Below are 57,671 nucleotides of genomic sequence, written 5' to 3'. Positions count from 1 at the left end.
ATTAACTGCTCATAAAATTCAGCAAGTCCTTTTTTCGTTACCTTTTTCACCCAATCCGCAGCTTTTTGCAGTGCAACTGCTGGTGCTATTTTATCTGCCATCCAAAACCTGTAAAATTGCGTCGTAAGCAGCATCGTACTCTCCTCCTGTACAGGCCAAAGAGAGGAGCAGACCGCTGCAAATCCCGCCCGTTGCAATCCAGATGTCAGCCCAATGGTTTCTTCCGGCAAATCAAAACCTATCACGCCTGTTTCGCAAGCAGATAGAAAAGCCAGTGGAAAGCCGTTCGCACTAATGGTTAAAATGTCGCGTACTGTTAATTGCTCTTCATTGGCAAGAAAAAGACTACTATTTAGTGGATTTAATAAATTAGAGGAGCCGTGCCCCGAAAAGTGAAAAACATCACAAGTTGGAATAGCTTGAAGGAGATCTCCTCTTGTTGCCTTATCACGCTGGATAATGCTAGCCTCTGGAAAATATGGCGTGATTGCGTGGACCTCTAATTCTGCAAATGGAAGTGGGACTGCATTTGAAGATGTTGGTTCAACGATTCCAAGAAAACGTTTAGGTGTCCGGGTGGAAGCGATTTTTCTAGACATTTTTAGCGCCCTTGCACAGGACGAATAGGAAAGACAAATATCGTCCTGTACATATTTGCGTTTCGAATTGTTTTGCTCCTCTGTAGTCCAGGAAGTATGCAAAGGAAAGAAAGAAAGGATTCCCACTGGAATCAAGGTCGCCTTTGAGTAGTTTACTAATTCCTTGGTAATCGGCTCCATCACTGCATCCCATAACCATCGAGAAGCTTGATCAAGGTTAGCAAATATTTCTTCTCTACTTTTTTTCTTTTCCCGGTTGATCAAACCGTCATAAAAATGCCAATATTTAGAGCCCTTCTCTGCTATGTCCTCAAAAGCAGCTTTCGGTAATGTTAGCAACCGAATAGAAAGGTTACTTTCCGGAAGGATAATGAGGGCAAATGTTTCAAAGGAGGAAGGTACAATATACACAATTGGGCCTTCTACCGCTATTAAATGAATGTCCTTTGCCGTTACCTGTGCATCGAACTGCTCGAATTCAGGCAATTTGCGGATTTCAAGTATACAACGCTCCAGGTTTTTTCTAGCAGTCAGCAACCGTTGACTGATCTGCTCGTCACGCAACTCCGCATCACGCAATGATTGCACATTTTGCGATTGTTGTTTCCATTCTTCAATTGCTACGGCATACTGTGTATAAAGGTCGGTGTGACCTTTTTCCAGTAACGAATTGCCAATGTATTCTTCCAAAGAAAGAGTCTCCTGTAATTGCCGATTTATACCTTCTTCTATTCGCTCGACAGCCTTTTCCAGGTCGCCACAGCGTGCATGAGCCAAGGCAGCAAGTTTCCATAACTCATTTGTTTTTCTTAACCAAATCTGTTTGTCTTTGAGTAACAGTTGAGAAGAGAGCAATTGTTTTGCCGCATCAATACCAATCTCAAAAGCTTTCATTGCCTCAGGAAACCGCTGCTTTTGTAACATCTCTTTTCCAAAACTATAAGCCCCGGAAAACCGTTCACTTAAAGAATGACTTTGCAGTGAAGCCTGGCTGAGTTCAAAAGCTCTGCTTTCATCAACTTTCGAAGCCGTAAGTCTAGAACGTTGTTTTAGCGCTTCGGCAAGTGCAGTTGCATTTTTTCCCTTTCCCAAGGGGTACTCATCTGCAACTTGATGGGCTCTTTCCAAATAAGCGATCGCTTCGTCTAAATAAGCTGGCTGTGCTTCACTTTCTGCCAGTTCCGCTAAACAAGCACCCGCATTATTCAACGCAACGAATTCGCCATAAGTGCCATGGAACGCAACGGAAACAGCTTCGCGACTATATTTTAAAACATTTGATAAATCGTCTTCTTTTCCAACTTGTTTTAGAAATAGAGATGAATTACCATCTTTTTTATCTTGTGGGTCATAAACTGCCTGCGAATACTTTTTCAAAGTTTTAGACAGAGCAACGCGTTTAGATAATAATGCGGATAGTGTAGAAAGAAAGATCGTTGACGATTCACTCTTACTCATCGATGAAACTGCTAATTCCGCCGCACCAATGGCCCTGTTGAGGTCATCAATTCTTTGCTTTCTAAATTCCCGTCCGACTCCGAGTGATCTGTTGAATCGGCTATTTAGTACATTGGCCAAGCTATTTAATCGTGTCGAAAAATGGATTGACTGAGGTAGGGTATGGTCTGCTGCCTCTTGAAGCAATTCGACGGCTCTGTCGAGGTCAGCTTGGTCTCCGTAAAAATTATAAAGTTCATGAAATATTTTACCCAAATCACCCAGCAAGCTAACACGTCCGGGAGAATATTCGCGTAAGCCTTTTAGAACATTTTCGCCTATTTTTTTGGCCTCGAATAAATTCTCAATCTGTAAAGTGCTCTCATACTTAATATATAATAACTCACATAGACCAGCAATATATTCAACGTCCTGCACCTGTTGCTGTTGGAGCAACCTAATTATTTCCCTTGCTAATTCTATTGCTTCATCAAGTAAATTTTGCTTATTTGTTGCTCTAAAACGGTCTCGTAATATCATAACAAGTTCATAACGGAACAACACGGCATTGGATAATGATGTTCTGGAGTTTGCAACTAGGTTACGTGAAATGTTTTCTGCTTTTTCTAAATCTGAAACATCTTGTGACGATGAGTATTTTCGTCCAAATGCAGCTGCAAGGTTGTGTTGATAGCCCCAATACCCGTCAGAGTCAAGCGGTGTATAATTCAATGCGTCTTGCCAAATTTCAATTGCCTTTTCAAAATCACCTTGCTTGCTTCTTATATATAGGATTGATGCATAAGAATTCATCATCTCTGGATAATTTTCATCTGACTTATTACAATTCTCAACTATGTCTTTTGAAATCGCAGCAGCTTCATCTAATATTTTAATATCTCCATTATATTCATAGAGATTCATAAGCGCATTGGCTAAATATCTTCGGCGCTCAAACCATTCTGATGAACTTCTATCGGCCATTTGTATGGCTTGCTTAATAAGTTTGATACCTTTTTCCAAATCGTCAATTTGACCGGATAAATTGTAACGGGTCGCATAGCTGGAACCCAAATTTGAAATAATGTTAGACCGATCTTTTGAGGCTTGCGGCAAAGATTGCAATATCAAATGACAGATCTCAATTGCTCCATCCAATAAAGGCGGCTTGCCTGTTTGCTCAAACTCTTTGTACATCCAAGCAGCCAACGAAGTTGACGAGGCGACAAAGCCGTTTGGATCCGCCTTCACCCATTGCTCTTGCAGCTTCACCAATTCCTGCAACAGTGCCGGGTCATTCTTCTGTTCATAGAGGCTTTTCAAAGCATATTCAAGTTGCCCTAATACACTTAGCTTCCTTGCCCCGTTCGGAGGTGCCAATGACAATGCTTTGCGATGATGCACAACGGCTTGTTCTAGTTTTTTGGGAATATGCGTCAATGCTGTACCCAGGTTTGTATGATAGGCAAAGGCTTCCCCTTCATCACCTGCTACTTCAATAGCCCTTTCCCATAACTCAATGGCTAGAAGAAGGCTTTTCGTGTCACGGCGACGCAAATAGGCTGCCGCTGTTCGATTGAACATTTCCGCTTGGAACTCTATAGGAAGAATTTGCAAATCCGGATGTTTTAAAATTGTCTCCCATTGCTTAGGATCATTACGGCTTTGTGAGTTATCAAGCACTTCCCATTCCTGAATCAAAGAACTCCGATTCGTACGCAATTCGATAGCTTCTTCGATTCCCAACTTTTGAACATCTTGGAAAAGAGACTTGGCTGCACTTATGATTCTTGTAGAGATACTATCTAATTGATTGTCGTCTAATTTATCAAGGATCTTTTCAGTCTTAGGATCTTCCAAAATATTTTTGTGATTGAGAACGTCTTTTTTACATTCAACCCAAGATCGAGTTGTACTTAGAACATTTAGAAGACTTAAAATGGTTTGCTCACTTGCCATCGCTGAATCATAGTTTTAAGATTACTTATACTCCAAATGGAACTTTGCGACTTATAAAAATGTAACGCTATAACGGAAAAGTAGATAACCGAAAGTAGAACGACAGAAAGTTCATAAAAGCTAGCTTAAAAGCTTACTTTAAAGTGCACGAAACTGTTTCCAAACGATGAGAGCATAGCGTGTCATTGTCTCATGATTGCAGACCTATTTTCTTAGCGTGTAAGCAATCTCAGAATTGATCTATTAGAGAACATGTCCTTTTACATATCCGCCTTTTTGGCCCAATATCATAGTTGAGATGTGTTGAAAGAGTCGGATGTTAAAAATGCTTAAATTAGCAACTCTAATTAAGAGCAAATTTATCTTGTGCCAAGCGAAGCAAATACAACGTTTTATTTAAAGACGAAGTGTTGAAAATGGTTTTGAATGTTTCTCTAAGCTGAATTTTAGCAAAGAGAAGAGAACCTTCTGAGGAGAATGGCGCATATGACTTAAGGTGACTAAACGCTAAACAACATGCACGCCAATACATCGGAAAGTTCGAATATAATATTACAATTTAGTTCTTAATTTTCCAAAAGAAATTACCCACAGGTAGTGTCCGTCAAACTCAACCTGTTAGAGAAAAATGATTCCCCAATCTCCTTTGCCAACTGTTTTGAAACAGCGATACGAGGGCTGACGATCAAGATAATTCCTTCCATAAGTCCATAACACCTAATCGAATCGCAAGCAATCTGAGGGGCTAATTTCGACTTAGAGATCACAATATTGTTAAAATGCGGAACTTTGATTGGCTACAATTATTATAATCCTAAGTTATCGAGTAAACAACGACGACAGGCTTTTGAACAGTCGGTTAGGAACCATATTAAGTCTGGTTTGTTCGCAAGTGCTTGTTTTTTACTCGTAACTGAGATCGATAGATTCTCAATTACTGAAGACCACTGATCTTAGAGGGATTGGGCCGCAAAGCTGTCAAAATAGCCCGCATCCTGGATGTGATCCATTTCATTTGGAATGTTATCTCCAAGTTCTGTGGGGTTTGGAGAAAGGGTAACATTCCATTGAGACCGATTTAATTTGTACAGATTCAGTAGCTCTTTCAAGTTTGGGATTCCTTCAAAGTAATTGTAAAACTTTCGCGCGTGCCAGCACTGTCGATGGTCTCAACAACATGTGAAGAAATATCTGAACTTAACAACGTCTCCAATTGAATCTTACGAGTGACTATAGACGCCCAAGGAGCAGGGTCAACGATGTAGATGTTGATCGACGGGATATGTTTCCTCTTTTTTTCAGATACCCATTTTTTTATTAACACTAAAGTCTGTGCAAAGGGGTGAATTGGATCCCGGTATCAACCTTTTCCAGACGCGATCGCTCCGATATTAACCGTATCAAACTCCTGGTCAGATTTGTAAACTTTTCTTAACGCGCTGCATACAGCTTCTGCGACAATACCCAGATCGCGTATGTCATGCTGATTGACTGTCGCCTCCTTGCTTCTGGCTGCTCCGTTTGCGTCAAAGGTAAAGCCAGCACGAAAGATGTAGCCGCCTTTGCTCTCTACCTCATAAACCTTCACGGATCCAAAAGATTTGTAAAGTTTTTACCCGACTGACCGGTTGCGAGAAGTGGTAGCAAAGCAAATAGCAAAAGCGGTTTGGTTTTCATAGTGAACCGAGTTTAATGTGAACAGATTTCATTTTTATCCGAATACTTAAATGATACCGAATCCTTTTAGCAGACACACTATCCATTTTTCGGATAGCGTGTCTTAACTTCACGGACGACTGCAATAATGCCTTTGGAGGTTGTATCAGTAAGTTTTTCATTGATGTCTCTGTTGATATTTTCAATGCTTTGGCTGGAAAGCACCCAATTCATGGGAACGCTTTTCGATCGTAATGGTTGGTCTACGTTAAGTCCCCTGTTGTGATCGGCAACAGCATTTTTTAGCAATTGCTCGCTCGTTGAAGTTCGACCTGATCTTGTGTTGTAAATCCCATATATGATTTCAGTTAGCTCGTTTGCGAAATTGATATCGTTCACCGGGGCTGATGCCTCGTCGCTGAATTGCAAATAAATCATTACCGGAACGACATTTTTGAAGTTACTCGACTTCGCCTTCAGGATTTGGAATACTTCCAGCATTGAGGCCGTTCCCTTGTTTTCGACGTAGCCACCATCGACATAATGCAGTTTTGCTTTGCCAGAATCAGCCCGAATTGCTGCACCGGGAGAGAAGAGTGGGAAACGTGAGCTAAAGTTGATCGCTGTACTATATCTGACTTGACGAATTTTTCGAAGAAACAAGTCCCGTTTGTCCTTGAACAGCATGATATCTGGTTCAAGGTTGCTTACCCAGCATTGAAATCCGCTCTCGACCTCCGAGGTGTTAAATATCAAAAGTGGTGATAACGAGTCGGGGTTATTCTCGATAAAGTTGGATGAGAAAACATTATGACTTGGACCGGAGAATTCTCCATAGGCTTGTTCCCAAGATTTTTCCAGAGCAGTTGCTCTGGAAAAACGGTCGATGTTACGGGGCCAGAATAAATTGAGAAATTCTCCGAAGAACATTTTGCCAATCAATGGAGACAGGGCGTCATGAGAAAAGAAAGAAGTTGCCAGCCGTGTTGCATTGTCTTGTTGTATATCTTTCTGGCGGTACGCTATGGCGTTATACACGCCAAGGCCTACTGCGCCACCAGAAACGCCGGACATCGCAAAAATCGAACCTCGAAGATCGATTCCTAAGCTATCAGACATTATTTCTTCTAGTTTCGTAAGATACAGTCCGGTATAAGCGCCCGTACGCAAGGCGCCTCCTTCGGCGCAGATAAAAAAGACAGGATACTTTTTGTTTGGATCCGTCCTCGGGGCGTTCGTCGAATCAATACGGTTCACATAAGACTTAAACCAGCGGTCAAACTGGCGGGCAACGGTCGGCCTTTTCGGCAGCTGTTCTTGCGTTATGCGAACGGGATGGTCGTGATTGAATACGGAGAAAACGATAACGACGATGGCAATCAATAGACGAACAGAGATTGGCGAGGAGCGCAACAAAGCCTTGTCCAGAAACAGTAGTCCGGCATACAAGCCGCAGTAGCAACCGAAAGCAAGGCAGACAAGGGCAGGTGCCCCGATTTTTTGATAGATACCTGATCCGGCCTCAGGTAGAGCAATGGCAACTAAAATAATAGATGAGCAGGACGCCATCCCAATTATCTGAAAATGCAAAGTCTTGTAAAATGATGTTGGGATGCGATAAACCCATTTGAATAGTTCTTTCTTTCCAGATGAAACGTTATTTCCAACCAACTGAAATTCATCCGGAATCTTTCGATCTTTCTTTATGATCAGCGGGTCCTGAAGAAATGTCTCGTTAACCGTTGGGGTACTTTTGAAAAGATCGGTAAAACTAATGATCGGGGTTTTAAATGGCGTAGATATGAAGGTCGACGGCTTCGGCAATGTATAGATGTAGTCATCATAAATCCCGTAAAGTTTGCCGAGCCAAAAACGCTCTTTCTTACTGAGCGACCGTTCTCCCAACCGGGTATCCTGAGCGTTGCCTGGTGCTGATTTCCCGAATTTGTCAAAGTAAAGAGAAGTCATCGCTGCCATTAACCAGTAGATGAGCGCAAAACAAATTCCAAAAGAGACATTGCGTTGAAGATCTGATAAATAGGTTGCCCTAAAGTAACAGATGACCAATCCAACCATTGTGATTAAAAATGGCCATAATAAAAACAATGCAGCCAGCAATTTTTGAGATGTCTTTCGGAAGAAAACACGCTCGTCAGTCAGGTTTCTACCCGAGTTGTCAGATATATAGATGGCATATCTTACGCCAAGCTCTGCAAATCCGCTGTAGATGACTAGGCTTACCAGCAAACAAATCAAAGGCCACAAGTCGAGGACAATCATTTTTTCAACCACCAGTAATAAGGTGTCGCGACCTTGCTCGAGCAATATGAAGATCAATCCAGCCAAAAAAGCTGGGATAGCAACAAATCCTATACTGGAAGCAACTGAAAAAAAATCACCGATGACAGTTCGGAGCGGCAATTGTTTGAAGCTTACCTCGAGCAGCTTGGAAGCCGTTTTGATTGGCAAAATGAATGTGCCAAGAAAGTCTTTGAACGTGATCTTCATCTTTGATGTAGGAGGTTAGGAAAGGCTAGCTGATTCTGCCAATGATGATGTCTATATGTCCTTTGTTGTTACTGTAGTATCGTAAATAGTCATTGACAAAGAAATAAAGGGTCCCACCGATAGGCACGATGTAGTTTTCGAGGTGTTCACCGATAGCGAAGTGGTTATTTTCGTCCTGGTCAATCGTTCCACAAAGTTGAAAATATCTCACATCAGACCTTGGCCTGTGCCAGCTAAAGCTGGGGGGGTAATATACGCCCCAGGACGAGTCTTAATCCACGAATCACACCAAGTGGCATTCTTGGCCGCGATAATTGTGTAGCATTCTCCACTCTGGACCGAAATTGGGGGATCCGCAGAGAAGGTTTCCTGCGCCTGAACGCAGAATATTTTGAATTGCTCAGGTAAGAGTTTAGCTGCTTTTTGCATTTTTTTGATTTGGTCGTTTCAACTTCTTCGCGGATGCTTTTCGGGCCCGTAGAATTTGCTTGAGAATTTAGCTTAAATTTTCTAAAAAATACTAATAGACAGTTGTTTAGTTATTTTTCGGTTGCTATCGTCGGCAGAAAGTTCTTTTGTTGAAGCTATTGCTTGTAGAAACGACGGGAAAATCCGCAACCCAAATCTGACCAGTACCTGCGCATGCTTACCACTGGCACCGCAACAGATTAGTTCTATGGACTCTTGATTTGTTATGGGTTAATCATAATTACTTGTTTCGGTTGATTATTAAGCCGCGCTCAGGCTATGCTGCCTGAGCCGACTGTAACAACTATAAGAGGTAATGATCAAGGGGGAGCATGACCAGCCGCCCTTACGCTAAATGGAGGGTCGCCCATCATATAGCGCGCAATGGAGGCCGGAAAGAAATGTTGATCTATACCGCTCAGAAACAGTATCTGGTTACCTTTGCGAAACGGTAACCAAACTAGTTCACGCGAGGCTGGGTACCGAGAAGTTAGCCAGATGCTTTGACTTGAATTGAATGGAAATTACGCGTAAATCTTTTTAAGAAATCACAATAGCGATTATTATGGATGAAAAAAGTGCCCTATGAAGCGCTTTCAGTTGTCCCGCTGGAATCCTGTACATGGTGCTTACATGCCTTAAACGGCTGTTTTTCGTCGCTCTTTAAACCAGGTTAACGAATCAGTTAACAGATAGAATGATCTACTTTGATTCACTTAGATCAAATGTCTCTCATTTGTTAGCCAAAGGTACAAAATATTAGAACATTTTGAGTGAAAAGTTCCGTAATGTAAAGTCTGGGAGAGTTTCAAGTCGTCAACTCGCCGTGCTAATAGGTATTCCATTCTGCTATTAACAGACCGACGATATACTCATCAATAATTTCACAGAGTTGAAAGCTGCGTAAATGTTCAATAATAGCCATTTAATCCGCATTCTTAATAGTATTTGGTGCTCTCTCGGGCGTCAAGTTATGTAGTTTTTAATTTTTACGTAGTGTTCGATTAGGAATTCGTCAATTTGAGTAGCAAATTTTCTCAAAAACTTGTTAGCTTCCTTGACTTTACGCATCGTTACAGTCGGGTTATCTCCATGTGCAATGTCATTTCTTAATTGTCGATAGGTTCCAAATGACTTTTTGTCAGAATCGGAAATGTCCATCTTAATTGTGTTAATCAAAAAGTCAGGTATTTGATTTGCTTTTAGATCCACTATCGTTTTTATGAGGCTTTCAACTGCGATAATTGAAACTAAATCGTTAGGATGAATGTAATTTTCGGCATCGAGTTCTCTCGAATATTTTTCGTATCGCTGCATGTGTCTCGCGTCATAAGTGCTGCGCAAGATTTTCTTAGGCTTTGTATTGGTATTATTTGTTAAGCTACTCTTTAAGGTCTCTTTTTCCGGAATGCTTACGCTTAATGCCAGAACTTCCTTTAAAGCGCTTCCTAAATAGTTTTCAAAAAATGCAAACGAACTAAGGAAAAGATAAGTAGCAAGTTTGTCCTTGTAGCCGTCTGCTTGTTCTCTCAACTTTGTCGTTGGGTTATTAGCTTCAAAGTAGTCTGGATCAGGAAGTTTGGTGATTTTTCCTTCGTCCAAGAGTTTCATTTGAAGTTTTAATGCAGGGATGGAATGACACACAACAACAGCGAAGTCAAATATCGATTGGACTTGCGTTTGTAGTGTCATGTATGAAGTCGTTCTTTTTACCATTCCTCTTTTTGTGAAGGATGTAGGTCTCGAACCTACCTGCCAGGCATTAACTTGGGTTCGTTGTTTGAACGCACGTTGATACCTGTGCATCACCAGCAATGCTTATCCTTCCGGTTACATGTTCCGCCGCATTTGCGGCAATACTAATGTTTGCTGCGGCACTTTTCCGCGCTGTGGGTGTCTGCAAATTTGTAAAGATAGACCTGTCATTAATCAGCTAAGTACCGAAGCAAATAAGTACATCGAATTACTTTGTCGATTCCATCGCAAGGACATTTGTCACGAAACGTCTACCATGGTTACGGGCCAGATTGCTCGTGGCCAAATAAATCACGAGAAGAACTCCAAAATAGATTGTATTCCAAGACCAGACGCTAATAAACAACGCCGGAACCCCAGCAAGCATCATGAATAGAAAAGCCATCGAGGTCATATCCCTGCCAAGTAGGAATTCCTTATGGCTTTTCAACACCGATGGTTCTGCCTTATGTTCTTTGTAAATCTTATACCAGTGCTGATTTTGCTCCCGAGCCAAAGTTGGTAGTACTCCATGGAGGTTTACTAACGCGCTCATGTCAATTCTCGGGTCATTTTTCCCATGATAACTGAACGCTCGACACCCAGGAAGAGCATCTTTCCAGCGCATGAATACTAATTTCGCCTTTAAATCGGGTGATAGCTGCCCATTTAGCACAAAAACAATGATATAGGCTATAACAATCCCTGCACTTCTAACTGAGATAAAGATTTCGGTGCTAAGTTTAGCACCGATGAATGAATTGGCAACGACTAGCAAAACTAACAAGAAAACATTGAAAAGGAAAATGGCCCAAAGTGAGGCACCGTTCCATGGCTTCGGGCTCTTTTTGTAAGCTTTCTCGATTTTGTAGGCTTACCTAGAATTAGGATGGTGGACGACTAGACTCGAAAAGGATTTATTACAGTGAAGCTAGTTAGAGATATGAAAAGTAACTCACAGTTATTAAATTGCTACCTCATGTTATTTGTCACTAAACCATGAATCTTCACTCCCGTATTCGGTACCCCTTTTTCAAGTATTTGATCGAAGAATTTTCTGGCACTTTTTACGAGGACGATCTGACCAGCTTGAATAGACTTCTGATTCTTTATCATAACAGGTATTCGTTTACGATTAGAAGGAACAACGTCAGTGAATTCATTACTTCGCACGAGCAAGGTATTTCACAGCCTGACTGGATGCACTGGTGGTTCGGGCGTGCTAAGCGCGATAGGATTCGCCAGGTCAAGTGCCGCACCGTATTTACGCTTCGACATAATCGGGAGGTATTTGAAAGCCTGTTATCGAGAGAGGATTATGGGGCTGAAAAATCCGTTTTTGAAGCTCTTACATCAATCTCAAATTGGGTTCACACCTTATCCTCAGAAGCCGTTGCAGACAAATTACTTGATCTGGAAGGGTGGAAAAGAGAGTTGGAAATTTTAGTTCGACAAATTCCGAAGACAGAGGCCGCTACAAAAAGGGTGGCACGTACGCGGGCGGCAGAAGCTTTCAGGAACAATTTACCGACGGAGATGATACAGAAAGGCTGCTCAAATTTAACCGCTTGAAGCGCGTCTTATTGGCAGAGCGATGGATTGTACCGATTGGCGACACGGATACTTACCGGTATTGCAAACAATCCAAAGGTGGAAGGCTTTACATAGCAGCGCTGTATTACGTTCTAATAGAAAAAGGCCATATCAAGATGGCGATCGACGCACCGCAGATAGCCGCATCCTTCAACTCTTGGTTGGTGCATGATTTTGAGCAAAGCTCATTTGTAAAGGTCTTTCAGGCGGAAGAGCTGAGTCAGTTTGACGGCAGAGAAAGAAATCCTCGCACGAAATATTTAACAGAGGCGAGATTGCTCCTTCGCGACTTATAAATAAAAGCTTCTTTTCGTTCTCGGTCGAATCACAGGAAGAATTCCTGGCACATGACAGTGAATTTTGCCAGCATGTTTTATCAAACAGAAAGGCAAAATGAAAATGAAAACTCCGGATTTCTGCAGCCACATTCCAAACACAACTTCTACTATACAGGTCGTTGCTCCTCTTACCATCCGCTCTGATCATCTCGTCGATGTGTGCGAAGCAAGGCGGATGTTGAAAACAGTCTCTGCACAAAAGCTTTACTACCATTGCGCCAAGGGGCATCTGCCATTTATTCGCCAGGCAGGAAAGCTATATTTTTCCGAGGCAGTCCTCCGGCACTGGCACCACAGGATTGAGTCTCGGAAACATCCCAAGCTTTACCATTGATGCTATGGAGATAACTAAGGAGTTGGTCTTAAAACTCTATGAGCGGAATGACCCAAAACGCAAGCAGATGCTTTTTGAGCTCTATCGCGATCTGTTTACTTCTACGATGTCGGCCAGGTTTCTGGTAGATGTGATCAACGAGAAACTCTCAACCGAGGCAGTATCGCTGTATGACATCAAATACATCCGCGCTAAAATGAAAAAATGGAGCGTGCAGCAGATGCCAGTTCAACAAAGTGAAAAGCCCGAAGCTGAAGCTCAACCCAAAGCGGCAATGAAATTTCCCCGCTCTGAGCCTGAGCCATATGTTAAACCATCTAAAAAATATTAACCAATGAAAAACTTACATTTTATAGTGCAAGCCAAAGGAGGCGTGGGTAAGTCCATTCTGATGTATCTTTTTGCACTCAAGCACTACCAAGCCCCCAAATGCCTTTTTATTGACGTGGATGCTTCCACGCAGACCAGTACATGCCTGCTCAAATTTGTTCATCATGACCAAGCCGATGTTGCCAACTTATTAGATGAGAAAGGCCTTTTAATCCGTGATAATTTGCTGGCCTATTTGCAGAGTATCGCAAAGGAAGATTTCGAAGGAGCCTATTTTGATTTCGGCGCTCCTGAAAGCGAACAGCTTCCAGCCCTTATCGAATACGACATTCCGCTGAAAGCTTTTGCCGAAGGACTGGGTTTTGAAATCACGTTTCATATCGTCATTGGTGGTGGAGGTGCTTACAATCCATCCATCGATTATTTGCTGAGGATGTTTGACCTTGTCAAAACAGACTTTGAAATCGTCGTCTGGCAGAGCGTGGCCACCTTTCGTAAGTTCCCGCATCTGACCCAGGAGCTAAGGGAAAACTGCAAGGACTCAGGGCTCGTGTTTCGCAGGTTTGGAGATTTTGAGCCGGAATCATTTCTCGGGGCAGAAATCCTGACAGGAATCCGCAAGGGACTTGCACTGGATACCTACACCATCGGGCCAAGATTAAGACTTCAAAGAGAACTTCAAATTAACTTTGCCGATGTCTAGCGCACCGATCAGCAAACAAACCTTGGCCAGGATTAAAGCGGAGTACCTGGCCAGGTACGAAATCGAAATGGACGACTGGTCTGCTATCATTTTATTAGACAACCAGGCCCAGTTTCAAAACATGGATAATCAGCTTCGGGCAGTTCTGGATGAGAACAAAAGGCTTAGCAGCAACATCAAAGAATTCGTGAATACGGTCCAATTCAACTCGATTTGGGAGGCTTTCACCCATGGCCTAGGTAAGGGATTGCCGTATTCAATTACTGCACTTGTTCTGGGAATCTTGTATTACGTATATATGAGTACGTATGTGGATTACCGGCGCATTGAAGATTTTGTTTCGGCTTACAAAAAAGCGCCGGACTACCAGGCATTGATCCGCCAGGGTGAGACGGAAACGACAGGCGGCATCGAGTATCTCATTCTCTCACCATCGAAACGAGGCAAATATGTATTCGGCAAGAGCTACGAATTCGACTCGCGACGAAAATTGGTCAAAGTGCCTTTGCAGAGGAAAAATTGATCCAAAAGCGATGCAGAAAGGTCTAAATGCGCTCCAAAGTAGTCTTTAAGGGGTATTAAGAGTCAGAAAGTGCTCCAAAGAGTCAAAAAGTAATCCAGAAAAATCATTTAAAGGAAAAATTGAGCCAGAAGAGGTCAGGAAAGATCCTGCGCGGTGGTTTTCTCCACAGCCAGCTATCGCCGGTACGTCGCAAAAAGCGACTCCCCGGCGGGAGCTGGCCATGGGAAAAACCCCTGGACCCCTGCTATTCGCCTTCCGGCTCATAGCTAATCAAGAAAGACACATGAAAAATCAGAAACAAAAAGGAAGACCGCCCAAGGAAAAGGGTACTGCAAAACGGGATCACTTTTCAGTTTGGGTGAGCACTAATCAGAAAAACAAGATTAATGAGCTCATAGAAAAAAGTGGGCTTTCAGCCAGTCAGTTCTTTTTGACCTTGGCGCTGGACATACCGTTCAAACGGCCGGAGAAACGGACGCTCCCGAAGGCAACTGCGGACACGATCAGGGTTCTGGAACAACTTGCAGGTGTCTTGTCGCTCGCAGCCTTGAAGACCAAAGGTCACCAGATGCTTTCAGATCAGTGGGAACAGAGCAGCCAGCGCGTCAAACTGCTCGCTGATTTGATAACGCTTTGGATTTTCGAAAGCTTTGAGATCCGGAGTTTTCAGAAAAGCCTTTCCCAGATTTGCCAGTGGGCGGATGAGCTAGCAGTTTATTTAGACCATAGCATGGATGAACGCCAGAGCAAGCTGCTAATGCTGGAAAAAATTAAATCAATACACCGACTCGCAGCTGATTTACTTCGTAAGCATGAAGCGTATTACGCTTCGCCGTTAGAAGAGCTGGCGCCTATCTGGAAAGTTCAATATCCTGATACTGACTCGGTGCATCATCAAATCGAAAAGGCATTACGGATGTTACATAAACGGGTAGAGCAATGATAGGAAAAGCTGGCTTGGGCAGTTACGCCAAAGGGATATTGGACTACTGCTATTATGGAAAGGAGATATCCGCAAAGATGAAAACCGAGCTTCGTGCGGATATGGTCAGAGGCGAATTGGTTCACATTCAAAACCTTGCCATCAAAACACACAGCGACGGGAGACTGGATATGAACTATATGGCCAAACAGTTTATCGACAATCACATGAGAAATACCAAGCTCAGTAAGTTCGTCTGGCATCAGTCGTTTAGCTTCGCGCCAGGAGAAAAGCCAGGGAACGAAACAATAGCTCAAATCGCTACCGAGTTTGCCAGAGAGTTTGGATTTAGTGAAAACCAGATGCTTGTTTTCAGACATGAGGATAGTGAAAATTCACATTTCCATATTGTTGCAAACCGGATCAACCATAACGGAAAGAACACTGCGGATCATTTTAAGAATTACGCCCGAACAGGTCAGTTCTGCCGGAGAATGGAAAAGGAATTGGGATTAGCCGAAACGCCTGATATGCGGATCAACAAATCACGCGGCGTCGAAATTCCATTAGTTGACCAGTGTCATTTAAAGCTTAGAAGGGCAATTGATGAGTCCTTAAATAGCATAACCTCAATTGATGAATTAGAAAGGCATTTAGCAGCCAAGGGTTACAGAACTTACACCGGACGTGGTATCGCTTTTTTTGATATTCGAAAAAAAGTTAAGGTCAAAGGATCGGATCTTGGGCGTAACTATTCGCTTTCTTCGATCGAAAAGCGGCTCGCACAAAACTTAGAAATGGGTGTGGAAAAACAGGTGAAGCCCGAGCTCAAAAAGCAGAAAAAGCGAGGTATTGGCATGTAGATGCAGGTTTTTGCGAAGAATAGTCTATTTTAGCCAAAAATAACCAATTGCACCCATGAAGCTAAAAGCAATTAAATTCTTTTCCCCAGAGGAAAACGTATCAAAAACCAAGGAGGCCGCGAAAGAAGCACCGCTCCCAACCGGTTACATTTCTAATTCAGGCAAGCTTGTTTTTCCGGCTACTGCACTGCGTGATCTAGGAATTGATCCAGAGTCCACCAAATTCAAAATCGGTACCCAGGAAGGGAAGCGAAAAATCAAATCCGTATATCTGATCCCATCTACAAGTTCCGATCAAACTTTCTCATTCGAAAAAAGCGGCCGAGGTCATGTAATTCCATTGGCCATAATTTTGAAAAAAGGTAACGTCAACTTCGAAAGTGAAAAGCTGATTTTCAAAATCTCGACATTTGATTTTGATCAGACTACGAAGGGGTTTGAGCTGGCAATTGAAGCTGATGCTCCGAAACCTGAATACACAGGTAAGCCACGTGGCAGAAAGCCTCGTCAGCAGGCAGAATAGTTCGTTATCGCGGCGCGCTAGATTTTCATGATAAGCAAGAAAGCCGCTTCAACGCGGCTTTCTTTTTGTTACTTTTTGCTTAGAAGCTCAACCTTCTCTCGTTCACTTTGAAGCAAACGCTCATAGAGTTTCCTATTTTCTTCATAAGCTTCAATGAGTTTATCCAGTGGATTAAAAGTGCATTTGTAGTTTTCAACGTAGACCACCGACTCGTTGTGGAAGGTGTTGGCGATAATATTGAAAACAGCCTCTTCGCTAAAATTTTTGATGCCCTCAGCAGGAACGCCAAGGATCTTACTGATTTGTTCGAGCAACTCTTCATCAACCGTCTCGCTTTGTTCGATTTTCGACACGGTTTGCTGGCTAACCTTCAATTCGAGGGCAAGCGCTTCCTGCTTCAGTCCGCGTAGTTCGCGAATGCGGCCAATCTTATGACCAATATGATTTGGTTTTGTTGCTGTGCTCATGGTTACAAATAAAGGAAATATACTGGCGAAGGTCAACTGTTGACCGGGAAGTATTATACCAGCCATGATTGGTGGGATACAAGGGACCATGGTTCGCTACGTCTGAGCTGTTTGGCTCCTTGCCGTAAAAACTTGGACTATGGAGAATTTAGGGATCAATCCATCACAAAGCTATAACGCCGAAGTAGCACAAGCACTTCAGGAGATATTGGTATTCTTTCAGCCCGGAGATATGGAATATCTACGCGTAGATTTATGGCATTGGTTAAAAGCGGTGACAGGTGAAAAGCCATTCCTTTTTCGTGGAGAGCCATCAACGGTTATTTCCCTATGGAAGCAGCTGACTAAAATGATAGATACTGGAAGGCTGATCCTGGATACCACTGGCAGGCATGACGATAAGAAGCAGCGAAACAGCTGTCCTGCGTTTAGCGAAGAACAGATTGCTAGCGATTTCCAATACATGCGGGAGATCAAATTGCTAACTGCAAAGTACAATGGAACAATAAGGAGACTGACGCTCGCTGAGTCGGAAAGGCCTGTGTTTTTCATTAAAAGGTTCTTTGAGGCATACAGCCAGGATGATTGGAACCAAATTCTGGAAGATTGGGTCGAATATGGTTTAAGCAAGATGAGCATCTGCGAGGCGACGGGAGAATGTAATGAGGTATACCAATATGAGCTGTTAGAGGCACTCGCAGAAGCTTTTTCCCTAATTTTGAAAGCCGAGTACGAGGTAGGCGACAAGGGTGATAGCTAAGAAGCAGCATTCGATGTGAATCCCTAAATTGTATCACATAAATGGGATGTGCCCGTCAACATAAACCTAAGTCAGTAATGAAATTGATTTCTTGCCTATTTTGCTTGGGACAAATGTTTGTCGCTGTCGATGCTTTTGCTCAATCCGGCGCAGGTAGTAATGGCAAAAAAGATCTGGTCGGTTGGTTTGTCAGCCACGAAGGAACGAAGGCGGATATTGACACTTGTATAGAGGTAAGTGAGTATAGCGTTGCGCAAATCCGCCACTTACTTTCAAAAATGGAGATGGTTGACCAGCTCTACCGGGATAGCTTAATGAGTGTACCTGGCACAGATCAACGGTACTTGGGTTACGTTTCTAAGGTGATAGCAAATGACAAAGCCAACCAGGCGATTTTGACAAAGATTATAGCGAATATGGGATGGCCCAAATTAAGCGTGGTTGGAAGCCAGGGGGTGAATGCCGCATGGCTAGTCGTTTGGCATGCGAAGAGGTCGTATCAGGATCGATACTTCCCATTAATAAAAAAAGCACATGAAAACGATGAAATTCCTGATGCTCATTTCACAACACTGAGAAAGAAACTTGCACCAGCTCATTGAAATAAACGAAGCAGTGCGCTTGCCGTCGCATTTGCAAACAGGCACTTCCAACGTTACTACTTGCGATGGTGTCTTTTTCGAAAATAACGCGGGAGCATATGAAGAACCTTACCTTTAAAAAATTCCGTTATTTCGTTTTGGTTCTCGGTTTGTCTGGGTGTCATAACATTCAGCCGGAGGAGAAGGCCGCCTACATTGATAGGGCAGATCCCTTGTTTTGCGGTTGGTGCGGCGGATGGCTTGTGACCATCGATTCAATAATGTATCGGGCGAATGTTCCCGAGCCGTATAAGGGAGGGAATCAGGACGTGTGGATACGTTTTGAAAAAGATGAGAGCGACGGAGCGAAAAAACAAGGGAACTGGATCATTATATCCTCGATCCGTCCCAGATAAAATCACCAGACCATGACAGTTCGAAAATTTTTACGCGCGCCATTTCTACTGCCGGTACTCATGGTTGTGGTAGCTTCAAGTTGTCATCGGGACAAAGATCCTGATCCCAGCTGTCAAGAACAGCCGCGAAATGATTCTGGTTGTTATGCCGTATATGATCCTGTCTGTGGCTGCAATGGCAAAACATATGGCAACGAATGTGAAGCGGTCGCCCATGGCATTACTTCCTACCAAAGCGGTGAGTGTTCAAAATCGAAATGATCAAACATGCTAAAATGCGATCGCTCGCATTTTAGGTCTCAATTGACATCCCTATGACAAACTACCCGGTCATGAAGAGCGTTTTAAAGATTGCGTTGACAATGGCATGTCTAGCCTGTAAGGAAGATGCACCGGAGCCACTTAATTGCCCGGATATTTACAGGCCGGTTTGCGGGTCGGACGGAAAGACGTACGGGAATATTTGTGAAGCCCAGTATCATGGCATCATGTCCTATACCGACGGAGAATGCTTGTAGCCTGTATTCTCTGTAAAAGAATATTTCACTTACTTTGCTGCAAACCTACCCGCAAGTACCTGTGATTAACTATGACGACGTCCAACGCCAATTCGCCAGCGATGGCTTTTTTGTGATCAATGAGATTTTTACTGGTGACGAAGTCGAGATGTTGCTGCAAACCATTTCCAATGCGGATGCCAGCAATGATACATTTCGTCAGAATGGCGACCTGTTCGCAATCAGGCAATTTGTGAAGGAAATTCCGCAGATTCAACATCAGGTTGTGAATCAGCAGCTCAACCATTTGATTGACCGGCTTTTCGGAAACGATTACTTTATCATTAAATCTATCTATTTCGATAAACCAGAGAAGTCAAACTGGTTTGTCCCTTATCACCAGGACCTTACCATCTCGGTCGATAAAAAGGGAGACTATCCCGGCTTTGGGCCATGGACTGTAAAACAGGGACAATTTGCGGTTCAGCCGCCATTGGAAATCCTGGAAGATAATTTTACGATCCGGGTTCACCTGGATGACACCGATCAAACGAACGGGGCACTCCGGGTTGTGCCAGGGTCGCATGCCAAAGGGGTATACCGCGCCGAAGACATCGACTGGTCTACCGAGCGGGAGGTTAATTGCGATGTCAAGCGTGGCGGAATCATGATGATGAAGCCACTACTACTTCATGCTTCCAGCCGCACAACTTCTAACCATCGCCGCCGTGTGATACACATAGAATTTGGCAGAAAACCATTGCCCGAGGGGCTCTGCTGGTCTGAATTCGCCGGTATCCTTCCAAATGAAATTGATTTGGAAGGGAACGGAATCAGTCGTTGAGAATCATTTGAAGAAATAAATGATGGGGTAAAACTTCAATTTTTCCCTTTGTGGGGATCATGTTCTTCCATACCCAATTGTAGTGATCAATCACCTGATGGGCTTTCAGGTTCGGTCTGTTACCGGTAGTGTGACCGTCTTCGATGACGGTTACGTTGTAATCCCTTGAAACTGCCGACTGAATCGTGGATTCTACACAGGAATCTGTGGCGCAGCCTGTGATAACTAATTCGTTAACAGCTAGTAGGTCCAGTTTCTTTTGGAGTTCGGAGCGATAGAATACATCATTGGCATATTTGTCAATACGAACATCGTTAGGATCAATTTCCAGATCGTCCAGCAATTCCCACTCCGTAGTAAAGGGCATGAACTCATTCATTGCGCTACCATCGTGCTGAACAAATAACACGGGCCACGATTTCGCGCGAAAAGCCGATGCGAGCGAATTGATTATTTGTACAACCCCTTCCGTGTTGTGACGAGGCGTGGCTTCTGTAAAAGAGCCCTTTTGCATGTCAATTACCAGGAGCGCTCTTCTGCCGATCATAAATTTGGTTTTAAATAAAGTTATTGGGCTGGGCTGTTTACGACTTCCAGAGTAAATCAATCAATTTTCTCCATTCGAAGTAATCGGAAAGTTCTCCGTTCATCAAAATAATCAGCCCTCTTTTTGAAAATGGGTCGTAAAGCATGTAGGTGGAAACACCGGGACCATGCCCGCTATGGCTATATGTAGGTGTCTCCGTGTTGAGCAAATACATAAACCAGGTGTGGAAGCCCAAGCTCATGTCCTTTGGTGTCAGGTTTTGCACAGACCTCGCTTCCATTACACGCGTACCCGCATACGCTCCGTCGTTTGACCAGCAAGCAAGAAACTTCGCCAGATCATTTACCGTGCAGCGGAGCTGGCCTGCGGGATAGTCTGGAAATTTGCCTTGGGGCTCTTTTTGATACTGGCTGAGCGAGGCGGAATACTGATAAGGTACTGCCAGCCGGTCTGATCGAAACGGTTCTAAAAACCAACTGGTATGATGCATTTCGAGTGGTTTGAACAGCTGCGTTTTGCAATACTGCTCGAATGGCATCTTCGAAATCCGCTCGACGAGATAACCTAAAAGTGCAAAGCCAATATTTGAATATTCGAACCTGTTACCCGGTTCGGCGCCAACAAAATTCTTATTCGCTTGATAGTGCTTGCCGCTGGCAGATAGATAGTCTGCAAGAAACGTTCCCAATGGGATATCTGCTCCCTGATATTCGTTCTCCCAAAATGGAAGCAGATAGTCCATATTATCGGCTATTGACGAGCGGTGCCGTAGCAGTTGTCTGAAGGTGATCGGAGCAGCTGGAAACGATGGATTGACAACGCGAAATGGGAGGAACCCGTTTATGTCATCATCCAGCTTGAAGTATCCCTTTGCTTCGAGTTGCATAACCGCCGCAGCCGTTACCGTCTTGGAAATAGAGGCTATGTGAAAAACCGTTGAATCTGTCACCGGTATTTTCCGCTCAATGTCTTGGTAACCGTAATAGCGCGTCCAGGAAATCTGGCCATTTTCAACCTTTGCGGCGGCAAGGCCTGGGACATGCAGCTCTCTCAATTTCCCAATGACCAGCGAATCAACCTTTGATGTCTGGGCATGAGCTAATCCAGCCAATAGGGAAAATGCAACTAACAGTGAAGGACATTTCATAAACCGCGGAAAGAACGATACTTGAATGGGAGCCGAAGTTAACAATGCGATCAGTGCAAACGAAAGTTACAAAGTAAAAAATGACGGTTGCAAGCCTGCACTTCGTCATCGGGCTTTTTAGCTGGCCGCAAAACTGCCAGCCGCACCTTAAACCGCCGTATGGGCTTGCAACCAGGGGGACAAGCCCCGTCATTTTTTCTTTGAGTGGAAGGCAGCGATTGCCCTGAGCACAAAGCCGGGGCCTTAGCTACTTAAATGCCTTTCAATCATGAGAAATCTCGAAAAATCTATGTTGGAACTTATGGTCAGTATAACAGTGGTTCGCTGTTCGGTAAATGGTTTGACCTGACGGAATATTCTGATCTCAAAGAATTCCTTCAAGACTGTTTTGAGTTTCATCGGAATAAATTTGACAGCGACGGCTGCCGTCCAGAGCTCATGTTCCAGGACCGGGAGAACATCCCGGATTTTTTGATATCTGAATGCAGCCTTCATAAAGAGGTGTTCGCCTACTTTGAGGCGGCCGGTGAGATGGACGATGAGACTTCCGAAGCGTTCGAGATTTACTGTAAACAGATCAATTATTGGCCATCTAATGGCTACGAGCTGGAAGACCAAATCGAAAGTTTCCGGGAAAGCTACCAAGGATTTTTTGGAGGCCCTGGGAAAGACGCTACACTTGAATATGCCTATCAATATATCGAAGATACAGGTTTGTTGTCAGGTGTGCCACAGTCTCTTGAAAGGTACTTCGACTACGAAGCCTTCGCCAAAGACTTGTTTTTAGAAGGATACAGCGCATACGAAGGTCATATTTTTATAGACTACTGACGGCAAAGTGCAGTTCCATTCGCCCGCATCGAACTGCACTTTATTCTTTTTGTTCCAGAGGGAAAAAGAGGAAGCAAGTATCTAATGCTGACTAGTATTTTCCAATCAAAAACGTCGTTGCTACGCGCAGTCGATGTTTTTGATTGTTAACAAAAAACAAGCAGCAATGGAAAAGAAGGGCAGGCAATCAGAGGAGAGTTCGGCAATGTTCACGCATCAATTAGTCACTTTGGCGGATCTTGAAAAGTTTAAAGAGCAAATGCTCTCTGAAATGAGACGGCTGGCAGGTGGAGGCACTCAGCATTCCAAACAATGGCTCAAATCTAGGGAAGTAAGGAAGCTACTAGGCGTATCGCCGGGCAAGCTGCACGCCATGCGTGTAAGTCGCCAGCTCAGCTTTATGCGGATTGGCGGCGTGATCTACTACGATCGAGTAGATATTCATAAAATGTTCGAAAAGTTTAAAACTGCCGCGGTCAAATGAAGCAGAAACAATGCTCAGCTGGATTTGGAAGCCAGTGTCCCCCTGACGAAATTCACGTCGGGGTTTATTTTTTGCAGCAGGGATCTACGGTCGTAGAAGCTGTCAAATTTTTCAATCACTACACAGCAGAAGGATGGCCAAATGCAGAAGGTCGACGGCTCAAAAACTGGAAAAGGCTTGCCTGGACTTGGATCTGCTATCAGCAACCAGGGTAACTTCAGTGTATCTTTATCACCTGAGTATTGTTTCCTCGCCCCCTTACGGTTGCTACTCGGCTCATTTGTAACATTATGGTTCTCTTGGCTCAAAAACCGAGCCTGGCCGGTAGAATGAAATAATTCTCTGGATTAGCGGGGTTGTAGAAAAAGAGTATCTTCATCCATATCTCACAAGTTATGTACTGGGAAGAAAAAATAGATCTTTTAGCGAGACAGGTTGGGCCGGTAAGCTTAAATAGACACTTCGCGGACTGGGCCGAGATACTGAAACGGTTGGAAGATCGATTTATAAATATTGATAGCCCGAGCCGCCGATTCTCCAATTGGCCTGACGCATTGAAGTCTCCCATTTTTATCCGAACCACGAATAGGAAAGAGATTTGCAATGAAATTGGCAAGTTAGACCCAGACCGCAGCTATTGGGCAATTTTTGTCCGAGGGGATTACCCTACCGCAAAGCATATAGTCTTCGAGTGTAAGCCAAGTGTTATTGAGGCGCTCCTGGCAATCACGCGCGGTGATTTTTTTATTGGGGACAAAAAGTACAATTGGCTTGTCCATTTCAAGGATATGATGGGCGAAAGAGTTTCTTTGATAAAATCGGGCGGACCACCGACCCCATTTGGGTGAAAAAAACCGACACAGATTTGAGGATACTGTTTTTTGAGCAGAGGATTTGTCACTCTATATTAAACTGGCGAGACTACCCGTCAATTCAGGCTGCTACTACGTAAATAAGACCAGTTTAGTCTTCGCAACGAGCCAAGGAACAGGCTCACAGCCGTTACTATCATCGTTTAGGTAGACAAGGACTTGATCGGAGTTCTTGTCGCTATCAAATAATCCATATTCATTCAAGGTCACTTCGAATTTGCTAGAAAATTCTTCACCGAGATCATGACAATGGAACGTATGAAAGTCGCCGCCTAGTTCGATGCCTATATAATCAAAGCCTAAAAATTTCTCATTGTCAGTCTCCTCGATACCTTTCAAAAGAGTTAGCCGAAGTCCGATTTCGCCCATCCCTGGTCGAGGCTTGTAATCATCAAGGATGTATTCGCGCTCAGCCTCATTGAAGTAGAGGGCAAATACCTTAATGTCCTTCAAATGAGAAAAGAATCTTTGTTTGTACTCCATAGCCGTGTCAAGGTCGGTAAAGACATTGATCCAGCCCAATTTACTTTCATTGTGTTTTTCATCAACCCAATCTCTGATTAAGCCGATTTGTTTTTCCGAAAGCTGAAAGATTTCCTTTGCCTCAACGGCCCGCTCATCGTTTCCTGTGGCCCAAGTGTACGACCACACGTCGACCAAATGATCATTAATACAGTTACTGCAAGTATAAATCATAGCGTTGCTGTAACTACCAAAATTTACCGGGGCAAGCTTTGCCAGATAATACCCGCCTAAATAGTACTTCATTTGATGGTTTGTTATAGTTGCCCTGGACTTTACACTTGGCGCGTCCGCTCCTAATGAAGCAATTCCCAGCGTTCCTTACCTGATCGCGGATGTAGCAGGCGTAATATATCAATTTGGCTGTGTATCCGGTCAAAATTATAAATTAGGCTTCTGATAGTTAATCTAGTTTACAAATTTCTGACCGCCTTTTGGATTTGTTAAAGGTTGTCTCAGCAACGCGAGCTTTGCCGCGGCGCGTCTTCTGAGAAGGTATTCGTTCATAACAACGAATTTTGCATTTATTCCTGGGAGACAATGTGTAAGAATTATATATATTCGAACCATAAACTCTGGAAGTTATGAATCTATTCGCAACTGGTTTCCCACGTTTTAATAAGGTTAGCCCATGATATTAGTTGGTCGGATTAGCGTCTATCTTACATTTTCACTTAGTATACTGTCTGGATTTGCATCGTTATCTCAAAGCCCGGGAGGTAGTACTCCTCCCGCAGTTATTGGACTGTTTCCAATGCCAGGGTTTGAACCTCTTCCGCCACACAAGTCACGGGTCATCGACAAAACAAAGTTCGAACCAAAAAACTTTCGCTTTGTGAATAAAGCAGGCAAAAGCCTGGAAGATCGTTTATCAAGTAATGCCGCTGCTGAAACTGCCGATTGCAGACCGTCTTAGGGCCTTTTCGCGTTTCGTGTTAACGGTAAAGGAGCTATTGACAGCACATGGTTTGACGGTCACCTTCCAGCGGCGTCGTCAAACCGTATTTTAGAGAACATTTGTGCTACTGAGGGAAGTTGGTCTATCGCCCCGGGAACAAAACCTGACGATGTCGCCTGGTTCGTTTACTTCTACTCCGACGTGCGTGTATTGTGGGATAAAAATATTCAATGTTCCGAGGCAGATAAGGAGCTGCAAAATGAAATTAATTAGACCAAAAATTATCGGAACCCTCATAGTACGGGAAATGATGGCGGGTAATCTTGCCGTAGTTAATGATATTAAAAATGCACCTAACAAAATTATTATCCCTTGTCGCTCAGCAGCAGATGGATACGAGATTATTGAACAATTAAAATGTTCAAAGCCTGGTGAAATATTGCACCGCCAGAAGTTTAAAGCTGGCGGTCGGGTCAAATAGCTATATTGACACCTAGGATGCCTGTCGAAGTTTACCCGTTTTCGTAAATAGCTTATCTCGTACTATTCCCACATTCTCGCTGATGCGCGATTTTCTAACCCTGCAATAACGCATCGTCGTTCTAATGTTTCTATGACCGAGCATCTTGCTAACATCTTCCAAGGGAACGCCATTGTTCAGCATCATATCAGCGAAGAAATGTCTGGCATCGTGGGTGTCCAATCTCCGGATACTTCCTGTGATATCCCGAATATCACACAAATCGGCGAGCTCTTTCAGATAGGTATTGTACCGGAAATTACTGTTCACTGGAATCAGCTTATCGTGGGCTACGCAGTATGGATGGTTCTTGTACTTCTCTATCAATTCTTCTACAATCGGCAGTATGGGTACCATTTCACCGACCAGCGTTTTTCCTCGCTTCCTTACAAGCCACCTTTCCCTTTTCGGCCCGACAAGCATTATGCTATCCCGCGTGAGCCCATAGATGTCCTGGTAGGCAAAGCCGGTAAAGCATTGAAAGATGAAGGCATCGCGCACCTCAGCCAGCCTTTCCACGTGCAATTTCTTTCGGTGAATGCGTTCCACCTGTTCAAACTCCAATGGAATTAGTTCAACATCCCCGCCAGAGCATTTAAAACCTTCCATTGGGTTGCGTATTATGAAATCCTTCTTGACGCCTATTTTTACTATCTGCCTGGTCCATTTTACATCCTTCCGGGCAGATACCTCCGCGAGCGGCTTGGGCTTGTGGAGCGTCAGGTATTCGTAAAGTTCTTCAGCAAACAGGCCAGATAGCTCTGAAAAATTCAGGTCCGAGGTTTTGTACTGAAACTTGATAAATGCAGTAACATGCCTTTTAAGTTTTCGCCAATGCCGCAGTGTATTGTCTGAACGCATCCCGCGCTGGACCATTAATTCAAACTTTTCAATGTGCTCGTCGAATGCTTGAAGCAGGGTCTGCTCTTTCTTTAAACCTTGTTTTACCGCATCACCTTTGTCTTCCACCGGCCTGCCTTTAAAAACGTTTTTAAGCATCGTAGGTGTGATGTACTCAAACTGCGATTGCAGCACCATGAATTGGGAAGTGAGCGAAGTCCGCGCCTGATCGATGGCAATGTTGATCAGTTTGGCTTCCATACCAGACGCGGTTACCTTTTTCGTTTGATTGCACCAATCGTCGGGGTGCACTTTTTTACCGAGGGAGATTTCGTCATCGAGACCATCGATGGTAATCCGGACATAAATCGGCGCCTTGCCGTCTTTGGTTGCTTCGGCTTTGAATAGCCAGAAGAGGATCGAAAGTTTCTGATTGCTTTTCATCCTTCACATTTTTAAGTGATCTAATGTTCCCTGCAGGGACTTCCCACAGGCGACGCATCGATTTCCTCAAAACCACATCACACAAGCTATTTTCGGAAATTCGGTTACCTAATTTAGAAAATCGGATAGGTAACCGAAACGGTAACCGAATCGGATAGGTTACTTTGATCAGGAATGACTCACAAATTTTGAAACAAGCTGATTTTCAGAACAATTTAAAACATAAAAGCGCCCTTTGAGGCGCTTTCAGTGATCCCGCTGGGATCGCAAAATATCGACGAAAGTAATTGATTGTCAGGTATCTTATTCGAATGAACCGAATAGGTGACTGAATTGGGGATCGAATGAAATGACTCGATTTGGTTTCAATTCAAATATTCTCCATCTCAAATTTAGCCCTTTATAGTCGTCTATCCAAAGAGCGCCCGCGAGATTATTTAATGGTCTAGCCTATTCATTCTTCCTTTTCAATAAATAAGGTAACGGAGAATTATCCGTGCCCTTGCTGTGGCTGTAAAACATTTTAGGAGAATCCCAACGGTACGTACCTGATTTGCCCCGTCTGTTTTGGGGAGGATGATCCAGTTCAGCTGAACAATGTCGACTATGAAGGTGCGTCAAACCGGGTTTCATTGAGGCAAGGGCAGTGAATTATTGTGGAGTTTGGGGTTTGGAAAGAGAAATAGTGGCTCATGTTAGAAAACCAAAGATTGATAACTCGGTGATTAGGTCAAGCATAACAGCGAGGATGAGACCATACTCAAAAAATCGCTACTCCTTTGTTCTTCGTGACGTCGTTGGATTCTGGTTCGCAACGCGGAAAGTTTGGATGGCAATCAGGATCCCTGCCAACACAAAGGTAAAAGCAGACCAAAATTGAGAGAAACGGGCCCGTTATCGATTTTATAGACGAAGATATTTAGCCATTCGTCATTCGCAAACCATGCAGTGGGCACTGCTGCGAGTACGCTCACGCAGAATTGGGTTAAGCAGATGGGGCGCAGAAAGGATGGATTGCTGGGCGACTCCCAAAAGCTCATGGACGAGCTCAAATTGAAAGTCGCCTGTTAGCTTCTGGTGGAATGAAGTTCGGCAGCTGCGGAAGTATTTAACTTCGCGAGCCAGGCTGACAAGACATAACGCATTTGCCCCTCCTTCCAAATTGAATGCGACTTCCTGATACAGAGCCAAAGTCGACCAGAATACTCTCATTTTACCCTTGATCACTATATCTTTTAGGCTCTCCAATCTGCTCTTTGAAAAATCATTAATTTACGTCTCGCTATCAGCTCATCAGCTCCGCATTGCGGCTTGCAAAAAACACAGGACATGTCGGTACTAGTTTTTCTAATGCTATTCCGGCATCTATGGCCTGTTGCTTGAATTTGTTAAAAAAACGCTCTTCCTCGAAGGCTAAATCCCGTGGAATAACGTCTCCAACAAAAACAGGCAGACGATGTATCCATTTGTGATGAACTTTTAATATTTCCTCAAACCAAATAGGGCCAAACTTCCCCTCCGAGGAGTGCCGTAAAAGGATTTCAAAAGTGACCATGATCTGCCAACAAGCACCAACGGCCAGAGAGAAATCCAGGTCGTATCCATGAAAATGTTTCAATAACGTGCTATCAAAACCAATTTCCTGAGCAATCGTTTTTCTTGTGCACATCCAGCATCCGTCAATCGAGGCCACTTGCGAAAGTGTGGACTCGTCAGGATTGATCAAATAATAGACGTCCTGGGAAGCTTTATGAGAAAAGCCCTGTAAATAATGACAGCAAATGGATGAAATATCACAGTACCAAGAACTCGGGCAAACCGGCTTATACTTAGAACCAGCAATTCCCAGCAACCCAAGTTTAGGATTGTGCATAAACGTTCGTACCACGATCTCGCCCCAGTTTCCGCTCCGCATTTCCACATCGTCATGCATAAAGCATAGGATCTCATACTTGCTCAGTTCAATTCCTTGGTTGTAACATTCCGCTATCCCAAGCGCCCCATCAGAATTAACAAGAATGATACACTCATGCGCTTCGCCAATCGTCTCGGCAACGTTCAGTTTAACGATTTCCGCCTGAGCTACGGTTCTCGAACAAATAATTACTGAAATCATGGCTCTATTGGGGACAAAAGTTAATTATACCGACCTAGTAGGAGAACATTCTCGAGTAACCTTTCCCAAAGCCTTCTTCCATTTATTACAATTTCGGCTTTGCCATGTAATTCATGCCGAAAATTTAGTTTTGCCCCACTAGATGTTACAAGCCCCCGCGGAAACTCTATAGTTGCTAAATAGTTGTTCAGTTCCCCATTCGTTGTCTCGAACCGAGAGGTCGTCAATGATAACGACATTATCTTTCCATCCATATAGCCGTACTCCATGTAAGGATAGTCATCCAAACTGACCAGAACCCGCTGACCAGCTAAAATCTTTCCTGCCCCCAGCGTTGGTACAACTACCTGTCCATACACGCTTCGTTGACCGGGCAGGATTGTAAAAATAGACTCACCCGCCAACACAAACTGATCATCGATCCAAAATCGATTGAATTGCAAGTTGCCATTAGAGGGAGACACAAATAAATATTTCTCCTTCCAAATTTTTATATTATCCAACAACTCGTTTTGTGCTTTAGCGATGTCCAGCTTAATTTGGTCCCGTTTTTCAAGATTTCCGGTCAGGAGCTCATTCAATTTGGCATCCGCATTGCCAATCTGATCCTTGACATTGTAAAGGTTTCGCGTTGCACTCTCGACTGACTCTTTGGCACTTAAAACTTTCATTTTCGCCTGATCGAATTCGTGAGGGGACAGTGCTCGTTTTGTAAAGAGGATAGAGTCGCGTGCGAATATTTGCAACGCGAGTTCAAAGTTTGAATTGCTAAGTTTTAATTGATTCACCGCTGCATGATGACCTTCGCTGTAAAGTTTTAATTGATTTTGGCTCGAACTAATCAACTTCTCATATTGTCTGTTAGTCTTATAGTTTCTAAGTTGTGCTATTGCTTCAACGTATGCAAAATAAGCCGGAGTTAGTTCACCGAGAAGCAAATTGGTCGGAACACTTTTAGCCAGCGATACCACGTCGTTCCGAACACTTGTACCGTCATTAAGGAGTGAATCTAGAAGCAACACATCCGTAAAGTTTGCCGAATTCTGGATGTAGGCTACAATTGTACCTTCGCTTACAGGTTCGTTGCTATTTTCCCTGAGTAGTTTTAATTTACCAGCGGTTGCAGAAACGAGCTTGATCGGAGCGTCTGCGTTGCTTACAGTAACATCGCCGACGATTGTTTCGGGATACCGTATAAAATGTGCACTGGTAATTAAGACTACTATAACAAAGGAAACTATAATCGCACATATCAATCCGACAGACTTTGGCATCGTTCCGACGATGTCTTCTACTTCCTCGGTCGCTGTTTGCGGACTATGTCTGTTTTCATGCATTCGTTTAAAGCGTTTGGTGAGAAAATTGGGTACTCACAAGACGCCAATAAGCGCCTCCCTTTTCAAATAGCTCGGTGTGAGAGCCTTGTTCAACAACATATCCTTTGTCCAATACAACTATTTGATCGGCATTGATTATGGTACTGAGCCTGTGAGCAACAACGACAACAGTTTTACCTCTATAAGCGTTTTCTAATGCATCGATAACTTTTCGCTCGTTCACTGCATCGAGGGAATTCGTAGCTTCGTCCAGAAACAGATATTCTGGCTCCCTATACAAGGCTCTTGCAATAAGAATTCGCTGCCTCTGGCCTCCACTTATACCTTGCCCATCTTCGCCAAGTTTAGTGTGATATCCCTGTGGCATTTGCTCGATCTCAGTAGCGATGTTTGCCGCAAGTATAGCATTGTTATATCTTTCCATGTCGGGATTGGAATCTTCAAGTATTATATTGTTAAGAACTGTATCGTTAAAGATTCTCCCTTCTTGCATCACAGCGCCGCATCGGGAGCGCCAATCACGTAACGATATATTTCTTAGATTCATATCCCCGATGAAGATGTCTCCATAGGAGGGATTATATAGCCGCAACAACATTTTCAATAAGGTGCTCTTACCACTGCCGCTCGCGCCTACAATCGCCGTCACTTTACCCTGCGGTATGACAAAACCTACACCTCGAACCACAGGAGGCTGATTTGGTGAGTACAAATAAGTCACATTACTCAAAACAATATCCTTTTTGAATAATGTATCCACGGTGATCATCCCATCAGAGGCTGTTTCGTCATCGATCTCGTGAACCTCACTAAGACGCGAGTAACTAATCTTTGCGGCTTGAAGTGCGATAATGAACTGAATAAACTGACTGACCGGCCCGTTCAATGATCCGATAATAAATTGTGTCGACACCATCACCCCGAATGACATTGTTCCCTGAATTACCTGGGTTGCGCAGAAAAACGTTATCAGGATGTTTTTCAAACTGTCAATAAACCCCGCTCCCGAATTTTGTAGATTATTAATACCGAGCGCCCTAAGGTTTGTTCTATAGAGACTTGCTTGGATTCGTTCCCAAGCCCACCTCCGGCTTGTATCATAATTGAAGTTCTTAATGTCATAGATTGATTCAACGATTTCTACCCAATAACTCTGGTTTTTGGCGATGAGCTCAAAATAGTCCCAGTCCAACTTCTTGCGAATATTTAGAAAAGCCATTACCCATCCAATGTAGACGAGACTTCCCACAGCAAAAATTGCAAATACCTTTAAATTAAATATGAACAAAACAAAAGAAAATACCAGAAAGGAAACGGCTGAAAAGACGGTATTTAGCCAGTTATTCATAATAAATGATCTTATTCGTTCAAGATCCTGAGCCCTCTGCAGAATATCTCCAACAGACTTCGTTTCGAAAAAACTTACTGGCAGCTTTAACAACTTAATCAGGTATTCTGAGACCATAGCCAGATTGACGCGACTGGAGATATGCTGAAGGATCCAATCCCTGCCCACATTTCCAACCATCATACTAGTTGCGATGGCAATGTTTGCAACAAGCACCATTTGAATGAAGGTCAAATCACCCGATTTAATCCCCACATCAATGACTGCTTTCGACAAAAAGGGTAGGCACAACTGTAAAAGCGTGACGACGAGCATAATCACAATTAAATTCCTTATACTCGATGCGTAAGGGAAAAAATATCTTAGAATTGGCAAAAATCGTGTATTTGACTGCTTTCTTATTGGACCTTTAGAGGTAAACTCCACACTGGGCTCCATGAGTAAAATGTTACCGTATCCAGAATCCGGTGCATACCAGTTCTTTTGAAAAGTCGCCAAGTCATAAGAGACTCTCCCGGCAGCAGGGTCGGCAACGAATACCTTGGTCCTGCTAACACGATAAACGACTACAAAATGTGTTCCCTTCCAATGAGCGATACAGGGAAGCAAGACTTTTTTTTGAAGTTGATCCGTGGTAGCACGAATCGCAACTGACCTGAATCCAATTCGGTCGCATGCCGCTGATAAGTCAAAGAATGAAACTCCATGCTTCGATTTTCCGCAAATGTCACGAAGATATTGTAACGAATAGTATACCCCATAGCTTCTGGCAATTAGCCTTAAACACGTTGGGCCACAATCTGTCTTATCAAACTGTAATTCAAACGGAAACCTTTTAAACATAAAATTAAAATGATATGAAAAAGAGATTTTTTTGCATAATTTAGCAATGTTTCAATCGGTTACAAAACTTATCACTTAACTTTTAATAACAATGAAAAAAATCAGCTTTGACGACTTGATTGCCGATCTGTCCATAATTGAAAGTGAGCAAGACCTAAATTCAATTAGAGGAGGCGATACGATCTATATTAATGGCGGGTATATAGTGAATTCCGGTGGAAATGCCACCTTTTACTCAAATAATGGGACAAGTTTTACGTTACCAGGAGCGACAGTATATAGTTCGCAGAACTGGGGTGATAACCACTACCAATTGAGCGGAGGAATCTATCTGGATCCAAACGGAGGAGCGGATGTTAGCACGCTCATTCATGAATATGGACATTACTTGCAACAGCAACAAATGGGAACCGGTAGCTACATCGCAGCCGGTCTTGGCAGTGCATACAGCGTCTATACGAATCCTGGTGAGCACGCTTCGCAGCCGTTTGAAGTTCAAGCAACAAACTACGGTTATCAATATATAGCGCAGCATTACCCTGGCTTCGTATATTGAATTGTTAAACTAAGTAGCCGATTGAAACAATAATTTAGGTTTGATCATCCAACGCTAGAATTATGGAGAGAAAACAGCTGCAAAAAAAACTAATAAAATTGTGCATCAGCCACCGTGATAAGATGCGGCACAAATTTGTATTTATACGCAATAGTCTTATTATTCTCACAATCCTCCTTAGATTCTGTCCGAATGCGTTGAGTCAAACCACGGTAGTGGATTCGAATGTAATAATTAAGTTGAGAGACGGCGTTCAGATAAGCGGCTCATTGATTCCTCCGCGCTCAGGCTATCCGCTAGTAGTCCTTTCAAGCCCACCATTGACACCAAACAGAAACTTGCCTAGCAGAAGGACTCCGGCTGGGATTTTCAAAAGCTTAGCCTATGATCTTGCCGAGCGCGGATATGGGGTATTTTGGTTTGATAACCGCGGAATGGCTAAATCAACTGGAACAACAGATTCGGTCACACTCTATTCTCAGGCCCAAGATCTTTTAGACATTTTGAAGTTCCACAAAAGCAAACGCCCAACTGCAAAAATCGGCCTTCTTGGAATAAGTGAAGGAGGAGCATCGGCTGAGGTCGCAGCTGCTGGAAGTGAAGATGTCTCGTTCTTAGTGCTTTTGAGTGTGCAGGCAACCAGTGGATACGAGTTTTTTCAATACCAGACCAAAATGATGTTTTTAGAGCGCGGAAAAATGTTTGGAAACGCTAAACTAATCGATTCGCTTTATCAAAGATACGACCGGATTTCAAAGCCATTATATAAGGTGTTGGAACAAAGTGAGGATCTGGATTCTCTAAAGGTTCAGTTTGACCGCGAACTTGACGTACAAATTCAAAACATAGAACCAGCTATCTCTCAGGGCCACAAAGAAAATGAGAAAATGATGTTTAATGTGTGGCTGTCTCCGCAACAGTTAGCGCTTAGAAAATTCCAACCTCAGCGATATTTATCCAAAATACGCCAACCTATACTGGCTCTTTGTGGTGATCATGATGATCAGGTTCAATGCGATTCCAATTTAAACGCAATTAGAAATATTTTAGAAAATTCAGGGCATACCTCATTTTCAATAGAGAAATTACCGAACGTGGATCACAACTATCGAACTTTGACTGGGGCTTTGCAAGACCTAGCTTTTGACAACGAGAGATTTTCTGCCGTAGCACTTGATAAAATTGTCGCGTGGCTTGAACAAATAAAGTAATTGTTCATTCCGTATGGAAGATAGTTCGAATAAAGCTGATCGGAGAAATTGTATCGCTAAGGTGCGTGACGGCCAATTAACTACAATCCGATGCGAGCGTAAATATCTTCAACTTTTTCACAAACGCCATTGGTAAATAGCGAGCGTCGCTGTTCGAAAAGCTCTTTTCTTCTTTGAGCCGACGAAATTAGCACCTCACGCGGCATTATTCCCCTTCGATGCAAAAGATCCGCAAGCGTAAGCTCCTCGACAAAATTGTAGCCAGTATTATAGGCCACTGAGCTGACATCTGTTCCTTCTTTACGAAAATAGTTTAAGCACTTTCCCGAAATAAAGACATCCCCGACAGTACACAGCTCGATCCAAAACAACCAGTCTCCACAAAATCTGTAGTTTGCAAACTCACTTGATATTTTCATAAAGTGAGTCCTTCGCCAAACCACCATGCTAGCATTGAAGATGGAGTTATGCATTAGCATTCTTTCTCGAATGAAAGTTTTCCCATCGACGTATTCTTGGAGGAATTTCGAGCTGGATTGCCATCTAATTTCATTCCCATCTACGCAGTAAGACTGACAATAGCTCAAAGTGCAACTCGACATTTCAAAAGCTGGCACCAAGTTTTCGAGTAAAGTTGGCTCACACCAATCGTCACTTTCAGCTACCCATATAAGATCACCAGTAGCCTCAGATATGCCGCGCTGCCATTGAAGAAAAGTACTCCCACTATTGACATCGTTGATAATGACCTTTTTTATCCTGACATCTGTGCGGTAGCGATTAATCACCTCAGTACTATTGTCGGTCGACAGGTCATCCAAAATGATAACTTCCAAATTTGTGTAAGTCTGCAGTAGTACCGATTCTATTCGTTGCTCGAGATAGATCGCGTGATTGTAGTTTGGGATTATAACGCTTACTAGCATGAAAGGCTCTCAGATATATATGTATTTGTTGGTACTGGACACCGTCGCTTCGTTGAGCTCCATTGTTACGACAATAATATCATACTTCACTCTTACAAGAGTATTTGCAATGAAATCAGCAAATCTCTCATCGACTCGCGCAAATGCATTATCGTAAATCAGAATGTCCGGATAATGATAGATGGCTCGTGCCAGAAGAATAACGCTTTGATAACTATAGGGTATATTAGCTGCCCTTGCCTCCACCAGGGTTGCAAGTCCCGAAGGAAGCTCTTTAAAAAATTTATCAAAACCATAAGACGAACAGAATTTGGAAATTCTTTCAAAATCAAGGTTCTTGTCTGCTTGAACAATGTTTTCTAATACGGTGCCAGGAAAAAGAGAGTTGTTGGCATTCAGCACATACACGTCAAGCTTGCTGGCGACTTGATCGAACCTTTGCCCATCTACCTTGATTTCGCCTGTTGTTGCATGTAACATACCAGAGAGTACGGAAGCGAGCGCCGTTTTCCCATGCCCGCTACTCGCCAGGATCGAATGAATTGCACCTTTTTGAATCTTAATGCTAACTTTCTCCAGTATCTTTTGGCCTCGCAGCTCTACTGAAATATCCCGCAGCTCTACGTGTTTTACGCCCTTTACAAGTTTTTTAGGCCTTGGAAACTGAAAACCTGCGATAATCGACAGAAGCTCAACGACCACATTCTGACACCGTTTTATTTGTAGGGAAGTAATTAGCAGTGTAATAGATGAGAAATAGTACAAGATCATTCCGACTGAGGCGGTGGTGCCAAGTTTTTCAGCAATGAGTCCATATAGATAAATCGCTGAAAAACAGAATATTACAAGTGGAACAACTGCGGCACGCAGAAACAATACGATCGTTCGCAGATTTTCTACGGCCATATGATAGTATTTAACCGAGATACTTGAATACTCGTAATTGTGATTCTCCCTTTCGCGGGCTAAGCCGGTGATAACACTCTTTAAATAATTTACTTTCAAGTGCTTCAAAATTGCGCTTTGCATGTCGAAAACCGGCCTGATTCTGACAAAAGCACTCCAGCAGGCCAGCGTTACCACGCAAAGTAGTATCATCATCTGCGGTGTGAAATTTCGGAATAACTGTGAGTATCCCAGTGACAACATCAGGGTCCAAAGTCCGGTAGCCAATGAAATCAATGCAACATTGAGCTTATCTTCAAATTCGACAATCTCCTGAAAGTGGATAGATTTAGACATGGACGGCTCTATGTTGTTGACCGGCTCGCGAGAATTTTTACTATTTCGAGCCAAGACTACAGAAACGTTAGTAGCGACTGCGCTAGCAATCCATTTCACCAGAAACCATGAAGCAGCCGCCGCAAAAATAATCAATGGATAAATGTAGTAATTCGGCGTTAAGCCATATGCAAGTACGGCCGTAGACCCCAACAGTATCAATATGGCAATTATCAGCGAAGTTGCAATCGGGCGGACACCCGTAAAAAAATCACGGAGAAGCTCCTTTCTGTGTGAGATAACCTGTTCTTTGAAAGGGAAGGACTCTCCAGGATCAACCTTAAAGACGATGTTGCTGCTCCATCCCGCCAATAGTTGGCTATCGGAAAGGTTCATCAAACCCATTGGGGTCAGCACTTTGTGACCAGTAACGTCAAATCCTCGATATAAAGCGAAAGATGGACTAGCATGGTCGTCTAAATATGGAATTAGAAAAGGACCATGTTCGTCACGAATTTCATCCAAACTGGTCTTGTAGATCTGGCATTCCAACCCTGCTATCGCACAGCAGTCTCGCAGCACTGCGACGCTTGGTCCTGCCTGCTCTAATCGCTTCTGTATACTCCCTATTTGATTTGGAGAGAGAATTCCCCCGTGTGTATGAACCATCTGAGTTACACACGAGTATACGTTCCCCGTGAATATTTCGGACCGATTCGCAGGCAGGAGAAAACTACTAAATTTCTCAAAAAGATTCATCTGAGATTAGACGATTTAGAATTTCAGTGACATTGTTCTCGCTTCTTTCCTTTCCGATTTCTTTGTTCAACGATTCAAGATTTGACTTACATTGATCATGATGGGTAAAGATCCATTCAATCTTATTGTTTAACTCAGTTTCTGAAATCCAATTTAAGTCAGCGCCCAGGCCAATGCCAAAATGTGATACCTTCGCTGCATTTCCGTTCTGTTCCCATTGTTTCGACAACGGCAGGACAAGTTGAGGCACACGGAAACTAATACATTCCAAAACACTGTTCATACCACCATGATTAATCATCATATCTGCATGTTGTAATACATGAGTTTGAGGAAGGGTGTGAAACACATTTAAGTTTGTCGGGAGCGGATAAAGGAAATCGCAGCGGGTTCCTCCGCCCAACGATAAGATAAAAATAAGGTCAGAGCGCCTTTCAGCAAGTTTTCGAAGTTTTAGGAAAAAACTTTTTACACGAGGTTCAAAAAGAGAAGTCATTGTCCCAAGCGAGCAGAAAATCAATTTGGTAGCCGGATTGACACATCGTCTACTTTTGACCTCATCTAAAAGATCTCGATAACGCTGTGTCAGAGTCTGGCTCGAAGACCTTGATGACCCATGCAAAGCTAAGTGATACACATTTTTCGGATATGAACCTCGAAAGTCGAAACTGGAGGGTGCCAGAATCAGTTTCGGTCCACTTAGAAAGGACCACTTGAATGCGCTCCTGAAAGTTATCTGCGGCAAAAAATCTATGTTGTGTTCTCTTCCTAGACGATGGGAAAAAGTGAAGTAGCATTGTCCGAGTGAGTTTAAATTAAGAGCTAAAAAGCGATAAACATTTTTACTGAACTCGAAGGCCCAAAAAATACTATTTAAAAGTGTGGACGGAAGTGATTTTTTCGGCCCTTTGGCGATCGTATAAGGCGGAACCGATGCATCTGGACCGTTAAACGGCTTGGTGCTAAAAGTAATCGCACGTACACCGAAACAACGATACCAAATCAATCGATAATTGACGTCCTCATCTAACAGAACAATATCTGCATTGATCTCTTTGACGACTTTCATGTATCGCTCGACCATAAGCTTCCATTCATCGAATTTGTGGAGACCTAAAATACGAAACAACGAAAGGCCTTCCGATGTCAATTTTGGTACACCAAGTTGGTAAGAAATGAAAATAAATCCTTCATTTGTTACCTGCGTAGCGAACTTTTCTTCACCTATAAATACCACTTTTATATCTGAATCACTCAGCCTTTTCGCCATGCCAAAGGCAGCAGTATAGTGACTCGAATATTTTTGTACGTCAAAGAGAACTGTTTTCATATAAAAAAATGTAACCGCAAGTATAAGTAGCATATATACCTGATTTACTTTTCTTTAATCAATCTTTTTTACAGGGCGATGGAGGTCAATCGGTTAGGTTCACTTCTGAGGATGTGTTGAAAAAATATCCTATTTTACAGCGCTTTTTGATCAAGATGATCTACGACAATCTGCATATTTACACCTACCTTATTTGCTTTCTGTTATAAAAATGTTGGTTATGTCTGAACACATTGATATCATCATTTACGGTCAAAACCCAATTTTTAGGATATTAAGGGGCATCTTACTTGTAGTTGAAAGCTTACGACATTATCAATTTCGTATTTGGGTTGATACTCCAGCTGGTTTCGATGTGGGTGAGCAACTGATCACAGCATTACGTTTGAATGAAGCAGGAATCCAACATCGCTTGCCTGATTGCAGCATAGTTGTTTTGGGAGCCTATCATTTTGTTCAATTCGAGGGCACTAGAATTCGATCGGACCGGCTAAATCGTTTGGCTGATCTGGCATGCTCATTTGGGAGTTCGGGCCAAAAAGGATTTCTGGCCTTTATAAACAGTGGATTGGAGATTCCAAATGACTTGTTTTTAAAGTGTCTTCGAATAAGTGGATGGCAAGATAGCTCCATTGGCGTTTTGGGAATCAAATGTATATATCCGGATGGTGCGGTCTGCCATGTCGGTTCCACCCTTTTCGCCGACAGCGGAAGAATTACGCTTGCAAGAAGGCCTGCTTGGGATATAGCATCCCTGCCTGGTTATCCCATAGGGGCGAGCGTATCATGCCTCCATTTCCTATTAACTAAACATGAGGTGTTCGAACGAGTTGGTGGCTTTTCCAACAAATATCAACAGTACCTTTTTGATACCGAGTACTGCATAAAGTGCCTGTTGATTGATGTTCAGTCGATTATCCATGATGATGTAACAGCAATCTTTTATGGGAACTCTGGAAGAACCTATAATGGTCGGCGTATCGTAACCGAGCGCTCTGAGTGGCAGAAAGTATTTTTCCCCTTTCTTCTAAAACGACTTGCTAAGCTGTATGCCAAGAAAATAATTTAGCTATCAATGAAATATTACGCAACTATCTGCGCAATTGCCAAGGACGAGAACGATTATTTGGTTGAATGGGTCGATTATCATCTAAATCTTGGATTTGACCATATCTATCTGTATGAGAATAATTGTAGACATAGCGCCGTCCAAATGCTCGTACAGTTCATAGAGGGGAATAAACTAACGGTGCGCGAGTGCAGGATTGACCAAATTCCCCAACTGAAAGTTTACAACCACTGTTTGTATGAACATCATGACGATAGCAGGTGGATAGCCTTCATCGACATCGACGAGTTCATCTCTCTCTCCTCGTGTAAAAACATCGGAGATTTTCTTTCTGCTTATGAGAGCTTTCCAGGGGTGTGTTTAAATTGGATGGTGTATAATGCTAATGGGCATTTGTCGAAGCCGGAGGGTTATGTTAGAGAATGCTTCCGGAACCCAATTGTCCGGGAGGCGGACATCAATAGGCATGTTAAAACAATTCTCCAACCCAAGATGACGCGTACCATTTCTCATTCCCACTTTGGAACGTATCTCGACGGGCTTTTTGCAGTTAATGAAATGTTCGAGCCGGTGCTCAGCGCATTTTCGGACTTCAGTAATCAAAAAGCGCACATAGATCACTACTATACAAAAAGTTATCAGGAATGGGCGAATAAATTAGGCCGAGGACGCCCCGATCTGGTTGATCAAAGTACCATGGAAGAGTTATTCTGGCGATATAATCCGGACATGTTACATTTGGTTGACGAAGCAAGAACTCAATACCTTCCCTCCCCAATTCGCATAAGCCAGCAGCTTGTCCCCTCCTACATGCTCAAGCAATCATGGTCATCTTTTGCCTCGCCCGATATTTTAGATATTCTGAATCTCATTTGGGCTAGCGAATCAAAATATCTTCTGCCAAATAATGGAGTAGTATATGGGATGTTTGGCACAATCCTAGTGAAATTCGAGTATTCGAGGATTTCCGGTGATCTCAGCGTCTTTGATCAGGGTCAAAAGCAGTTATTGGAGCTCGTTAAGGCGTTACTTCTAGAAATTCGGAAGTCTGCCACGACGGATTTTTCTTACAAAAGTGGGCTGGCGGGTATACTGTCGGCGTTGTTATTTTTTGATCTTAGTGGGATGTTTGAAGGCAGCTTTGAAGCTGTCAATGCTAAATTAAGGGCGGAGTTCCGAAATTTAGAATTCGACACCATGATAGAATTCGGCTTTGACTACGGCCTCATTGGATACGCCAACTATTTTCTTAATCAGGTGGTAAGAACCATGCCTGGTGAGCAGGAAACTTGTTTTGAATATAAGGCACTAGACACAATTTGTGAATACATACATGCATATTTACTTGGTATAGGGATTGATGAAGAGGGCGAGGTTGGAACAAGGTTGGCGATGGAAGGGGTTGGCATACTGTGCTGTTTAAGAAAAATGTTGGTCTACAAACTGACGCTCATCAATAGGCAAGTCATGTATGATTGCATAGCTATAATTGTAGATAAAATGACGTGGTACATGGAGGATGTGAATTTCCACAAGACTTCCAAGATCCGTTTCGCGGTATCCCTTTTGCATATTAGCGACTATTTCGATAGTGTTAGTTGGAAACAGTTTGCACAAAAAATACTTGTAACTGAGATTACGACAGAGTGCCTTACCCAAATTTGCATTGAGGAAGTGCCAGTTGTTCTTCTATTGATAAGAAGAGTCTGTATCTCATTTCCAAACTTAAATCTAGGCAAGAGCAGTGATTTTGGCCATGAATTAATAGCCTTGGGGCTAAGACTACTTAAAGATCAGTTGACTGGTCAGAACTGTGTACCTCGATTCTCCTCGGAGGCTCAATTATCTCTTTTAGGCCTTATTGCTAAGGATGAACCACGTTGGGATACTTATATCACTTTAACCTATTGACAAGTAATTGAAATTTGGAAGACATAGAATTTGCCCCCCAATGCCAAAGCTGGTATCAGGATACACAAAAGTTGAGTTTTCGCCCCAATTCCGTCAGCCTCGCCGGCGGGATACTGATCTCATAACAACCGTAGCCTACACGCCACGAAGCCGGCCAGCGTCGTCGCGTGCGGCCTACGGAAAAAGCACATCGGCTAAGCGTCGCTTCGCGGAAAGGCTGGAGGATATTTTGGTGCCAAAAAACCGGGTTGAAAATCCGCGATGAAACTGTAAAGTCAAAAATTCAAGCCTATATAGTAAAATCGACCCTTAAAAAGTAAGGTGTATAGTTAATCTGCTGTTAGTCCCAAAAGTGTATAGCTATTCTGCTTAAAGTCATTCTGCTTAGAGACAGATTCGAACAAAAGCGAACAAGTTCAAACTCATTCGAACGATTTCAAACACTTTCAAACAAATCCGAATTTTTTAGAATCGAAGCGAACAGTTTCGAACGTGGGTATTGGTTTTCTCCCTAGCCAGCTATCGCCGGTACGTCGCAAAAAGCGACTCCCCGGCGGGCGCTGGCCATGGGCAACCCCCTGGACCCCTGCTATTCGCCTTCCGGCTCATAGCCAGACTTAAAACGAGATCTGTTTTATTGAGAATAAGGAAGATCCCGATTGAACATCACGTAGCTCTTTTGCTGAGGTAGTCATTGTGACTTGGCCATTTACAGCCATTATTCGTGTCGATATCGTCAGGTATTTCCTGGGTTAATAATCGAGAAACCGCGATTCAATAGCGTCGCACCATTAGAGTTTGGCAATGTGCGATGATGCCATCAAAAGGAAATTATTGTTGCCTGGAATGAAGTAACGAGCAGCGTAACATTTGGACCGCTTGTCAATTGATTACCGGTAAATAAGTTTATTGTAATGTATGTCCCCGAGGTGCCGGTATTAGTTAAATTAGTTTGACATACCTAACTCTCCTCGCTTGAAAAAACTTCTACTTCTTCCGATTTTCGCATCTTCCTTGTTCTTTACAAAAGGATTAGATCTCGATTTACATCATTTGTTAGGTCGATGCTCGGGCAGTAATGCCTATTGCTCTGCTTGTAGCAACTGCTCAGCCTGTAAGAACTGCGCTGTTTACGGAGGTAGCTGCGCGGTTTGCTATACTCCCAAAGTTACAAAATCGGCGCGCACACCCAGAGGGGGCAAGTCTCGGTCTTCGGGCAGTTCGAGGAATTCTTTTTATTATTCCTCGAAAAAACATCATCGAGTTCCTCAACCATCCGGTGTAACGCGCGTGCCCAGTGCTTCAGGCATTGGTAATCAAAATGAGATCTCAAATCATTCGCGAGAATTGAATCAGCGAGACGACGCTGAGGTTGCGCAAAGAAACACCCTACAGGTGCCTGATCAATTTTTAACACCTCTGCCTAAAACAGATCGAAAGTACTCCGTGGAAATTCCCGACGATGCCGAGATCATCATGGTGATCGTCAGTAAGGCTAATCTCAGGGAGCTGGCTACTACGAAATCGGCCATTATCGAGGAAATTCCGTACGGCAATTCGCTGATAAAATTAGGTGGAAGCGGCGACTGGATCAAGGTACAGACCATCGATTCAGGCACCGTCGGTTTTGTTTTCTCCGAGCTTGTCCAATAAGTTGGTTTACAATTTGACGACTATTTAAACAAAAAATAATGCTGTCAAAAGTTCATTTTTGGGTTACGGTCATAGTACGTTGGATCAGTCTACTGTTTCAACCTGATAAGAGCATTTCTCTGAAACGGTTCAGGTCGCCAGATGGTGTAATAGTTTGCAAGTGGAAAAATGCACTCTGGATAGAGCTGCCATCCGGTCAACGCAGTTCGAGTACTTCATGGGTCTCCGGAAATCATGCGTCTGGCGTTGTAGCGGGCCATGTGACCGTACACGGATTTTACCGAAAACAGTTGTACTCCGCTACCGCCCTTCTGTTTAATGAATCGTTTGCAATCCAGCCATTTAGATGCGTTGTTAACGAGTCCCCAATTGCGTTTCAGCAACGTCTCCACACAATCACCGCTCGACCGATAAGGGTCTCAGGCGGCATAAAACAAGTCAAATCTAAATCAATTGAAATAAAGCATAACACCTTCTCTAAAATCACTCTACCATGATTCGCGACTACTACGAATTGCAAAGACCCGGATGGATGATGCGCTTTTTCTGGCGTTGTGCCGGAGCTGACAAGTATCTGCTTGAAAGAGCAACCTATACAGACCAGGTTAAATATATGTGCTTGGGCGGTATCGTGATGGCAACGGGTGTCCTGGCCGGAATTGCCGGTGGTTATGCATTCTACACAATCTTCTCGCCCAAGAGCGCGGACGTTCTGAACAAAACTAAAACGCTGGTCGAAAATTCAGAGTACGTTGGTGCCGATGCTACGACAGTGGCGCTGGCGATAGGTTTCGGGATTCTTTGGGGATTGATGATCTTCAACATCGACCGGTTTATCGTGACCAGTACCGGCAAAGGAGATGGGACCGAGAAGATTACCTGGGATGAGTTTAAGGGTGCGATCCCTCGGATTATTATGGGGATGATCATTGCGATTACCATTTCAAAGCCGGTAGAAATCAGGATGTTTAAAACCGAAATCGATCTTGAAATAAAAAAAGAACAGGATAAGGAAAAAGAAATTGGAATCGATCAAGCGAAGAAAAATTATGCGAAAAAGAATGAGGAGATAAAGTCCAAAATGAATGCTTCCTATGACAAAATGAACAAACTGGATAGTCTTATTTCATTCCTTACTATTCAGTTCAATGATGAAGTACGCGGTAAAGACGGGAGTGATCCCGGCTATGCTGCCCGTGCAAAAGCTATTGAAGCGCAAATAATCGGGCTTAAAAATGAAAAGATTAGAATAACAAAAACTTCGGACTACCTCAACAATGCCAGCGAGGAGAAGCGCCTACGATCAGAGTTTACAGCCGATATCGCGAGCGCAGAGCAAAAAGCTGCAACGTTGGATGGGTTGCTGATTCGCATCAAAAAGGCACATGAAATAGCAGGCTTTTGGATCACGCTCTTCATCACATTGCTTTTTATGGCGATTGAGCTCACTCCCATCTTTTTTAAACTTATGCTAACCAAAACCCCATACGATTATCTTTCTGAAAATCGGGATGAGTTGATCAAGGCGGAGCACGGCATCGAGACAAAGTATGACTACTATAAAGACAAACTAGGCCAGGAGCGGCACCTGACGGTCAATCACCAGGCAGAAAAGCTACTATTCGAAAAATCGAAAATTATAGAAGTTCAGAAGGAGCTTTCGGGCTATGCCATAGAGAAATACAAGGAACAGGAAAAGGATAAAATTGACAGAAATCCGACAGACTATGTCCAGACTGCCTGAGAAATATCGCTCATGGGCAAAAAACATATTACACAACCTATGGGCATTGTCCGGAGAGGACAAGTACATCATCAGGGATTCGGCTCCCGCGATCCAGCAGCGTTTTACACGCATTAGTCTGGTGGTTGTGGCGATTGGTATAGTTTGCTTTACCGGTAGTTTTACGTTTTTCGAATATGCGTTTGATCTACCTGCCTTGGTGGAGCTCGTACTATCACTGTTTGTCGCCGTTGTTATTGGCAACTTGTATGTGTTACTGCTTTACACGATTACCCCACTGATTTTTGATAACAAAAGGTCGCAGTCTATGGACCAGCAAAAGTATACGCTGATCGGCGCATTCACGATCCGGATTTTCTTTATTATTCTGATTGCCACCAGCATAGCACAGCCCCTTGGCGTATTGTGTTTGTCTCGTTTTGCCGATGCATCGATTGAGAACTATAAGAAGAAATATCTCCAAGAAGCGCTGACGGCAGCAACAAGTGCAATCGCTGCTGGGGAGGACAATGTAGAGGAACGGAAAAGCCAGGTCGAAGCAGAACGTCTTGTTGTTTCTTCGTTGCTCGATTCGAGCAACTTTTTTGTGCAAAGGATCAGGGTTCTGGCAGATTCTAATTTGGCGTACTGGGGTTTAATGATCGCAATATGGGCGCTATTTTTTTATCCAATTTACCAGAAATACGACATCCGCAATCAAAAGCGGTTTTATCTGCAAAAAAAGGAAGTTGAAGACCGGATCGTAACGGATGCATACGTACAGTTCAAGTTGCATTATGAGGGTTTGATGGTGGACCGACTTTCAACATACAATTCCTTACTTAAACATGCGCTTGTACCGGTGATTGGGTCCATCGACAGTGTTGCCCCTGGTCACGCTGTAAAGATGTATGACGAGCTATTCGCAGAGACTGAACCGATCCCATTTGAAAAATTTGAAGCCTGGCAAGATCCACCCTTCAGAACGGTGAAGAAAAAAGACGACAGACCCGTCCAGCCGGAATCGGCCCTTCTGAACCTGTTATATCCAACTAACGACCAGCCTTCAAAAAGTTAAGCTAAAATGGATCACCGACCGCGCCATAACGGACATTTCCCTTTCACCAGAATTTCGGAGGACGTTGTCGACGTGGCTGTAAGTCAGGATTTGATTATTGCCCGTGAAGAAATTGGGCTTTTTAAAGACGAGAATGGCAAGGAATTTCGACGAATCAGGACGGTTCGGAAAGTTGCCAGGCGAACATTTTTAACTGGTAAACTGAAAGGCAAGTACTGGGGCTACCCGTCTGAAACAAAGGATCGACGAAAGGACATAGGCGATTTCTACGACATCACGATTTACGAGTCGGTATTTTTTGTTGATAAGTGTGACATTAAGACGGACAGGGAGATCAGCTATCGGGAACTCATCACGGAAACTTCCAGAAAACATTCCTGTCAGAGCCAGCAAATTCACTTCGAACAGATCTCTGAAAATATATTGGTCGTTCAAGACCACGAATCCGTGCAACGATACAAAATGGACCTGCACGAACCAGCGCTCTTTAATCCAAGGCTACTTCACAGTATGCATCAATCAAATGGCACAGAAGTGTTTGGCACGATTGAAAGTCACATCTGCGGTTATTTGGTAGATAGTGTTATCAAAGTCGAGGAAACGGTTGAGGAAGTCGAAAAAAACCTCGAATCAGTCGAGACAACGTCTGTTACCACGCAGCCTGAAAAAGAAGATTTTGGAACGACTCAGGACACTGGCGAACCTCCTATTCCTCCAAAACCTCCCAAATCTTCAAAACCTTCAGAATGGGAATGGGGTTTACGGCACAAAGAATCCATCTTGTTCCTGCTCCTCTTTGGTTTGGCAGTAATACTGATACTTGTTAAGTCCCCCTTACCCGCTATTCTGGTCGCTGTGGGGACACTGCTGCTATTATTCTGCCTTCCAATATGGCGAAGTCGGCTCCCTTGGTGGCTATTGGCGGCCTTCGCTTTGTTTTTTGGGCTGTTATTATGGAATTCTTTCAAATCAAATCAGCCAATCATCGAAGGCCTATCCTCTCTCGGAGGCGCGTCAAAAAGCCAAGGAACTGCAATAGACGGAAATCGAGGAGCTAAAGCAGGCCAACAAGGTGCAGACAATCTAATAAAGCCGGAGCGTGAATCTATTGATGACTTAGGGCAAAGCGCAACTGGCGGGAAGCGTGTCGATTCCGCAAACTCAAATCGATCGACTACCCCAAAGATAAGTGCTGGTGCCGAAGCTGTAAATTCGCCTAGTAAAACGACAGATACTCCCGAACCAATTGCGTCCCCTGCGTCAAAAGAGCAAGTAACCTCTTTCGAAATGTACCTCAACCGCGGTTTGAAGGCGGTCGAGGATGAAGAATATGAACTGGCAAACCAGAATTTCAGGCAGGCAGCAAGGCTATCGCCAGGACATCCACGACTCAGATCACTGGCCGACTCCTACAAGGCAGTCGCCGATCAAAAATGTGAGCAGTTTAAACGGGCCAATGCAAAGGGTCTGTCCTATATACCAAACAATTATTATCAGTATGCAGCATCCCTCACTCAAACAGTACCATTGAAATGCGATTAGCCATCACCATCCTTACATTCATAATGCTCACGGTCCTCCGGTCGGCCTGGGCGCAAGAGAAATTTACCAAGAAGGAATTGTATGCCGTTTGGATGGCGGCGGAAGAGAAGCTCGATGAAGGGCAGTTTAATGAGGCATTAAGCCTCTACAAGGCGTATCCAAAGGACTCCAGTTTCATGCTACGTTCGCGGCAAACGCGGTTGCTGGTCGACCTGGCTGCGGAAGGCGATCGATTGCTTAAGCGAAATCAGTCCGCCGAAGCACTAGATAAATTCAAAGAGTACAGAAAATTTAAAGACATTGGTTCGCTCCACTTTTTCGAGGAAAAAATTGAAACATGCCTTCAAAACATCAATAAAGAAAAATTAACCGAGCTGACTTCTCAGCAAAGAATTATTACTGGCTTTGAATTTGCTCATCGTGGTCGTCAGAAGTTGAGTAGGCTCGACACTGCCGGGGCAAAGAAAGATTTTAATAATGCGAAGGCCTTAGGTGGTAATCGGAATAATATACTGAAAGAGCAGTACGTCGACGGCCTTCGGACAACTGAAGATGTCAGCAATTGGGGAAAACGAAATCTCGGCGCTGCAGCCGATTCGCGTTCTACTGAGGAAAAACTTAAAGGCTTAGAAAGCTATCGTGAAATTCATAATGTTAATCTTCCAGGTGTCGAAGATGAAATAAAGCTCCTGAGAGCAAATCTCCGCGGTGACGCATCACTTGCCGATATTGCCGGAATGTGTGATATCGATCTACTGGTAAAACAGGTAGAAGCAAACAAGTCGAGAATAAATAGCTCCGAGTATTTCCTGAGCAGACTTAAAGAGCTTCAAAGCACAAGGCAGAAAATAGCGGCTTTGAAACAAAGCTCTGTCCATGTAGAGACGGTTCGTAGCGCATACACAACCCTCTTTTCATGGGTCGACGAACTGCCAACCGAGGTTCGCCAGGCTGTTAAAACATGCGTCGAGAAAGAGTATGCAGCTTATTCCGCTCAACATCCAGTTACACCTTCGCAAAATTCTCAAAAATGTGAGGGAGAGGATAGTTTCAGACAAACGCTATCTCTTATAAGGAAAGAGTTATCGAACTGCAATTTGAACAGATCGAAAGCTCTATGGGGACAAGCCGTTACTTATATCCGCAGTTGTGAAAATTCGGCGTTTTTGTTGAAAGCCAACGCAAGTTTGCTGGATTCAATTTCGCGCTTTACGAAAAACGATAGCTTACTCGTCAAATACCGCGTCAGTGTGAAAGAATTCGCGAACGCAAGGGATTGCCAGAAGCTACGTGAAGTTTATGAAAAAATGCAATCGCTTAAACCATGTGATGTTGTAGGCTTGGAACGCGAATTAGGCGACGCGCTTGTCATGGTGAATAACTGCAAGGCAGATAGTTGGTTTAAGGCACAGCTCGTTGGTGGTTTTTATGGTGTAAGGCCACACTATAAGATTGGTGATGCTGAAAGGGACATGGCCATGGGTTGGATGGCAACGGCAGGCGTCGAACTGACTTACATTGATCACAAGAACATCGCTGAATTCGTAGCAGGTGTTCATTATTTCAGGACTAATTACTATTCGAATGGTGCATTCGGCTCGACCAATGAGGACTTTACTATCCAGGGTGTTACCGGATCATTGGGTATTAAGCTCCATTTGCCCAACACGCGCCCAGAAAGCATCAGGCCCTATCTCAAATTCGGTCCCGAAGTTCATATTCCGGTGTCCTATACGTATCGGAATTATTCCACCAGTGCCACCACTGATGGCGTCGATCAGCTCCAAAAGACTGTTTTGTCAATTTATGGAGGTCTCGGCATGGAGATTCAAAAGAAACAGTTTGGCGCATTCGTCGAAGTCCTGGCTGCGCCGGGTCTGGGGAATATTTATAACAGTGGTGTGTCTCATTTATCAACAGCCAAGGAGAAGGTTGAAGCTTCCTTGACAAGATTTGGAATCAAATTGGGTCTACGGCTATGGTGAGGCTGTTGGCTTACCCACGATGTGAGCCTCTTCAGTTGGTGTTGATTTTCAGAAATACGATGACCATAGGTGCATTTGATTAATAAATTGGTAATTAACGTATTAGCAAATGCGCTACACTTCCATCTGGTGGCGAGCTTTTTGACATAATTTTGTCCGAGCTTTGTTTGAAGCCAAATTCAAAACAAAAGTGCTTTTCCCTTTCCGTGGACCTGAAAGTTGCGTGGATTGTCCTTTCAGAGGTTCGTCATGCAATCACACATCAGCAGGGAAGAATAGAAGTTTCGAAAGTTAGACTTACCAAGCAGCATGCCTGGCTCTTTGACTGGCTTTTCCCAAGCTCGTATGATTGTGATGGGGGCAGTCAAATCACCATCAGTTATGAAGACCTGAAAAAATCGCTCGAGTTCATAGTCTCTTTGGCTTTTATGTTTTTCAAAGCCGCGTCGATTTCAGAGAATCTCGACTGGGAGTCTTTTATCAAAGTACCTCAGAAGATGAATGAGAACTCGATAACAATTGTTGAAAAAATTTCGGACGAAGATTCGAAGGCTGTCTCAAAACTTGTCTAAAATAACTTCATGTAGAAGCTCCGATCGCATTAACGAAAGTACTTGGGGAGGTGAGCACCATCGGTTTCTTTTTTATGGGAGCGGATGCAGCTGAATCGATGATGCAACGTGACAACCTTCGTCTTATGAAGTGGACTGGATTGATGTTTTGCAACTGTACAAAAACAGGATTAATCACTGGTTTTCAATTGGTTGAAGGTATGTGTACAAATATTTCTTGGCGCGACTAAAAAATTCTTTTGGGGCTAAACCATTCAGTACATTGTTTGCCCTGAAATGGTTGTAATCCATCGAAAGTCTTTGATTTTTGTCTCTAGCATCGTCCAGAGCTAAGAACCGATTGATGGATGGCCATTCAGACATTAAGTCGCCTGTCGGCAGCGATTTTCGGGTTATGACGGGAAATTGATACCATTATAACCGTCCAATTCGAACTTAGAATAAAAACCACTATCCAAATTGAAGCAGTCATTATGATTTGTGGCGAACGCTGAATATTATAAGTAACTTAAAAATTAACATTGCAGCAAAACCCTAACAGGATTAATGATGAACCGTATCAGTGACATCACAAGGCAAAAGATTGCCGATGAGATGAGCATCCGCAAAATCTGTTATTCAGGACGCCTCAGCGAACCGGATTTTTTGGGGCGGATATTTGATCTAAAGAAACTACCTTCAAGAGACCGTAGATACACCAACGCCTACGACGATATTTACCAACACACTGTCAATAACAACGATTGGGAGGACGACTGGATTTACACAGACCCGCGAATCAATTTTTTGCATTGTGAGGACGAAATATATTTGAAATTTCTTTCCCTAAGCGTCCACCCACGCATTAGAGAAAAAGTCACAGAAACAAATGAGCTGATTAGCCTCTATAACAGGTGTTTAGCGATAGATGAGTTTGAGGTTGTTCAGAAGGATTTGATCTCAGGAGTACCAGTATTTGCCGGACGACAAAAACTTATAGATCAAGCATATACCGATGCTAAGAAGATCGAAATAAAAAAGTACCTGGACACGAATTACGTCAATGGCAAAATCAACGTTATGACAAACGCCATTCATAACGACACAGACTTGGCTATTGGGACGGCGAAAGAGCTCCTAGAAACAGTTTGCAAATCTATTTTAAATCACAGAGGAGAACACTTGAAGCCGGAATGGACATTGCCGCAACTAATTAAGGCAACTACTTCAGCACTCGATTTTAAACCGAAAGGAGCTAGCGATCCTGAAAAAGCAGAGAGGGCAATCAGACAAGTACTTGGCGGAATAGCCTCAATTGTTCAAGGTGTCTCTGAATTGAGAAACGACTTTGGTACTGGTCATGGAAAAGATGCAAACTTCGTCGTAATCGAACCTAAATACGCCAAATTAATTGTTGGTGTTGTATCGGAGATAGCAATCTTCTATCTGTCAACCAACGGTGAGTTTGCAGAAATTATTGAGACAGAAGCTGTATGAAAGCGACTAAGCCGCTGATTGTGTCGACATTGTCAGTATGCGACAAACGGTGCGCTGAATAAAGGAACCGCTTGTTTTGGATCTTATTCCGTAGAGACTATTTCTGAATAAGAACCGGAAGAGCGTAATTAATCTTCACCGTCGGATTATTAATAGATAATTATGACTGATTCATTTGACGATATCACTCTGAGAAACCTTTCTGGTATCATCTCGGCTATTCTCACCCATAGCCAAATCACAGAACAATTGTCCAGTTCCTTAATTGCGGAAGCGAGCCAAGGCAGCAACAAAAATGATCGGATTTACTACTCGTTGAAAGAAAGACAACTGCAGGACAAATGTGGAAATAATGTTTTGGCTTTTGTGGCTCGAATTCTAAATCCAAAGAGATACAGTGATGAAGCTTCTTTTGAGCGTGACAGGACGGCAATCAACGAAAAACTGGTATATGAGGGGATTGAAATTGACAAAAGTGGGCAACCCAAGAGAGTAGATAAAGCTAGAACGATTTCAGAAGCAAAAAGACGATCTCAGAAAATCAAAGAAAAGGTTCATGGAATTGGCATTCACCCCAATATTCTTCCTTACTGTGAAGAAGAGTGGTTAAAGGAAAATTATTTTCACGCAATTTTAGAGATTACAAAGAGTGTTGCCGAGCGGCTCAGAGAATTGAGTGGATATTTCTCGGATGGTTCGGAGCTCGTTGATGACTGCTTTGGATTGGGTAAAGACAAAAGACCGATGCTTGCTTTCAACACCTTGACGACACAAAGTGACGAAAGTGAACATAAAGGTTTTGGCAATTTTTGCAAGGGATTTTTTAGCATGTATAGAAACCCCAAGGCCCATAATGCAAAAATATTGGAAGATACTCAGGCTAGTGAGATGACGGAGGTATTGGTTGTAGCGACTATCATCCACAATAAGTTGGATGTTACCTTGAAGACGGGGTACAAATAGGATAACAAATGCCTGCCATCGACCGTTGATATCGCTTTGACCGAGTAAAAAGACTACCATCTTTCAACACCTTTCTCGTGAGGAGAACAAACATCTCCAAAAGCCTTGATAATGAATTTAATTTCCAGTTTACGCCAATTTTTTTTCTTTATGGACGCGTGCAATATACATAAATCGGGAGAACCAAGGTTATAATGGCTCGCTGTTGATCACCATTTTATAGGAAACCTTACTAGTTAATCTTCACTCGCTTTTTACATGTCTACGAAACGCCGTGATCATTTGGATGATCAAATATGGCATGACTACAATGTCGTTCAAATAGATGAGGCAACGAGAGTAAAGGCTAAGCACAGAAATGTCAAAATCTTCAAGACCCAAAACCTCCCCCAAAAAAATGAATTTAGTTTTTGATGGGTATAAATACCCAGGAATGATAAATTCGAGGTAGTGACTCCAAAGTTGACCGGCAGCAGACCAAGAAGAAGATGAAGAAAAGTCTAACTCATAGCTTAGAGTGCTGAGAAACCACCCATACATTAGCGGGCCAATAATAATAAAAATTAGCATCAAGGGTTTCAACCAGCTCATTCCATGATTATTTGAGAAGTTTAAGAAAAGCGAGATTTTCTCTGCTGGGCGCTTCAAAAAGGAAGTTCCTTTGTAGTGAGCTGTTAGCTCCTTTGATCGGTAGTAATTTGCTAGCTCTCGATTGCCTTCCTTATTTGCCGCGATTTTAAGCTGCCGGAAGGCATCACTTTGATTATTAGTTAGAGTAGCTGGATCTAAACCATCGATACTTTCCACTATCATTGGCGTTGCCGAGTTAAAGAACTGAGTTTCGAAAATGCTGGAATTGCTGAATCTGATTGATTCTGGTATCGTGCAGTTAACAAATAACGTTTTTCCAAGAATAGAATCCTCAATTACCAATGGACACTTTTGTGTGTCGACGGCATGAAAAGACATTTCGCCTCGATTGATAAACTGGGACATAACAATTCCATCCACTATTTCCAAATTTTCAACTTTGCCTATAAAGTCTTTACTGAGAGACATATCTCTCAATTCCAGCCCTTTCATTGAAGTTATTACCCTTTCAGCCTGCCCACTTAGGTTTAACATTTTGATATCATTTTTGTTCAGAACAATTATCCCGGCCGATTGGGATTCCAGCTTAATTATTAGTTCTCCGAATCTGTTATGGACAATTTTGGTATCCCCAGCATTTCCTTTACTCAATAGAAAAAACCTTTTTGAGAAGGTCGACCTGAAACAGTTGAGAGTTAGTGAATGATGTGTTTGATAAGAAAAAATTGGTATTTCACACTGCAGCAAGTATAGGTCAATGACATTTTGTGAATCTTTTTCCCCTTCATTGTAAATTTCGGCAGAATCTATTTGTGCAAATTTGAAACTTATTTTTTTTATGTTTGCTCTGATGTAAAGCTTGTGGATTGATTGAGTCGGGACTAGAAACGTGATATCAAATAATGCACAGTAGGTGCTATTGACGGTAACACGATTCAAAGGTATCGAAATTTTAACATTTGCAATTTCGCCTCCATTGATATGCAGGTCAAGGTTAATTTTTTTTTCATGAAAACCATAGCTAGGATCCCCGATAGTTAAAGTATTTCCTTTGACATTTTCAAGCACCATAAAGCATTTCAATCTGTCATCAACCTGAATCTCTTCAAAATCAGCTTGGATAATTAGATATATGGTTGTGAGTGGTTTGCCTTCGTTATCAAATTCGATTTTTTCCTGGCCAATCTGTTGCCATAGGATTAAGGATAGATCGACTTTTACTAATGGCAGGGATTTCAGGACTATCTCAATGGCTTTTGGTGATGGAGTGTTCTTTTGTTGTTCCCTTATTTGATTAGATATTTCGTTTCTAAGGTCTTCGATTTCCATAACTGGGGTGCTATTGAGGGAAAGGTTAGTAGAAAATTCAATGTGGAAAAGTGATTTCTCAGTGTGAATGGCTTGACAAGACGTGGAATATTATAAACCTCTAACAGCTTTCAAACTACTCAATAATGGATAGTAAAACTAATGTTAGTTGCTGCCTTGCGATGGGTCAGGTAATATGAAAGAGCTATCTCGAAAGACAGGAGGCCTATCGAACCGACAGATTCCTGTCTAAGATGCCGTCGATAATAAGGGTAAAAATGTGGTATTACTGAAGTGCTAGGGTATCCGATTCAAGCAAATAATCATACATAAACGAGGTGGCTGGGTCTACGGATTCTAAAACTTCGTTTTCTTCGATGCAGGGTTCCATATCATCGAGAAAAAACAGATACACTAGAATTTCCGCTGTTGTGTTTTCTGTCAAGTCATCCATCATCCATTCCTAAGCAAGCTCGTCGCTCAGGACTGTCAGCATACTTTCTTTCGAGTCATGGATCCTTGCCAGTAGTGGCTTAGAGGAGATGGTTATCGAACTAACCGGATCCAACATCTCGCGCGTCGCTCAAATTGCTACAATGTGAAGTATGGCGCTTTCTTCACCCCAATATAGTCGGGGGCTTGTCAGCGGTTTTCTTTGGCTTGCCAGTCCTTTTATATTTTCCACGCAAAAGGAGTTCTTCACCCTTTGCGTTTTAGGCGGCAATCCCAGATGACATTTTCCGATTCATTCTTATAACCGAACCGGAATTTCTTAAAATCTTGTCGGGTTTTGTGATAACTACGAGCCAGTTTGTATGTTGCAAAAGCATACTCTTGAACTAAGTATCTGTTACTCTTGTCATGTTGGGGCAAGACTTTCAATTTTCCCTGAGAATTAATTTCCCATCAGCAAGCCGAACGAGTTCCGAGTTGGGCCGCCTCGCAGAGCCAGATTCAATTGTATCACCGCGGTCCGGCCGCGTGATACAATTGTACATCTGGCCTACCACGGAAAGACAGGTGGTTGCGCCTGATCTTCACCATGTCTGAACCAGCTGGATTCCGTGCCCGACAAACATGTTTCAGCCTTAAATGGTCACCAAAGATCTGAATTCGGGAACTAAAGGGAAATATAGTCCTAATTAAGTCTTTAAGCCCGATTGGAGCAAAAGGGCTGTTTTTGATGCTTTTCCTGCTGCTTTTTGCTCAATTAGGATTCTTTTACCTCAAAAGCGACCTTCTTGTCATAGATTAGTTAGACTGAGACCAAAATGAAGGGCCAGATCTTAACCTCGAACTCTAAGATTCATCCCCATAGGAGTCAATAAATTTTTTCTTACAAGCCCCTCTCACAATTGTGGCTGTTGCACAACACTACTGCTTGATTTGAGCTTTGACTTGCCTTTCAAGATATCGATAGTAGAACCGCTCTTGCCAACCTAAAGTAGCATAGGTGGGAGTAAATGATCTCATCTATGCTTTTTTTCGTGGAATCGGTCGCGCTTGGCGACAGCCCGGCCTTGTATTTTAGCAATTTCTTCAAGTTGTAGGCGATGGCGGCCATAATCATACATTTATTTGCCTGCTCAATGCCTTTTGCATTTATTCTACCCATGCCAGTATAATTGATTAGTGAACCAATTACCGGCTCGACAGTGCTGGAACGAAGCTTTTTATAGGTCTTGGCTCTATCGCTGCTCATTCTTTGGTACATCTGATCGTACAATGGCTTATCAAGTGAGTGCTTGATCCTTCTCGTCCCCATATAGTTCAGACACGTACTTTTTATTGGGCAGTTCATACAGTCTGCTGGATTGGTTCGGTAAATCTTTCTCTGGAGCTTCCTGTTTTTAGCAAGTTTTTCATAGCATCTAAATGTGGCATGCACTCCCTTTTTGCAGGTATATCGGTCATTCCCAATATCATAAGTAAATCCCTCTTCTTGCCTGTCTTTTTTGTAACTGGCAGTATTGGGAATGTAACCTTCGATGTTATGCTCAGCCAGAGACCGCATAGCATCTCCACTGCTGTAACCAGTATCTGCTAGTATTTCGTTGACTTGAATATTATGCTCCTGCATATTCTCGACAATTTTTTCGAGTATTTTGGGAAGGCTGACATTGTCAGCAGCATTACCCGGAAAAGCACCGATATAGGTAATAAGATGGCTAGCTGTATCAACACTGACCTGGCTGCGATAATACAGGTTCATTGGCTTTCCCGGCTTCATTGTTATTCGCGCATCCGGATCCGAAGGGCTAACGTGGCTCTCATTTGATGCAGGAACCCTTTTAGTCCCAGTAGTTTTATCGTTGCAAATTGGCTTTTCCAGCGCTGCAACATCTTTATCAACGTTGTCAGCTAATTCCTGAACGTATACGTTGGCATCGGCCATGACCTGTTTTTCAACCATCTTACTGATAGAAGCATTTGCACGCACGAGTGCACTGTCAATAGCCTGACGTTTTCCGGAGATCAAACCATGGTCTACACATAGCTTCAACACCTGTTTAAACAATGTAATGAACTGGTCTTCTCCATAAAGTTTGCGCGTACGACTGAGCGTTGAGTGCCAGGGGAATTCTTCATCTAAGTCATATCCCAGGAAGAACAAAATATCCATCCGCATTCGCGACGTGCGTATTATCCGCCTATCACTGGTAAGATTTTCAAGATATCCCACTAGCATCAGTTTCATAAACACGACCGGATCGATACTCTTTTGGCCTTCACTTCCATAATAGTCAGCCGTGCTCTTGTATAAGAAACGAAGATCAAGTATTTGGCTTAACTGGCGGTAGAAATTATCAGCCGGGACATACTCTGAAAGCTGAAAGTTGATGAACAAACGTTCCTGTTGAATCTTTTTTCCTTGCATGTACTGAAGTTAACCAAAATCGAGGTTTTAGCCAACACCTCCCAACCCCTTAATCTGGGTTTTGCAACATAGAAATCCAAGTGGGTTTAATCCTCATGAGTTGTGCAACAGTCAC

General features: G+C 43.1%; 48 protein-coding genes and 2 pseudogenes (1 of these 50 running past the window's edge). 31 read left to right on the top strand and 19 right to left on the bottom strand.

The features are described 5' to 3' along the window. The 5 genes from BMW93_RS32580 to BMW93_RS32555 form a co-directional block, all read right to left on the bottom strand. On the bottom strand, window positions 1-3,995 hold the 5' portion of the coding sequence (locus tag BMW93_RS32580; protein ID WP_090386576.1) for a CHAT domain-containing protein. 2,461 nt of this gene lie to the left of the window's left edge; 3,995 of the gene's 6,456 nt are visible here — the first part of the coding sequence; its start codon is at window positions 3,993-3,995; the stop codon falls past the left edge of the window. 1,360 nt (window positions 3,996-5,355) lie between these two features. Continuing rightward, window positions 5,356-5,583 (bottom strand): hypothetical protein, encoded by a 228-nt coding sequence (locus BMW93_RS32575; protein WP_090386574.1) that lies wholly within the window; start codon window positions 5,581-5,583, stop codon window positions 5,356-5,358. Between the two features lie 167 nt (window positions 5,584-5,750). Further along, window positions 5,751-8,159 (bottom strand): hypothetical protein, encoded by a 2,409-nt coding sequence (locus tag BMW93_RS32570; RefSeq protein ID WP_090386573.1) that lies wholly within the window; start codon window positions 8,157-8,159, stop codon window positions 5,751-5,753. A gap of 1,434 nt (window positions 8,160-9,593) precedes the next feature. Then, on the bottom strand, window positions 9,594-10,319 hold the full coding sequence (locus BMW93_RS32560; RefSeq protein WP_090386568.1) for a HEPN domain-containing protein: 726 nt from the start codon (window positions 10,317-10,319) through the stop codon (window positions 9,594-9,596). Window positions 10,320-10,590: 271 nt separating this feature from the next. Beyond that, the gene (locus tag BMW93_RS32555) at window positions 10,591-11,139 is read right to left on the bottom strand and encodes a hypothetical protein (protein WP_090386566.1); all 549 of its coding nucleotides are present in this window, start codon (window positions 11,137-11,139) and stop codon (window positions 10,591-10,593) included. Between the two features lie 221 nt (window positions 11,140-11,360). On the opposite strand from BMW93_RS32555, the gene BMW93_RS32550 reads away from it, so the two are divergent. The 8 genes from BMW93_RS32550 (at window position 11,361) to BMW93_RS32515 (ending at window position 16,490) form a co-directional block, all read left to right on the top strand. After that, on the top strand, window positions 11,361-11,933 hold the full coding sequence (locus BMW93_RS32550) for a hypothetical protein (RefSeq protein WP_090386564.1): 573 nt from the start codon (window positions 11,361-11,363) through the stop codon (window positions 11,931-11,933). Then, the gene (locus tag BMW93_RS32545) at window positions 11,930-12,250 is read left to right on the top strand and encodes a hypothetical protein (RefSeq protein ID WP_090386562.1); all 321 of its coding nucleotides are present in this window, start codon (window positions 11,930-11,932) and stop codon (window positions 12,248-12,250) included. Before BMW93_RS32550 ends, BMW93_RS32545 begins: the two co-directional genes overlap by 4 nt. A gap of 380 nt (window positions 12,251-12,630) precedes the next feature. Then, window positions 12,631-12,957, top strand: coding sequence for a hypothetical protein (locus BMW93_RS32540; protein ID WP_090386560.1), 327 nt, complete (start codon window positions 12,631-12,633; stop codon window positions 12,955-12,957). A gap of 3 nt (window positions 12,958-12,960) precedes the next feature. Further along, window positions 12,961-13,659: a hypothetical protein gene (locus BMW93_RS32535; RefSeq protein ID WP_090386558.1), complete on the top strand. Its 699-nt coding sequence runs from the start codon at window positions 12,961-12,963 to the stop codon at window positions 13,657-13,659. Between the two features lie 22 nt (window positions 13,660-13,681). Further along, a complete protein-coding gene (locus tag BMW93_RS32530; RefSeq protein WP_218147760.1) occupies window positions 13,682-14,182 on the top strand; it encodes a hypothetical protein in 501 nt (166 codons plus the stop codon). 283 nt (window positions 14,183-14,465) lie between these two features. Then, window positions 14,466-15,125: a hypothetical protein gene (locus BMW93_RS32525; protein WP_090386710.1), complete on the top strand. Its 660-nt coding sequence runs from the start codon at window positions 14,466-14,468 to the stop codon at window positions 15,123-15,125. Beyond that, window positions 15,122-15,967, top strand: a complete 846-nt coding sequence (locus BMW93_RS32520; RefSeq protein WP_090386554.1) for a relaxase/mobilization nuclease domain-containing protein — start codon at window positions 15,122-15,124, stop codon at window positions 15,965-15,967. The genes BMW93_RS32525 and BMW93_RS32520 overlap by 4 nt, the downstream gene beginning before the upstream one ends. Window positions 15,968-16,022: 55 nt before the next feature. Then, a complete protein-coding gene (locus BMW93_RS32515) occupies window positions 16,023-16,490 on the top strand; it encodes a hypothetical protein (protein WP_090386552.1) in 468 nt (155 codons plus the stop codon). Between the two features lie 68 nt (window positions 16,491-16,558). On the opposite strand, the gene BMW93_RS32510 is transcribed toward BMW93_RS32515, so the two are convergent. Beyond that, window positions 16,559-17,023, bottom strand: coding sequence for a helix-turn-helix transcriptional regulator (locus tag BMW93_RS32510; protein ID WP_310590255.1), 465 nt, complete (start codon window positions 17,021-17,023; stop codon window positions 16,559-16,561). Between the two features lie 73 nt (window positions 17,024-17,096). Between BMW93_RS32510 and BMW93_RS32505 the strand changes: the two genes are divergently transcribed. The 6 genes from BMW93_RS32505 (at window position 17,097) to BMW93_RS32480 (ending at window position 20,055) form a co-directional block, all read left to right on the top strand. Then, the gene (locus BMW93_RS32505) at window positions 17,097-17,717 is read left to right on the top strand and encodes a hypothetical protein (protein ID WP_090386549.1); all 621 of its coding nucleotides are present in this window, start codon (window positions 17,097-17,099) and stop codon (window positions 17,715-17,717) included. Between the two features lie 77 nt (window positions 17,718-17,794). After that, entirely contained in the window at window positions 17,795-18,319 is a 525-nt protein-coding gene (locus tag BMW93_RS32500) for a DUF6624 domain-containing protein (RefSeq protein ID WP_143061765.1), read from the top strand. A gap of 98 nt (window positions 18,320-18,417) precedes the next feature. Further along, window positions 18,418-18,714 carry a hypothetical protein gene (locus tag BMW93_RS32495; RefSeq protein WP_143061764.1) on the top strand — a complete coding sequence of 99 codons (297 nt, stop codon included), beginning with the start codon at window positions 18,418-18,420 and terminating at the stop codon, window positions 18,712-18,714. 12 nt (window positions 18,715-18,726) lie between these two features. Then, window positions 18,727-18,975, top strand: coding sequence for a protease inhibitor Kazal-type (locus BMW93_RS32490; RefSeq protein ID WP_177194265.1), 249 nt, complete (start codon window positions 18,727-18,729; stop codon window positions 18,973-18,975). A gap of 53 nt (window positions 18,976-19,028) precedes the next feature. Next, on the top strand, window positions 19,029-19,232 hold the full coding sequence (locus BMW93_RS32485) for a Kazal-type serine protease inhibitor (RefSeq protein WP_090386543.1): 204 nt from the start codon (window positions 19,029-19,031) through the stop codon (window positions 19,230-19,232). A 34-nt stretch (window positions 19,233-19,266) separates the two neighbouring features. Then, window positions 19,267-20,055 (top strand): phytanoyl-CoA dioxygenase family protein, encoded by a 789-nt coding sequence (locus tag BMW93_RS32480; RefSeq protein WP_229241075.1) that lies wholly within the window; start codon window positions 19,267-19,269, stop codon window positions 20,053-20,055. Here the strand turns inward: BMW93_RS32480 and BMW93_RS32475 are convergent. Both BMW93_RS32475 and BMW93_RS32470 read right to left on the bottom strand, forming a co-directional pair. Further along, the gene (locus BMW93_RS32475) at window positions 20,045-20,602 is read right to left on the bottom strand and encodes an isochorismatase family protein (RefSeq protein WP_090386541.1); all 558 of its coding nucleotides are present in this window, start codon (window positions 20,600-20,602) and stop codon (window positions 20,045-20,047) included. The two genes, BMW93_RS32480 and BMW93_RS32475, sit on opposite strands and share 11 nt — an antisense overlap. Window positions 20,603-20,639: 37 nt before the next feature. Next, entirely contained in the window at window positions 20,640-21,713 is a 1,074-nt protein-coding gene (locus BMW93_RS32470; RefSeq protein WP_177194264.1) for a serine hydrolase, read from the bottom strand. A 291-nt stretch (window positions 21,714-22,004) separates the two neighbouring features. On the opposite strand from BMW93_RS32470, the gene BMW93_RS32465 reads away from it, so the two are divergent. Next, a complete protein-coding gene (locus BMW93_RS32465; protein WP_090386537.1) occupies window positions 22,005-22,580 on the top strand; it encodes an antirestriction protein ArdA in 576 nt (191 codons plus the stop codon). A gap of 166 nt (window positions 22,581-22,746) precedes the next feature. Continuing rightward, a complete protein-coding gene (locus BMW93_RS32460; protein WP_229241073.1) occupies window positions 22,747-23,064 on the top strand; it encodes a helix-turn-helix domain-containing protein in 318 nt (105 codons plus the stop codon). Window positions 23,065-24,008: 944 nt separating this feature from the next. Here BMW93_RS32460 and BMW93_RS32445 read toward each other — a convergent pair. Beyond that, window positions 24,009-24,704, bottom strand: a complete 696-nt coding sequence (locus tag BMW93_RS32445; RefSeq protein WP_090386530.1) for a hypothetical protein — start codon at window positions 24,702-24,704, stop codon at window positions 24,009-24,011. Window positions 24,705-25,615: 911 nt separating this feature from the next. Here BMW93_RS32445 and BMW93_RS32440 point away from each other — a divergent pair. Continuing rightward, window positions 25,616-25,837 (top strand): hypothetical protein, encoded by a 222-nt coding sequence (locus BMW93_RS32440; RefSeq protein ID WP_090386528.1) that lies wholly within the window; start codon window positions 25,616-25,618, stop codon window positions 25,835-25,837. Between the two features lie 12 nt (window positions 25,838-25,849). Here the strand turns inward: BMW93_RS32440 and BMW93_RS32435 are convergent, their stop codons facing one another. After that, on the bottom strand, window positions 25,850-27,160 hold the full coding sequence (locus BMW93_RS32435) for a site-specific integrase (RefSeq protein WP_090386526.1): 1,311 nt from the start codon (window positions 27,158-27,160) through the stop codon (window positions 25,850-25,852). Between the two features lie 545 nt (window positions 27,161-27,705). Between BMW93_RS32435 and BMW93_RS36375 the strand changes: the two are divergent. Together BMW93_RS36375 and BMW93_RS36110 are read left to right on the top strand one after the other, a co-directional pair. Beyond that, a pseudogene (locus BMW93_RS36375) lies at window positions 27,706-27,810 on the top strand (CPCC family cysteine-rich protein); the annotation flags it as partial. Window positions 27,811-28,108: 298 nt separating this feature from the next. Then, complete coding sequence (locus tag BMW93_RS36110) at window positions 28,109-28,231, top strand: hypothetical protein (RefSeq protein ID WP_255372364.1); 123 nt, start codon at window positions 28,109-28,111, stop codon at window positions 28,229-28,231. A gap of 214 nt (window positions 28,232-28,445) precedes the next feature. Here the strand turns inward: BMW93_RS36110 and BMW93_RS32420 are convergent, their stop codons facing one another. The 4 genes and pseudogenes from BMW93_RS32420 to BMW93_RS36370 form a co-directional block, all read right to left on the bottom strand. Beyond that, complete coding sequence (locus tag BMW93_RS32420; protein ID WP_090386522.1) at window positions 28,446-29,276, bottom strand: glycosyltransferase; 831 nt, start codon at window positions 29,274-29,276, stop codon at window positions 28,446-28,448. A 20-nt stretch (window positions 29,277-29,296) separates the two neighbouring features. After that, window positions 29,297-30,613, bottom strand: a complete 1,317-nt coding sequence (locus BMW93_RS32415) for an HlyD family efflux transporter periplasmic adaptor subunit (protein WP_090386521.1) — start codon at window positions 30,611-30,613, stop codon at window positions 29,297-29,299. A gap of 4 nt (window positions 30,614-30,617) precedes the next feature. Then, window positions 30,618-32,276, bottom strand: coding sequence for a peptidase domain-containing ABC transporter (locus BMW93_RS32410; RefSeq protein WP_229241071.1), 1,659 nt, complete (start codon window positions 32,274-32,276; stop codon window positions 30,618-30,620). Window positions 32,277-32,447: 171 nt separating this feature from the next. After that, window positions 32,448-32,804 (bottom strand): annotated as a pseudogene (locus BMW93_RS36370) (cysteine peptidase family C39 domain-containing protein); the annotation flags it as partial. Between the two features lie 91 nt (window positions 32,805-32,895). On the opposite strand from BMW93_RS36370, the gene BMW93_RS32405 reads away from it, so the two are divergent. After that, entirely contained in the window at window positions 32,896-33,360 is a 465-nt protein-coding gene (locus tag BMW93_RS32405; RefSeq protein ID WP_090386517.1) for a hypothetical protein, read from the top strand. A gap of 62 nt (window positions 33,361-33,422) precedes the next feature. Further along, window positions 33,423-34,571 (top strand): alpha/beta hydrolase, encoded by a 1,149-nt coding sequence (locus tag BMW93_RS32400; protein WP_090386515.1) that lies wholly within the window; start codon window positions 33,423-33,425, stop codon window positions 34,569-34,571. A gap of 80 nt (window positions 34,572-34,651) precedes the next feature. Here the strand turns inward: BMW93_RS32400 and BMW93_RS32395 are convergent, their stop codons facing one another. The 3 genes from BMW93_RS32395 to BMW93_RS32385 all read right to left on the bottom strand — a co-directional run bounded on the left by BMW93_RS32395 (window position 34,652) and on the right by BMW93_RS32385 (window position 38,840). Then, window positions 34,652-35,497, bottom strand: coding sequence for a glycosyltransferase (locus BMW93_RS32395; protein WP_090386513.1), 846 nt, complete (start codon window positions 35,495-35,497; stop codon window positions 34,652-34,654). 9 nt (window positions 35,498-35,506) lie between these two features. Beyond that, window positions 35,507-37,243 carry an ATP-binding cassette domain-containing protein gene (locus BMW93_RS32390; protein WP_177194263.1) on the bottom strand — a complete coding sequence of 579 codons (1,737 nt, stop codon included), beginning with the start codon at window positions 37,241-37,243 and terminating at the stop codon, window positions 35,507-35,509. A 220-nt stretch (window positions 37,244-37,463) separates the two neighbouring features. Beyond that, complete coding sequence (locus BMW93_RS32385) at window positions 37,464-38,840, bottom strand: nucleotide disphospho-sugar-binding domain-containing protein (RefSeq protein ID WP_090386509.1); 1,377 nt, start codon at window positions 38,838-38,840, stop codon at window positions 37,464-37,466. A 187-nt stretch (window positions 38,841-39,027) separates the two neighbouring features. Between BMW93_RS32385 and BMW93_RS32380 the strand changes: the two genes are divergently transcribed. The 10 genes from BMW93_RS32380 to BMW93_RS32325 all read left to right on the top strand — a co-directional run bounded on the left by BMW93_RS32380 (window position 39,028) and on the right by BMW93_RS32325 (window position 52,779). Then, window positions 39,028-39,876: a hypothetical protein gene (locus tag BMW93_RS32380; protein WP_143061763.1), complete on the top strand. Its 849-nt coding sequence runs from the start codon at window positions 39,028-39,030 to the stop codon at window positions 39,874-39,876. 6 nt (window positions 39,877-39,882) lie between these two features. Then, the gene (locus BMW93_RS32375; protein ID WP_090386504.1) at window positions 39,883-41,787 is read left to right on the top strand and encodes a glycosyltransferase family 2 protein; all 1,905 of its coding nucleotides are present in this window, start codon (window positions 39,883-39,885) and stop codon (window positions 41,785-41,787) included. A gap of 1,446 nt (window positions 41,788-43,233) precedes the next feature. Next, on the top strand, window positions 43,234-43,440 hold the full coding sequence (locus BMW93_RS32370; RefSeq protein ID WP_090386502.1) for an SH3 domain-containing protein: 207 nt from the start codon (window positions 43,234-43,236) through the stop codon (window positions 43,438-43,440). 493 nt (window positions 43,441-43,933) lie between these two features. Further along, a complete protein-coding gene (locus BMW93_RS32360; RefSeq protein ID WP_090386499.1) occupies window positions 43,934-45,184 on the top strand; it encodes a DUF4407 domain-containing protein in 1,251 nt (416 codons plus the stop codon). Then, a complete protein-coding gene (locus tag BMW93_RS32355; protein WP_090386497.1) occupies window positions 45,168-46,241 on the top strand; it encodes a hypothetical protein in 1,074 nt (357 codons plus the stop codon). The genes BMW93_RS32360 and BMW93_RS32355 overlap by 17 nt, the downstream gene beginning before the upstream one ends. Window positions 46,242-46,247: 6 nt before the next feature. Further along, window positions 46,248-47,783 (top strand): glycosyltransferase family 39 protein, encoded by a 1,536-nt coding sequence (locus BMW93_RS32350; RefSeq protein WP_090386495.1) that lies wholly within the window; start codon window positions 46,248-46,250, stop codon window positions 47,781-47,783. Beyond that, the gene (locus BMW93_RS32345) at window positions 47,774-49,768 is read left to right on the top strand and encodes a hypothetical protein (protein ID WP_090386493.1); all 1,995 of its coding nucleotides are present in this window, start codon (window positions 47,774-47,776) and stop codon (window positions 49,766-49,768) included. Before BMW93_RS32350 ends, BMW93_RS32345 begins: the two co-directional genes overlap by 10 nt. Before the next feature lie 206 nt (window positions 49,769-49,974). Further along, on the top strand, window positions 49,975-50,340 hold the full coding sequence (locus BMW93_RS32340) for a hypothetical protein (protein WP_090386491.1): 366 nt from the start codon (window positions 49,975-49,977) through the stop codon (window positions 50,338-50,340). A gap of 546 nt (window positions 50,341-50,886) precedes the next feature. After that, window positions 50,887-51,816 carry an abortive infection family protein gene (locus tag BMW93_RS32330; RefSeq protein WP_090386487.1) on the top strand — a complete coding sequence of 310 codons (930 nt, stop codon included), beginning with the start codon at window positions 50,887-50,889 and terminating at the stop codon, window positions 51,814-51,816. A gap of 162 nt (window positions 51,817-51,978) precedes the next feature. Next, a complete protein-coding gene (locus tag BMW93_RS32325) occupies window positions 51,979-52,779 on the top strand; it encodes a TIGR02391 family protein (protein ID WP_090386485.1) in 801 nt (266 codons plus the stop codon). A gap of 243 nt (window positions 52,780-53,022) precedes the next feature. Here the strand turns inward: BMW93_RS32325 and BMW93_RS32320 are convergent, their stop codons facing one another. After that, a complete protein-coding gene (locus tag BMW93_RS32320; RefSeq protein WP_090386483.1) occupies window positions 53,023-54,699 on the bottom strand; it encodes a hypothetical protein in 1,677 nt (558 codons plus the stop codon). A 1,384-nt stretch (window positions 54,700-56,083) separates the two neighbouring features. Beyond that, on the bottom strand, window positions 56,084-57,556 hold the full coding sequence (locus BMW93_RS32315) for an IS1182 family transposase (protein WP_090376304.1): 1,473 nt from the start codon (window positions 57,554-57,556) through the stop codon (window positions 56,084-56,086). Window positions 57,557-57,671 lie beyond the last annotated feature (115 nt).

Origin of the sequence: Dyadobacter sp. SG02 (assembly GCF_900109045.1) — a bacterium.
In the GTDB taxonomy this organism is placed as follows: Bacteria; Bacteroidota; Bacteroidia; order Cytophagales; family Spirosomataceae; genus Dyadobacter.
The sequence above is the reverse complement of the archived record's forward strand: the minus strand, read 5'-3'. Positions and strand labels throughout refer to the sequence as shown.

Coding starts and splice junctions, on each gene's coding strand:
- BMW93_RS32570 (WP_090386573.1), bottom strand. CDS start 8,159: ATGAAGATCACGTTCAAAGACTTTCTTGGCACATTCATTTTGCCAATC.
- BMW93_RS32560 (WP_090386568.1), bottom strand. CDS start 10,319: ATGACACTACAAACGCAAGTCCAATCGATATTTGACTTCGCTGTTGTT.
- BMW93_RS32550 (WP_090386564.1), top strand. CDS start 11,361: ATGAATCTTCACTCCCGTATTCGGTACCCCTTTTTCAAGTATTTGATC.
- BMW93_RS32540 (WP_090386560.1), top strand. CDS start 12,631: ATGGAGATAACTAAGGAGTTGGTCTTAAAACTCTATGAGCGGAATGAC.
- BMW93_RS32535 (WP_090386558.1), top strand. CDS start 12,961: ATGAAAAACTTACATTTTATAGTGCAAGCCAAAGGAGGCGTGGGTAAG.
- BMW93_RS32525 (WP_090386710.1), top strand. CDS start 14,466: ATGAAAAATCAGAAACAAAAAGGAAGACCGCCCAAGGAAAAGGGTACT.
- BMW93_RS32520 (WP_090386554.1), top strand. CDS start 15,122: ATGATAGGAAAAGCTGGCTTGGGCAGTTACGCCAAAGGGATATTGGAC.
- BMW93_RS32515 (WP_090386552.1), top strand. CDS start 16,023: ATGAAGCTAAAAGCAATTAAATTCTTTTCCCCAGAGGAAAACGTATCA.
- BMW93_RS32510 (WP_310590255.1), bottom strand. CDS start 17,023: ATGGCTGGTATAATACTTCCCGGTCAACAGTTGACCTTCGCCAGTATA.
- BMW93_RS32505 (WP_090386549.1), top strand. CDS start 17,097: ATGGAGAATTTAGGGATCAATCCATCACAAAGCTATAACGCCGAAGTA.
- BMW93_RS32500 (WP_143061765.1), top strand. CDS start 17,795: ATGAAATTGATTTCTTGCCTATTTTGCTTGGGACAAATGTTTGTCGCT.
- BMW93_RS32495 (WP_143061764.1), top strand. CDS start 18,418: ATGAAGAACCTTACCTTTAAAAAATTCCGTTATTTCGTTTTGGTTCTC.
- BMW93_RS32490 (WP_177194265.1), top strand. CDS start 18,727: ATGACAGTTCGAAAATTTTTACGCGCGCCATTTCTACTGCCGGTACTC.
- BMW93_RS32485 (WP_090386543.1), top strand. CDS start 19,029: ATGACAAACTACCCGGTCATGAAGAGCGTTTTAAAGATTGCGTTGACA.
- BMW93_RS32475 (WP_090386541.1), bottom strand. CDS start 20,602: ATGATCGGCAGAAGAGCGCTCCTGGTAATTGACATGCAAAAGGGCTCT.
- BMW93_RS32465 (WP_090386537.1), top strand. CDS start 22,005: ATGCCTTTCAATCATGAGAAATCTCGAAAAATCTATGTTGGAACTTAT.
- BMW93_RS32460 (WP_229241073.1), top strand. CDS start 22,747: ATGGAAAAGAAGGGCAGGCAATCAGAGGAGAGTTCGGCAATGTTCACG.
- BMW93_RS32445 (WP_090386530.1), bottom strand. CDS start 24,704: ATGAAGTACTATTTAGGCGGGTATTATCTGGCAAAGCTTGCCCCGGTA.
- BMW93_RS32440 (WP_090386528.1), top strand. CDS start 25,616: ATGAAATTAATTAGACCAAAAATTATCGGAACCCTCATAGTACGGGAA.
- BMW93_RS32435 (WP_090386526.1), bottom strand. CDS start 27,160: ATGAAAAGCAATCAGAAACTTTCGATCCTCTTCTGGCTATTCAAAGCC.
- BMW93_RS32420 (WP_090386522.1), bottom strand. CDS start 29,276: ATGATTTCAGTAATTATTTGTTCGAGAACCGTAGCTCAGGCGGAAATC.
- BMW93_RS32415 (WP_090386521.1), bottom strand. CDS start 30,613: ATGCATGAAAACAGACATAGTCCGCAAACAGCGACCGAGGAAGTAGAA.
- BMW93_RS32410 (WP_229241071.1), bottom strand. CDS start 32,276: ATGCTCGTCGTCACGCTTTTACAGTTGTGCCTACCCTTTTTGTCGAAA.
- BMW93_RS32405 (WP_090386517.1), top strand. CDS start 32,896: ATGAAAAAAATCAGCTTTGACGACTTGATTGCCGATCTGTCCATAATT.
- BMW93_RS32400 (WP_090386515.1), top strand. CDS start 33,423: ATGGAGAGAAAACAGCTGCAAAAAAAACTAATAAAATTGTGCATCAGC.
- BMW93_RS32395 (WP_090386513.1), bottom strand. CDS start 35,497: ATGCTAGTAAGCGTTATAATCCCAAACTACAATCACGCGATCTATCTC.
- BMW93_RS32385 (WP_090386509.1), bottom strand. CDS start 38,840: ATGCTACTTATACTTGCGGTTACATTTTTTTATATGAAAACAGTTCTC.
- BMW93_RS32380 (WP_143061763.1), top strand. CDS start 39,028: ATGTCTGAACACATTGATATCATCATTTACGGTCAAAACCCAATTTTT.
- BMW93_RS32375 (WP_090386504.1), top strand. CDS start 39,883: ATGAAATATTACGCAACTATCTGCGCAATTGCCAAGGACGAGAACGAT.
- BMW93_RS32360 (WP_090386499.1), top strand. CDS start 43,934: ATGATTCGCGACTACTACGAATTGCAAAGACCCGGATGGATGATGCGC.
- BMW93_RS32355 (WP_090386497.1), top strand. CDS start 45,168: ATGTCCAGACTGCCTGAGAAATATCGCTCATGGGCAAAAAACATATTA.
- BMW93_RS32350 (WP_090386495.1), top strand. CDS start 46,248: ATGGATCACCGACCGCGCCATAACGGACATTTCCCTTTCACCAGAATT.
- BMW93_RS32345 (WP_090386493.1), top strand. CDS start 47,774: ATGCGATTAGCCATCACCATCCTTACATTCATAATGCTCACGGTCCTC.
- BMW93_RS32330 (WP_090386487.1), top strand. CDS start 50,887: ATGATGAACCGTATCAGTGACATCACAAGGCAAAAGATTGCCGATGAG.
- BMW93_RS32325 (WP_090386485.1), top strand. CDS start 51,979: ATGACTGATTCATTTGACGATATCACTCTGAGAAACCTTTCTGGTATC.
- BMW93_RS32320 (WP_090386483.1), bottom strand. CDS start 54,699: ATGGAAATCGAAGACCTTAGAAACGAAATATCTAATCAAATAAGGGAA.
- BMW93_RS32315 (WP_090376304.1), bottom strand. CDS start 57,556: ATGCAAGGAAAAAAGATTCAACAGGAACGTTTGTTCATCAACTTTCAG.